General features: G+C 71.5%; 53 protein-coding genes (2 of these 53 running past the window's edge). 23 read left to right on the plus strand and 30 right to left on the minus strand.

The annotated features are described in order from the left end of the window. Positions 1-1,392, plus strand: partial view of a wax ester/triacylglycerol synthase family O-acyltransferase gene (locus tag AB0C27_RS42990; RefSeq protein WP_357857408.1) — the 3' portion only. Its footprint begins 39 nt before the window's first position; the window shows 1,392 of its 1,431 coding nt (coding positions 40-1,431); its start codon lies beyond the left edge, outside the window; its stop codon occupies positions 1,390-1,392. Positions 1,393-1,552: 160 nt separating this feature from the next. Here the strand turns inward: AB0C27_RS42990 and AB0C27_RS42995 are convergent, their stop codons facing one another. After that, a complete protein-coding gene (locus AB0C27_RS42995) occupies positions 1,553-2,260 on the minus strand; it encodes a TetR family transcriptional regulator (RefSeq protein ID WP_357857411.1) in 708 nt (235 codons plus the stop codon). Between the two features lie 133 nt (positions 2,261-2,393). Here AB0C27_RS42995 and AB0C27_RS43000 point away from each other — a divergent pair, with 133 nt between their 5' ends. The 5 genes from AB0C27_RS43000 (at position 2,394) to AB0C27_RS43020 (ending at position 6,690) form a co-directional block, all read left to right on the plus strand. Then, a complete protein-coding gene (locus AB0C27_RS43000) occupies positions 2,394-3,362 on the plus strand; it encodes an RNA polymerase sigma factor (protein WP_357857413.1) in 969 nt (322 codons plus the stop codon). Positions 3,363-3,474: 112 nt separating this feature from the next. After that, a complete protein-coding gene (locus tag AB0C27_RS43005; protein WP_357857416.1) occupies positions 3,475-4,239 on the plus strand; it encodes a class I SAM-dependent methyltransferase in 765 nt (254 codons plus the stop codon). A 45-nt stretch (positions 4,240-4,284) separates the two neighbouring features. Continuing rightward, positions 4,285-5,250, plus strand: coding sequence for an adenosine deaminase (add, locus tag AB0C27_RS43010; RefSeq protein WP_357857419.1), 966 nt, complete (start codon positions 4,285-4,287; stop codon positions 5,248-5,250). Then, positions 5,247-6,119: a TIGR02569 family protein gene (locus AB0C27_RS43015; protein ID WP_357857421.1), complete on the plus strand. Its 873-nt coding sequence runs from the start codon at positions 5,247-5,249 to the stop codon at positions 6,117-6,119. The genes add and AB0C27_RS43015 overlap by 4 nt, the downstream gene beginning before the upstream one ends. 64 nt (positions 6,120-6,183) lie before the next feature. Beyond that, entirely contained in the window at positions 6,184-6,690 is a 507-nt protein-coding gene (locus tag AB0C27_RS43020) for a DUF6221 family protein (RefSeq protein ID WP_357857424.1), read from the plus strand. Positions 6,691-6,731: 41 nt separating this feature from the next. Here the strand turns inward: AB0C27_RS43020 and AB0C27_RS43025 are convergent, their stop codons facing one another. After that, complete coding sequence (locus AB0C27_RS43025) at positions 6,732-8,753, minus strand: beta-galactosidase (protein ID WP_357857427.1); 2,022 nt, start codon at positions 8,751-8,753, stop codon at positions 6,732-6,734. 334 nt (positions 8,754-9,087) lie between these two features. Between AB0C27_RS43025 and AB0C27_RS43030 the strand changes: the two genes are divergently transcribed. After that, a complete protein-coding gene (locus AB0C27_RS43030; protein WP_357857429.1) occupies positions 9,088-10,107 on the plus strand; it encodes a substrate-binding domain-containing protein in 1,020 nt (339 codons plus the stop codon). Positions 10,108-10,275: 168 nt separating this feature from the next. Here AB0C27_RS43030 and AB0C27_RS43035 read toward each other — a convergent pair whose 3' ends face one another. Continuing rightward, complete coding sequence (locus AB0C27_RS43035; protein ID WP_357857432.1) at positions 10,276-10,923, minus strand: response regulator transcription factor; 648 nt, start codon at positions 10,921-10,923, stop codon at positions 10,276-10,278. Positions 10,924-10,927: 4 nt separating this feature from the next. Continuing rightward, entirely contained in the window at positions 10,928-12,049 is a 1,122-nt protein-coding gene (locus tag AB0C27_RS43040) for a histidine kinase (protein ID WP_357857435.1), read from the minus strand. A 250-nt stretch (positions 12,050-12,299) separates the two neighbouring features. Between AB0C27_RS43040 and AB0C27_RS43045 the strand changes: the two genes are divergently transcribed. From AB0C27_RS43045 to AB0C27_RS43055, 3 genes are all read left to right on the plus strand, one after another. Continuing rightward, the gene (locus AB0C27_RS43045; RefSeq protein ID WP_357857438.1) at positions 12,300-13,013 is read left to right on the plus strand and encodes an ATP-binding cassette domain-containing protein; all 714 of its coding nucleotides are present in this window, start codon (positions 12,300-12,302) and stop codon (positions 13,011-13,013) included. Next, complete coding sequence (locus AB0C27_RS43050) at positions 13,010-13,765, plus strand: ABC transporter permease (RefSeq protein ID WP_357857441.1); 756 nt, start codon at positions 13,010-13,012, stop codon at positions 13,763-13,765. The genes AB0C27_RS43045 and AB0C27_RS43050 overlap by 4 nt, the downstream gene beginning before the upstream one ends. A 265-nt stretch (positions 13,766-14,030) precedes the next feature. Then, complete coding sequence (locus tag AB0C27_RS43055) at positions 14,031-14,600, plus strand: hypothetical protein (protein WP_357857444.1); 570 nt, start codon at positions 14,031-14,033, stop codon at positions 14,598-14,600. A 169-nt stretch (positions 14,601-14,769) separates the two neighbouring features. Here AB0C27_RS43055 and AB0C27_RS43060 read toward each other — a convergent pair whose 3' ends face one another. Beyond that, the gene (locus AB0C27_RS43060) at positions 14,770-14,988 is read right to left on the minus strand and encodes a hypothetical protein (RefSeq protein WP_357857447.1); all 219 of its coding nucleotides are present in this window, start codon (positions 14,986-14,988) and stop codon (positions 14,770-14,772) included. A 214-nt stretch (positions 14,989-15,202) separates the two neighbouring features. Between AB0C27_RS43060 and AB0C27_RS43065 the strand changes: the two genes are divergently transcribed. After that, positions 15,203-16,375, plus strand: a complete 1,173-nt coding sequence (locus tag AB0C27_RS43065) for a hypothetical protein (RefSeq protein ID WP_357857450.1) — start codon at positions 15,203-15,205, stop codon at positions 16,373-16,375. A 150-nt stretch (positions 16,376-16,525) separates the two neighbouring features. On the opposite strand, the gene AB0C27_RS43070 is transcribed toward AB0C27_RS43065, so the two are convergent. The 5 genes from AB0C27_RS43070 to AB0C27_RS43090 all read right to left on the minus strand — a co-directional run bounded on the left by AB0C27_RS43070 (position 16,526) and on the right by AB0C27_RS43090 (position 22,142). Beyond that, a complete protein-coding gene (locus tag AB0C27_RS43070; protein WP_357857453.1) occupies positions 16,526-17,707 on the minus strand; it encodes a VOC family protein in 1,182 nt (393 codons plus the stop codon). 118 nt (positions 17,708-17,825) lie between these two features. Then, entirely contained in the window at positions 17,826-20,252 is a 2,427-nt protein-coding gene (locus tag AB0C27_RS43075; RefSeq protein WP_357857455.1) for a rhamnogalacturonan lyase, read from the minus strand. Positions 20,253-20,432: 180 nt separating this feature from the next. Continuing rightward, complete coding sequence (locus AB0C27_RS43080; RefSeq protein WP_357857458.1) at positions 20,433-20,594, minus strand: hypothetical protein; 162 nt, start codon at positions 20,592-20,594, stop codon at positions 20,433-20,435. 139 nt (positions 20,595-20,733) lie between these two features. Further along, a complete protein-coding gene (locus AB0C27_RS43085; RefSeq protein ID WP_357857461.1) occupies positions 20,734-21,411 on the minus strand; it encodes a hemerythrin domain-containing protein in 678 nt (225 codons plus the stop codon). A 38-nt stretch (positions 21,412-21,449) separates the two neighbouring features. Continuing rightward, on the minus strand, positions 21,450-22,142 hold the full coding sequence (locus AB0C27_RS43090; protein WP_357857464.1) for a MarR family winged helix-turn-helix transcriptional regulator: 693 nt from the start codon (positions 22,140-22,142) through the stop codon (positions 21,450-21,452). Between the two features lie 67 nt (positions 22,143-22,209). Here AB0C27_RS43090 and AB0C27_RS43095 point away from each other — a divergent pair, with 67 nt between their 5' ends. Then, positions 22,210-22,491, plus strand: coding sequence for a DUF3040 domain-containing protein (locus tag AB0C27_RS43095; protein WP_357857467.1), 282 nt, complete (start codon positions 22,210-22,212; stop codon positions 22,489-22,491). A gap of 54 nt (positions 22,492-22,545) precedes the next feature. On the opposite strand, the gene manD is transcribed toward AB0C27_RS43095, so the two are convergent. From manD to AB0C27_RS43120, 5 genes are all read right to left on the minus strand, one after another. Further along, positions 22,546-23,775 (minus strand): D-mannonate dehydratase ManD, encoded by a 1,230-nt coding sequence (manD, locus tag AB0C27_RS43100; protein ID WP_357857470.1) that lies wholly within the window; start codon positions 23,773-23,775, stop codon positions 22,546-22,548. 31 nt (positions 23,776-23,806) lie between these two features. After that, complete coding sequence (gene dgoD / locus AB0C27_RS43105; protein WP_357857473.1) at positions 23,807-24,955, minus strand: galactonate dehydratase; 1,149 nt, start codon at positions 24,953-24,955, stop codon at positions 23,807-23,809. A 4-nt stretch (positions 24,956-24,959) separates the two neighbouring features. Then, positions 24,960-25,775, minus strand: coding sequence for a carbohydrate ABC transporter permease (locus tag AB0C27_RS43110; protein ID WP_357857475.1), 816 nt, complete (start codon positions 25,773-25,775; stop codon positions 24,960-24,962). Then, positions 25,772-26,713, minus strand: a complete 942-nt coding sequence (locus tag AB0C27_RS43115; RefSeq protein WP_357857477.1) for a sugar ABC transporter permease — start codon at positions 26,711-26,713, stop codon at positions 25,772-25,774. Before AB0C27_RS43115 ends, AB0C27_RS43110 begins: the two co-directional genes overlap by 4 nt. A gap of 67 nt (positions 26,714-26,780) precedes the next feature. Continuing rightward, on the minus strand, positions 26,781-28,025 hold the full coding sequence (locus AB0C27_RS43120; RefSeq protein WP_357857480.1) for a sugar ABC transporter substrate-binding protein: 1,245 nt from the start codon (positions 28,023-28,025) through the stop codon (positions 26,781-26,783). Between the two features lie 185 nt (positions 28,026-28,210). Here AB0C27_RS43120 and AB0C27_RS43125 point away from each other — a divergent pair, with 185 nt between their 5' ends. Continuing rightward, positions 28,211-28,972, plus strand: a complete 762-nt coding sequence (locus AB0C27_RS43125; RefSeq protein WP_357857482.1) for an FCD domain-containing protein — start codon at positions 28,211-28,213, stop codon at positions 28,970-28,972. A 24-nt stretch (positions 28,973-28,996) separates the two neighbouring features. Here the strand turns inward: AB0C27_RS43125 and AB0C27_RS43130 are convergent, their stop codons facing one another. Further along, entirely contained in the window at positions 28,997-29,635 is a 639-nt protein-coding gene (locus AB0C27_RS43130) for a helix-turn-helix domain-containing protein (RefSeq protein ID WP_357857485.1), read from the minus strand. 75 nt (positions 29,636-29,710) lie between these two features. Here AB0C27_RS43130 and AB0C27_RS43135 point away from each other — a divergent pair, with 75 nt between their 5' ends. Then, positions 29,711-30,682: a zinc-binding dehydrogenase gene (locus AB0C27_RS43135; RefSeq protein WP_357857488.1), complete on the plus strand. Its 972-nt coding sequence runs from the start codon at positions 29,711-29,713 to the stop codon at positions 30,680-30,682. Between the two features lie 14 nt (positions 30,683-30,696). Here the strand turns inward: AB0C27_RS43135 and AB0C27_RS43140 are convergent, their stop codons facing one another. The 5 genes from AB0C27_RS43140 to AB0C27_RS43160 form a co-directional block, all read right to left on the minus strand. Next, a complete protein-coding gene (locus tag AB0C27_RS43140) occupies positions 30,697-31,665 on the minus strand; it encodes a zinc-binding dehydrogenase (protein ID WP_357857491.1) in 969 nt (322 codons plus the stop codon). A gap of 67 nt (positions 31,666-31,732) precedes the next feature. Next, positions 31,733-32,092, minus strand: a complete 360-nt coding sequence (locus tag AB0C27_RS43145) for a hypothetical protein (RefSeq protein WP_346115288.1) — start codon at positions 32,090-32,092, stop codon at positions 31,733-31,735. After that, positions 32,089-32,955: an extradiol ring-cleavage dioxygenase gene (locus AB0C27_RS43150; protein ID WP_357857495.1), complete on the minus strand. Its 867-nt coding sequence runs from the start codon at positions 32,953-32,955 to the stop codon at positions 32,089-32,091. The genes AB0C27_RS43145 and AB0C27_RS43150 overlap by 4 nt, the downstream gene beginning before the upstream one ends. Before the next feature lie 17 nt (positions 32,956-32,972). Continuing rightward, the gene (locus AB0C27_RS43155) at positions 32,973-33,785 is read right to left on the minus strand and encodes a citryl-CoA lyase (protein ID WP_357857498.1); all 813 of its coding nucleotides are present in this window, start codon (positions 33,783-33,785) and stop codon (positions 32,973-32,975) included. A gap of 35 nt (positions 33,786-33,820) precedes the next feature. Beyond that, positions 33,821-34,981 carry a CoA transferase gene (locus AB0C27_RS43160; protein WP_357857502.1) on the minus strand — a complete coding sequence of 387 codons (1,161 nt, stop codon included), beginning with the start codon at positions 34,979-34,981 and terminating at the stop codon, positions 33,821-33,823. A gap of 175 nt (positions 34,982-35,156) precedes the next feature. Here AB0C27_RS43160 and AB0C27_RS43165 point away from each other — a divergent pair, with 175 nt between their 5' ends. The 5 genes from AB0C27_RS43165 (at position 35,157) to AB0C27_RS43185 (ending at position 42,942) form a co-directional block, all read left to right on the plus strand. Then, positions 35,157-36,590 carry an amidohydrolase family protein gene (locus AB0C27_RS43165; protein ID WP_357857505.1) on the plus strand — a complete coding sequence of 478 codons (1,434 nt, stop codon included), beginning with the start codon at positions 35,157-35,159 and terminating at the stop codon, positions 36,588-36,590. Positions 36,591-36,658: 68 nt separating this feature from the next. Beyond that, positions 36,659-37,459, plus strand: a complete 801-nt coding sequence (locus AB0C27_RS43170) for an IclR family transcriptional regulator C-terminal domain-containing protein (protein ID WP_357857508.1) — start codon at positions 36,659-36,661, stop codon at positions 37,457-37,459. 171 nt (positions 37,460-37,630) lie between these two features. Beyond that, positions 37,631-39,661 carry a M14 family metallopeptidase gene (locus tag AB0C27_RS43175; RefSeq protein ID WP_357857511.1) on the plus strand — a complete coding sequence of 677 codons (2,031 nt, stop codon included), beginning with the start codon at positions 37,631-37,633 and terminating at the stop codon, positions 39,659-39,661. Then, positions 39,661-42,372 (plus strand): M14 family zinc carboxypeptidase, encoded by a 2,712-nt coding sequence (locus AB0C27_RS43180; protein ID WP_357857514.1) that lies wholly within the window; start codon positions 39,661-39,663, stop codon positions 42,370-42,372. Before AB0C27_RS43175 ends, AB0C27_RS43180 begins: the two co-directional genes overlap by 1 nt. A 72-nt stretch (positions 42,373-42,444) precedes the next feature. Continuing rightward, on the plus strand, positions 42,445-42,942 hold the full coding sequence (locus tag AB0C27_RS43185) for a GNAT family N-acetyltransferase (RefSeq protein WP_357857517.1): 498 nt from the start codon (positions 42,445-42,447) through the stop codon (positions 42,940-42,942). A gap of 16 nt (positions 42,943-42,958) precedes the next feature. Here the strand turns inward: AB0C27_RS43185 and AB0C27_RS43190 are convergent, their stop codons facing one another. After that, entirely contained in the window at positions 42,959-45,061 is a 2,103-nt protein-coding gene (locus AB0C27_RS43190) for an elongation factor G (RefSeq protein ID WP_357857520.1), read from the minus strand. Between the two features lie 540 nt (positions 45,062-45,601). On the opposite strand from AB0C27_RS43190, the gene AB0C27_RS43195 reads away from it, so the two are divergent. Further along, complete coding sequence (locus tag AB0C27_RS43195; protein ID WP_357857523.1) at positions 45,602-45,871, plus strand: WGxxGxxG family protein; 270 nt, start codon at positions 45,602-45,604, stop codon at positions 45,869-45,871. Positions 45,872-46,001: 130 nt separating this feature from the next. Here the strand turns inward: AB0C27_RS43195 and AB0C27_RS43200 are convergent, their stop codons facing one another. Next, positions 46,002-47,300: an FAD-binding oxidoreductase gene (locus AB0C27_RS43200; protein ID WP_357857526.1), complete on the minus strand. Its 1,299-nt coding sequence runs from the start codon at positions 47,298-47,300 to the stop codon at positions 46,002-46,004. 273 nt (positions 47,301-47,573) lie between these two features. Between AB0C27_RS43200 and AB0C27_RS43205 the strand changes: the two genes are divergently transcribed. Beyond that, positions 47,574-48,590, plus strand: coding sequence for an ABC transporter substrate-binding protein (locus tag AB0C27_RS43205; protein WP_357857529.1), 1,017 nt, complete (start codon positions 47,574-47,576; stop codon positions 48,588-48,590). A gap of 111 nt (positions 48,591-48,701) precedes the next feature. On the opposite strand, the gene AB0C27_RS43210 is transcribed toward AB0C27_RS43205, so the two are convergent. From AB0C27_RS43210 to AB0C27_RS43220, 3 genes are all read right to left on the minus strand, one after another. After that, positions 48,702-49,184 carry a metallophosphoesterase family protein gene (locus AB0C27_RS43210; protein WP_357857532.1) on the minus strand — a complete coding sequence of 161 codons (483 nt, stop codon included), beginning with the start codon at positions 49,182-49,184 and terminating at the stop codon, positions 48,702-48,704. 110 nt (positions 49,185-49,294) lie between these two features. Further along, on the minus strand, positions 49,295-50,026 hold the full coding sequence (locus tag AB0C27_RS43215) for an SRPBCC domain-containing protein (protein ID WP_357857535.1): 732 nt from the start codon (positions 50,024-50,026) through the stop codon (positions 49,295-49,297). 1 nt (position 50,027) lies between these two features. Then, positions 50,028-50,612 (minus strand): helix-turn-helix domain-containing protein, encoded by a 585-nt coding sequence (locus AB0C27_RS43220; protein WP_346113228.1) that lies wholly within the window; start codon positions 50,610-50,612, stop codon positions 50,028-50,030. 134 nt (positions 50,613-50,746) lie between these two features. On the opposite strand from AB0C27_RS43220, the gene AB0C27_RS43225 reads away from it, so the two are divergent. Then, positions 50,747-51,577, plus strand: coding sequence for a nucleotidyltransferase domain-containing protein (locus AB0C27_RS43225; protein WP_357857539.1), 831 nt, complete (start codon positions 50,747-50,749; stop codon positions 51,575-51,577). Positions 51,578-51,781: 204 nt separating this feature from the next. Here AB0C27_RS43225 and AB0C27_RS43230 read toward each other — a convergent pair whose 3' ends face one another. Genes AB0C27_RS43230 through AB0C27_RS43245 form a run of 4 tightly spaced genes read right to left on the minus strand, consistent with a single transcriptional unit; the run spans position 51,782 to position 55,753 of the window. Beyond that, positions 51,782-52,699 carry a hypothetical protein gene (locus AB0C27_RS43230; RefSeq protein ID WP_357857542.1) on the minus strand — a complete coding sequence of 306 codons (918 nt, stop codon included), beginning with the start codon at positions 52,697-52,699 and terminating at the stop codon, positions 51,782-51,784. Further along, a complete protein-coding gene (locus AB0C27_RS43235; RefSeq protein ID WP_357857545.1) occupies positions 52,696-53,775 on the minus strand; it encodes a hypothetical protein in 1,080 nt (359 codons plus the stop codon). The genes AB0C27_RS43230 and AB0C27_RS43235 overlap by 4 nt, the downstream gene beginning before the upstream one ends. After that, entirely contained in the window at positions 53,772-54,218 is a 447-nt protein-coding gene (locus AB0C27_RS43240; RefSeq protein WP_357857548.1) for a DUF4188 domain-containing protein, read from the minus strand. The genes AB0C27_RS43235 and AB0C27_RS43240 overlap by 4 nt, the downstream gene beginning before the upstream one ends. Further along, positions 54,215-55,753 (minus strand): phenylacetate--CoA ligase family protein, encoded by a 1,539-nt coding sequence (locus AB0C27_RS43245; protein ID WP_357857551.1) that lies wholly within the window; start codon positions 55,751-55,753, stop codon positions 54,215-54,217. The genes AB0C27_RS43240 and AB0C27_RS43245 overlap by 4 nt, the downstream gene beginning before the upstream one ends. A gap of 292 nt (positions 55,754-56,045) precedes the next feature. On the opposite strand from AB0C27_RS43245, the gene AB0C27_RS43250 reads away from it, so the two are divergent. After that, on the plus strand, positions 56,046-56,844 hold the 5' portion of the coding sequence (locus tag AB0C27_RS43250) for a winged helix DNA-binding domain-containing protein (RefSeq protein ID WP_357857692.1). 227 nt of this gene lie beyond the right edge of the window; 799 of the gene's 1,026 nt are visible here — the first part of the coding sequence; its start codon is at positions 56,046-56,048; the stop codon falls past the right edge of the window.

Consider the following 56,844-nt stretch of genomic DNA (forward strand, 5'->3'; position numbering starts at 1 on the left):
TTCGAGACCGCCACGAACCCGGCCAACATCGCCGGCCTGGCGATCCTCGACCGGGACGTCAACCGCGCCGAGCTTCAGGCCCTGCTCCAGCAGCGGCTCCCGTACGTGCCCGCGATGCGGCGCAAGCTGGCGCCCGTGCCGCTGGGGCTCGACCACCCGTACTGGACCCAGGAGGACGACCTCGACCTCGACTACCACGTACGCGAGATCGGCCTGCCGCCGCCGGGCGACGAGCGGCAGCTGGCCGACCAGGTCTCCCGCCTGCACGCCCGCCGGCTCGACCGCGGCCGCCCGCTGTGGGAGATCTACCTGATCCACGGGCTGGCCGGCGGACGCATGGGCCTCTACACGAAGATCCACCACGCGGCCGTGGACGGGGTCGGCGGCGCCGACGTGCTGGCCGCGCTGCTCGACCTGACGCCCGAGCCCGCCCCGCCGCCCGAGGGCGAGCCCGAGCACGACCCGCCGCCGCCCGGGCCCGCCGGCATGCTGGTGCGCGGCCTGACCAGGCTGGCGGGCAACCCCGCCCACGCCGTGCGCTTCGCCGCCCAGGCCATCCCGCACCTGGACGAGATCCCCGTCATCTCCTGGCTTCCCGGCGCGGCGACCGTCTCCAGCCTGGCCCGCCGCCTGGCCGGCAGCGGCCGGGTGCCGGAGCTGCCGGTGCTGCCCGCGCCGCGGACCCCGTTCAGCGGCCCGCTGTCGGCGCACCGGCGCTTCGCGTTCGTCTCGCTGCCGCTGGAGGAGATCAAGCAGGTACGCAAGGCGTTCGGGGTGACCGTCAACGACGTGGTCATGGCCGTGTGCGCGGGCGGGCTGCGCCGGTGGCTGGCCGCGCACGGCGGCGTGCCGCACCAGCCGCTGGTGGCGGGCGTGCCGTTCTCGCTGCGGGCCGTCGGTGAGGAGGGGCCGGGCAACCAGGTGGCGATCATGACCGCGCCGCTGGCGGTGCACCTCGCCGACCCCGTCGAGCGGTTGTACCACGTACGGCACGCCATGCACCGGATCAAGGACCGCTTCTCACTGTCTCCCGCGCGCTGGCTGCGCGAGTTCAGCGAGTCGATGCCGGCCGCGCTCATGGGGCTGGCCTCGCGCTCGGCGTTCGACCTCGTGGGCCAGGCGGCGCCGCCGATCAACCTGATCGTCTCGAACGTGCCGGGGCCGCAGTTCCCCCTGTACGTGTGCGGAGCGCGGCTGCTCAGCCACTATCCCGTCTCGGTGATCACAGACGTGTCCGGCGGCGTGAACATCACGGCCTTCTCCTACGACGGCTCGCTCGACATCGGCGTCGTCACCGACAGGGAGATGGTGCCGGACGCCTGGGAGCTGGCCGGAGACCTGCGCGAGGCCCTGGACGAGCTGCGCGAGGCGGAGGCCGGCTCGCCGCGGTGACTCCCGCGCTCGGGCCTGAGCACGAATGGTTGGCGCCCAGAGGCTTTCGGCCGCGCGAGCGGGGGAACCAAGGGAGGGGCACGATGCCGGGGTCCGGCGGAGAGGGGTACGGGGTGAGGTCGCGCGAAGGGCTGATGCGCTGACCGGGCCGGCGGTGTGCTCAGCGGACGGCGTACGCGCCGATCGCGGGCTCCAGCAGCCCGAACACCCGGCGCGCGGTGCCGTCCAGCGCCTTCGCGATCGCCTCGTCGTCGTCGCCCCGCTCTTGGTCCGTCTCTTGGCCGTCCTGGCGCGGGGTTGTCTGGTCGCCGGAGCTCGGCGGGAGGGCGGCCAGCATGCGTTCATGCAGGTCACGGAAGAGCAGACGGTCGGCCGCCGCGAGCTGGGCGGCCACGGCGCGGGCCACGACCGGGTCACCTCCGGCCGCCTCGGCTTCCGCCGTCAGCTGCGCGGCCAGCGCCAGCTCGCGCTGCTCGTGCAGGTCGCGCAGGCGCGCGACCAGGGTGGGGCTGTCGGCGATCATCCGGGCGAACGCGGGCCCGGTGAAGCCGATGACCGGGTCACGCCGCTCCAGCGCCGCCAGATACTCCCGGCGCACCGCCGCCAGCGCCGACTCGCCGGAAGACCGGCCCGCCACCACCCGCGCCAGGCCCGCCACGAACTCCTCATGGTGGTCGAGGGCCAGGTCCTCCTTGCGCGGGAAGTAGTTCGTCACGGTCATCTTGGCCACCCTCGCGGCGGCCGCGATGTCGGCGATGGTGGTCCGGTCGAAGCCGCGCACCAGGAACAGTTGGGTAGCGTGGTCAGAGATGGCCTGCCTGGTCTCTCGCTTCTTCTGTTCCCTCAAGCCCAAGGTGTCGATGCTCATAGCCGCAGTCTTCCACAAAATTTTAGGTTCGACCTTATTTTAGGTTGACTCTTCTTTGAAGGCAACCTAATGTTGGGTGCGACCTAAGTTTATGTCGCCGTCCACAGCCCCCAAAGCGAGCGAGGAGTGAGTTTTGTCCCAAGCAGCAGAGGTTCTAGAACTGGACGACAACGTTGCCGAGGGCGGTGCGGTCGTCGGCGCCGACTCGGTCAAGGTCTATCTCAAGGCGATCGGCCGGGTGCCGCTGCTCACCGCCGAGCAGGAGATCGAGCTGGCCAAGCGCATCGAGGCCGGCCTGTTCGCCAGGGAGCGGCTCGACACCGAGGCGGGCCTGTCCGACGAGATGCGCGCCGACCTGGAGTGGATCGCCGCCGACGGCTTGCAGGCCAAGCGCCGCATGCTGGAGGCCAACCTGCGGCTGGTGGTGTCCATCGCCAAGCGCTACACCGGGCGCGGCATGCTCTTCTTGGACCTGATCCAGGAGGGCAACCTCGGCCTGATCCGGACGATCGAGAAGTTCGACTACCGGCTCGGCTACAAGTTCTCCACCTACGCCACCTGGTGGATCAAGCAGGCCATCACCAGGGCCATGGCCGACCAGGCCAGGACGATCCGCATCCCCGTGCACATGGTGGAGCTGATCAACAAGGTCGCGCGCACCCAGCGCCGCCTGCAGAGCGAGCTCGGCCGCGAGCCCACCCCCGAGGAGATCGCCACGGAGTGCGAGCTCGAGGTCGACCGCGTCAGCGAGATCCAGGGCTACGGCCGCGAGCCGATCTCCCTGCACACGCCGCTGGGAGAGGAGGGCGACAGCGAGTTCGGCGACCTCATCGAGGACACCGAGGCCGTCTCCCCGGCCGACGCCGTCTCCTTCACCCTGCTCCAGCAGCAACTGCACTCGCTGCTCGACCAGCTCTCCGAGCGCGAGGCGGGGGTGATCAGCATGCGGTACGGCCTCAACGACGGCAAGCCGATGACCCTCGACGAGATCGGCCGCATCTACGGCGTCACCCGCGAGCGCATCCGCCAGATCGAGGCCAAGACCATGTCCAAACTGCGCCATCCGTCCCGGTCGCTGGCGCTGCGCGACTACCTGAGCTGACCCCGGCGCGCCGCTTGGTACGAGGTGCGGACTGAAAGGCTGCGCAAACGGGAACTCAAGAGTGTCGCCGTTGCCCTATGGACCCCCTCCACGGTGACCTACATTCCAAGGCGTGAAACGCTCCCGTTCGAGCCTCGTCCACCAGGTGACGTACGCGACCAAGAACCCCCATAAGATCCTGCCCCATCTGCGGCGGCTGGCCCGCGACACGTGGTTCAGGCTGCGTACGCGCGACCACGTCGCCTACTACCGGGCGGTCATGAAGTCCGACACCGCCCGTGACCCCGAGGGCGCCGTCGGGTCCCACACCCACAAGCGGTGGCTGGCCCTGGGCCGGCTGCAGTTCGACTACCTGCTCGAACACGGGCTCAAGCCCGAATGCCGCATGCTGGAGATCGGCTGCGGCAACCTGCGGGCCGGACGGCTGTTCGTCGGCTACCTCTACACCGGCAACTACTACGGCATCGACATCTCGCCCGACATCCTCATGGCGGCCCAGGACACGATCGTCAAGCACGGGCTGGGCGACAAGCTGCCCTACCTGACCCCCGTACGCGACCTGCGCTTCGCCTTCCTGCCCGACGAGTACTTCGACGTCGTCCACGCGCACAGCGTCTTCTCCCACTCCCCGCCCGACGTGATCGAGGAGTGCTTCGCCCACGTGGGCCGGATCATGAAGCCGGACGGCTGGTTCGACTTCACCTTCGACCGGACCGAGGGCAAGGAGCACCAGGTACTGCGGGAGGACTTCTACTACCGCACCGAGACCCTCATCGCGCTGGCCGAGAAGCACGGGCTGCGGGCGGTCTTCATGGAGGACTGGGAGAACCGGCACAAGCAGTCGAAGATCCGCATCACCCGGCGCCGGGCCGGCTGATAACCAGGTGCGCGGCGTTTACGGCAGCACGTAGGGTCGTCGTACGTGAGAGACGTCCGTGCCCTGCCCAAGGCCCACCTGCACGTTCACCTGGAGAGCACCGTACGCCCGCGGACCGTGCGCGAGCTGGGCGTCCCGCCCGAGCACGGCGGGACGTTCGCGACCTTCAGGGAGTTCGCCGACCAGCGGGCCAAGGTGCGCGAGGTCCTGCGTACGGCCGAGCACTTCCGGCGGATCGCGGTCGAGTTCTGCGAAGACGAGGCCGCCCAGGGCACCCGCTACGCCGAGGTGACCTTCACCGCCGCCGCGCACGGGGAGCGTGTGGGGGATCCTGAGATGCCGCTGCGGGCGGTGCTCGACGGGCTCGCCGAGGGGCGGGAGCTTTATGGGATCGACTGCAGGGTGCTGCTCGACCACTCCCGGCGGCGGCCGGTGGAGCGGCTGTGGCAGACGTACCGGCTGGCCATCCGGCACGAGCAGGTGATCGGCATCGGGCTGGCGGGCGACGAGAGCTACCCGCTGGCCCCGTTCACCGACGTGTTCGCCGCCGCCTGGGACGCACGGCTCAACCTGGTGCACCACGCGGGCGAGTCGACCGGGGCCGACAGCATCCGCGATGCGCTCGGCCCGGGCCGAGCCGAGCGGCTCGGGCACGGCATCCGGGTGCTCGACGACGACGACCTCGTGGCGGAGCTGAGCGAGCGCGGCGTCCCCCTGGAGGTCTGCCCCACCTCCAACGTGCTGCTCGGGCTGGTGCCTTCGCTGGCCGAGCATCCGCTGCCGCGGATGCGGGAGGCGGGGCTGACGGTCACGATCAACACGGACGGGGAGACGGCGCTGGCCGACGAGTACGCCCGGCTGCGTGACGTCTTCGGCTATGGGGACGCGGACCTGGCCGATCTGGCCCATGCCTCCATCGACGCCTCGTTCGCCCCGTTCGACGTGAAGGCCGAGCTCAGGGCCGGGGTGAACGCCTGGCTGGCGGCCCCGGACGATGGGGGCGCCTCATGACCCCGGACGGCCTGCCCTCCTCCGCCGGACGGCCCACTGACGAACGGCCCGCGCCTGAGGGGATGGCCGCTCCGGAAGGGGAGGAGCAGCCGCCTCCGGACGTGCTCGCCGCCTTCGGGGCGGTGGGGGAGCCGGTGTGGATGGGCGGGGCGTGGCGGGCCGGCGATCTGGCGCTCAAGCAGGCCGGCTTCCTGCCCGAGACGCTCTGGCGGGCCGGCGTGCTCGTCGCCGGATTGCCCGAATCGCCGCACTTCCGGGTGGCCCGTCCCGTCGAGGCGTCCGGCGGCGGCTGGGTGAGCCAGGGCTGGGAGGCGACCAGGATGGTGCCCGGCGTGCCCGACGTCCGGCGGCAGGACGACGTGCTGCGTACCGGCGCCGCCTTCCACGAGGCCATCGCGCACCTGCCCAGACCCGGCTTCCTCGACCGGCGCGAGGACCCCTGGACCGACGGCGACCGCGTGGCCTGGGAGGAGTTGCCCGTCCCCGGCGCGGCGGCGGGGCTGCTGGAGCCGCTCGTACGGGCCCGCCGCCCGGTCGACCTGCCCTGCCAGGCCGTCCACGGAGACCTGCCCGGCAACGTGTTGTTCGCCGACGGCCTGCCACCGGCGATCATCGACTGGCCCGTCTACTGGCGGCCACCCTCGTGGGCGGCGGCCGTCGCGGTCGCCGACGCCCTGTGCTGGTACGGCGCCACTCCCGCGCTGGCGGACCGCTGGGCTCACCTGCCCGAATGGGGGCAGATGCTGATACGTGCGCTCATCTACCGGATCGTCACCCTTGACCTGGTGCATGGGCCCGAGGGCTGGACCCGGGACGAGATCGCGGCCCACCACCCGGCGATCGAGGTCGCGCTCGCCCACGCCGGCTGAGCCCGTTCACGCCGGGGCTCCGGCTCGCCCCGGCTGGGCGCCGTACGGAGGAGAATGGGGCTTGATGGACGAGCTGATCACATTCATACGGGCCCGGCTCGACGAAGACGAGCGCGGGGCACGGGACGCGACGCCGGGCCCGTGGTCGTACGACCCGGGCAAGGAGTGGTACGACGGCGACGACTTCGTCACCATGACCAACGGGCAGGAGTTCGTCGGTTACGGGGGCATGTCGCTGTTCCGCGGCGCCGTCTGCATCACCGGCGACGCCGGGCACGCGCAGTCCGCCAAGGACGCCGAGTACATCGCCGGCCACGACCCGGCACGCACCCTGCGCGCAACGGAGGCCGGACGCCGCACCCTGGCCCGGCACACCCCGGCCCCGCCGGCAGAGGCCGGCCCGCCGCTGGACGCCGAGTCACCGTCCGGAGCGGGGTCGCCGTCCGGGGCCGGGCCGGACGGCGCGCCCCGCTGCCAGTACGACGGACAGCCATGGCCGTGCCCGGACCTGCGCGATCTCGCCGCCCCCTACGCCGACCACCCCGGCTACCGGGACGAATGGCGGCCGTGAAGGCGAGCGGTACGGCGGGGACCGGGTCCCCGCCTGCGCCGTCAGCCGCGGGCGATCTGGATCACCGACGCGCCCAGCGGGGCCAGTGACACCGTGCCGGACACCGGAGCCCCGGTGAGCAGGTCCGTCCCCTCCCCGCCCACGGGCACGGACACGCTGTCGGCCGCGCTGTGGTTGAGCAGGAACACGTACTCGTACGCGTCGTCCCCCCGCACCGTGCATTCGACGTGCGCCGGCACCCCCTCGAAGCGCGATCGTACCCCCGCCTTCGCCACCACCCGGGCCACGACGTCGTCGAACGCGCCCTGCTCCAGCAGCGTCGCGAAGTAGACCACCCGCCCGGCCCCGTACCGGTTCTCGACCACGGCGGCCCGTCCCGCGAGCAGCCCGTCGGCGTACGTCGCCAGCGCCGTGCCGCCCTCCAGGTGCAGGTCATCACGCCACCAGGTAGCGGTCGCGGCGCTCCCGTCGGCGAAGGACACGGCGAACACCTCGTCCGGCCTGGCCGGCCAGTACTCGTCGATCTTGGCCCCGATGAGCTCGCGGAACGCTCCCGGATACCCGTCCGGCCGCACCCGGTTGTCGGCGTCCACGACGCCGGAGAAGAACGACATGATCACCGTCCCGCCGTTACGGGCGAACTCGTGGATCCTGGCCACCCCTTCGTCGTCGATCAGGTACGCGTTCGGCACCATCAGCACCTTGTACCCGCCGTACCCGTCGAGCGGGCCCCCGTGGGGAACGACGTCCACGGCGTGATGCCGCTCCCACAGCGGCGTGTAGTGCCGCATGACCGTGTCGGTGTAGCTGAAGTCGCTGCGCGGCAGGCCGAACACCTCCTCCAGCCCCCACCAGCCGTCCCAGTCGAACACGATCGCGATCTCCGCCTGCGAGCGCGTACCGGCCACGGGGGCCAGCAGCTTCATCTCCCGCCCGAGGTCGCTGATCTCGCGGAACGTACGCGAATCGGGCCCGGAGTGCGGCAGCATCGCCGAGTGGAAGCGCTCCTGCCCGCCCCGGCTGGCCCGCCACTGGAAGAACATCACCGAGTCGGCCGCCCGCGACACCGCCTGCAGCGACCCGAGCCGCATCCGCCCCGGCTCCTTGACCACGTTGAGCCGCCACTGGCTGACCGCGCTGCTGGACTGCTCCATCAGCATCCACGGCTGCCCGCCCTTGAGCGAGCGGAACAGGTCGTAGTTGAAGGCCGCCGACACGTGCGAGTCGGATTCGGCCGGGTTGGGGTAGATGTCGAGCGCGGCCGCGTCCTCCTCCGGCGCCCACTTCCAGTAGTCGGCGTGGCGGAAGAAGCGCATGAAGTTCGTCATGACGGGGACGTCGTCGCGGTAGGAGCGCACGATGTCCCGCTCGGCGAGGTAACACTCCAGCAGCGCGTCCGAGGTGAAGCGCTTGAAGTCGAGCCGGCGGGTGGGGTTCATCCACGTACGCGGGATGTGCGGCACGTCGATCTGCTCCCAGTCGGTGTAGACCTGGCCCCAGAACCGCGTGGTCCACGCCTCGTTCAGCCGGTCGAGGTCGCCGTACCTGCGCTGCAGCCAGCGCCGGAACGCGGCCCCGGCCGCCGGGCCGAACGACGTGGGCCCGTACTCGTTGCTGATGTGCCACATCGCCAGCGCCGGATGGAACGAGTAACGCTCGGCGAGCTTGGTGGTGATGCGGGCCGCGTACTCGCGGTAGATCGGCGACGAAGGGTCGTAGTGCAGGCGGTTGCCGAAGCCGAACGGCTGCCCGTCCTCCCTGATCGGGAAGACCTCGGGGTGCAGGTGTGTGAGCCAGACGGGCGGCGCCGCGGTGGGGGTGGCCAGGTTGACGCTGACGCCGTGGTCGTGGAGGAGGTCCATGACCTCGTCCAGCCAGCCGAACTCGTACGTGCCCGGCTTCGGCTCCAGCGAGGCCCACGCGAAGACGCCCAGGCTGACGGCGTTGACCCCGGCCTCGCGCATGAGGCGGACGTCCTCGCGCCAGACCGAGCGGTCCCACTGCTCGGGGTTGTAGTCCCCGCCGAAGGCGAAACCGCCCACGCGCTGGCGAAAGGCTTCCATGCGTGACATCTCGGTGGCTCCCATGGTTCTTCGGTCCTCGAGTCGGACACGCCTCGCGCACGCGCCCCCGGCGTTGATAGCGCTAACAGAACTGCTCGGCCCCGCCCCTGTCATGCCCTTCTGCGGGATCAGAAAGTTTCAGAAAGTGTTTCCGAAAAATGACCGTGACATTGCCGGGTCATTACGCTAGGCTCCCGCTCGTAGCACTGTCAACAGTCCTCGACCTACGGCGACACCACCAGGTCAGCACGTCGACCCAGGCCGATCTCGACCGCCGAAAGTTTTCTGCTCCTGTGCCGTCGAGACGCGGCACCACGGCACAACGGGAGGTCCGGTGCGCAGAGCCACGCTGGCCGACGTCGCGGCGGCCGCCGGAGTGTCGGTGCCCACGGTCTCCAAGGTCCTGAGCGGCAAGAAACACGTCTCCACCGCCACCAGGGACAAGGTGCTCGAAGCCGTCAGAACCTCCGGCTACGAGGCGCCGCGTCCGCCCAGCAGGCCCAGGGCCGGCGTCGTCGATCTGCTCATCGAAGGACTCGGCTCACCGTGGGCGCAGGTGCTCATCGGCGGGGCCGAGAAGGCGGCGGCGCGGTGGGGGTTCTCGCTGGCCGTGACCTCGTCCGCGCGCTCCGACTTCGACCTGCGGCGCTGGATCGGGATGGTGCGCAAGCGCAACACCGACGGCATCGTCCTCGTGCTCTCCCGCGCCGACCAGCGCGAGATCGCCGCCATCGAGGAGCTGCTGCACGTGCCCTTGGTGCTGGTCGACCCGGTCGGGCAGCGCGACCCGCGCCTGTCCTCGGTCGGCGCCACCAACTGGCTGGGCGGCGTCATGGCCACCACCCACCTGCTGGAACTGGGGCACACCCGGATCGGCTTCATCGGCGGGCCGCTCGACACCCAGTGCACGCTCGACCGGTACGAGGGCTACCTGGCCGCCCACCGTACGTTCGGCGTCGACTCCGACCCCGCGCTCGCCCGCTACGGCGACTTCCTCGTCACCGGTGGCAAGGAGATCGGCGGCGACCTGCTCGACCGCGACGACCCGCCCACCGCCGTCTTCGCCGGCAACGACCTCCAGGCCGCCGGCGTCTACCAGGCGGCCACCGAGCGCGGCGTCCGCGTGCCCGGCGAGCTGTCGGTGGTCGGGTTCGACGACTCGATGCTCTGCGACATGCTCTCGCCGCCGCTCACCACCGTCCGCCAGCCGCTCGATGACATGGCCAACGAAGCGGTACGGCTCGTCGCCGAGGAACTGACCCACCCGCGAGGGCCCGCCGGCACCCGCATCGAGCTCGCCACCACGCTCGTCGTCCGCGGCAGCACCGCCCGGCTCCACCCCGATCCGACCTGATCACCGGGGAGCCCGGCACGCCGGGGACGTCCTTAGCGCGTACGGACGAACGGCCCGCGCCGGTTTCCGGAACGCGAGCCTCCGGAAACCGGACCTCAGGACGCTGAGCCTGCGAAAGCCGGCCTCCCGGCAGGCGGGCCTCAGGAAAGGGCGGGCCTCCGGGAGAGGTCAGAGCAGGCCGGCGTCGCGGACCTTGTTGGCCACGTGGACCCGGTTGTCGGTGCCCAGCTTGGCGAAGATGCGGGTGACGTTGGCCTTCACCGTGGCCACGCTCACCGACAGGTCCCGCGCGATCTCGGCGTTGGAGCTGCCCTTGGCCACCTCGATCGCGACCTCGCGCTCCCGTTCGGTGAGCGCGGCCAGCTCGCGGGCCGCCTCGGGACGATGCGGCTCATAACGGCCGGTGGCCGCCGCGATCACCTGCTGCGCGACGCTCGGCGACAGCACCGGCTCGCCCTTCGCCACCGCCCGCACGGCCTCGATCATCTTCGGCGGCGGCGTGTCCTTCAGCAGGAACCCGTGGGCGCCGATCCGCAGCGCCCGCATCACCATGTCGTCGGCGTCGAACGTGGTCAGCACCAGGATGCGAGGCGGGGACGGCCGGGAGAGCAGCAGCTCGGTGGTGGCCAGGCCGTCCTGCTCCGGCATGCGGATGTCCATCAGCACCACGTCGGGCCGCAGGTCGCGGATCACGGCCATGGCCCGCTTCCCGTCGGCCGCCTCGCCCACGAGGTCGAGGTCGGGCTCACCGCCGAGAATCAGGCGCAGCCCGGTGCGCACCATCGGGTCGTCGTCCACGATCACCACTCGGATCACGAGGTCAAGCCTCCCACGGCAGCAGGGCGTCCAGGACGAACCGCCCATCCTGTACGCCATGGTCGAGCGTGCCGCCGGCCATCCGGGTGCGTTCGGCCAGCCCGACCAGCCCCAGCCGCCCGCCGGGCCCGGCCGCGACGCCGGCCGGCGCGGGGTTGCTCACCCGGATCCGCAGCCCCGCCCCCGGTCGCCCGCCGAGCTCGGCCCGCACGGGGCTGCCCGGCGCGTGCTTGCGGGCGTTGGTGAGCGCCTCCTGCACGATCCGGTACGCGTGCCGCCCCGTCTGCGCCGGCAAGTGCTCCCTGCCCGCCACGGTGTCGTCCACCTCGACCCGCTGCCCGGCCGCGCGCACCTCCTCGAACAGGGCGTCCAGGTGGGCCAGCGTCGGCTGCGGCGCCTCCAGGCCGCCGTCGCGGCGCAGCGTGCCGAGCACGGCGCGCAGCTCGTTGAGCGACTGATGCGCGTTGTCCTGGATCGCCAGCGCCGTCTCACGCATCTCCTCGGGGCCGAGGTCCTTACGGTAGGCCAGGCCGCCCGCGAGCATCGTCAGCAGCGAGATCCGGTGCGCCAGGACGTCGTGCATCTCCTGGGCGATCTTCAGGCGTTCGGCGAGCTTGGCCTGTTCGACCCGGTGCTCCTGCGCCGCCACCACCGCGGCCCGCTGCGCCTCCGCCCACTCGCGGCGCCCGCGCAGGTAGAGGCCCACGACCGTGAGCACGCCGAGCACGGCGGCGCCGATCGCGCCGAAGACGAGGGCCAGCGCCCAGCCGTCCTGCCAGCGGGTGGAGGCGAGCGTACAGAGCCAGAAGACGACCGCCACCGGCACGACCTGCCGCCAGCGGCGGTGCGTGGCCAGGGAGGCGAAGGCGACGAGGGCGGGGCCCGTGACGGTGAAGAAGAAGGCGGTCGGCAGGATCAGCGCCAGCGTGACCGGAACCGGCCACCTGGCACGGAACCCCAGCACGATCAGACCGGCCACGCCGACGCCCATGTCCAGGAGCAGCCGCTGGTCGCCGGACTCGGGCCGCCCCGGCGCGAGCGTGGTCAGGATGACCAGGTAGAGGAGCAGGGGGAGCGAGGCGAACAGATAGAGCAGGACGGTGCCGAACCGATCGGCCACGGGCATCCGGCCGGCCCCTGCACGAAGGCCGCTTCCGGGCGCCGGCGGCGAGCTTTCGGGGGCTGGAGGCGGCCCTGCTCCTGGGGACGGTCGGCGCTCGTCGGGGTGGTCCTGCACGTCCCCCAGCCTAGAGACCTCCTGTCCAGGGCTTTAGCACCCCAGGTCCACCTCACTGCCGACCATGGTCCACATTCTCGCCCCCAACGCTGGACCCAGGACCGATGAGATCCGGCCGCCTTTTCGGTGAACTTGACCCGTGATTGAATTCCACCGCCTCAGCAAGGCGTACCACGAGGTGAAGGCACTGGACGAGGTCTCCTTCACCGTCCAGCCGGGCACGATCACCGGATTCCTGGGTCCCAACGGCGCGGGCAAGTCCACCGCCATGCGGATCCTGGCCGGCCTGTCCCGCCCCACCTCGGGCACGGCCACCGTGCTGGGGCGGCCGTACGCGGAGCTGGAGAGACCCGGCTACGACGTCGGCACCCTGCTCGACGCCGGCGCCCAGCATCCCGGCCGCTCCGGCCGCGAGGTGCTGACCCTGGGTGCGATGATGCTCGGCCTGCCCCGCTCGCGCGCCGACGAGGTGCTGCGGATGGTGGGCCTGAGCCCCAAGGAGGGCAGACGGCCCGTCGGCGGCTACTCGCTGGGCATGCGGCAACGGCTGGGCATCGGTCACGCGCTGCTTGGCCGGCCCAGGGCGCTCATCCTCGACGAGCCGGCCAACGGCCTCGACCCCCAGGGCATCCACTGGATGCGTGGGCTGCTGCGCGACCTGGCCGGCTCGGGGTGCGCGGTGCTGCTCAGCTCCCATCTGCTGCACGAGGTCGAGCAGGTGGCCGACCGCATCGTGATGATCGGCGCCGGCCGGGTGCTGGCCGAGGGCACGCTCGCCGAGCTCGGCCGGGGCCGCGACCTCGAACGGACCTTCCTCGAACTCACCACCCACGCAGACCGGAGCCTGGCATGACCACCGACACGCCGACCGCGTACCGCCTCCCCTTCGGCAGGCTGCTGCGGGTGGAGACCCGCAAGCTGCTCGACACGCGCACCAGCATGATCATGATGGGTGTCCTGGTCGGGGCCGCGGTGGCGCTCGTCGTCGGCCGGGCCCTGTACGGCGGGCCGGCCGACCTGTTCACCCTGGCCGGCACGGCCGGGATCGCCTCGGGGACGCTGCTTCCCGTGCTGGGCATCCTGTCGCTGACCGGCGAGTGGAGCCACCGCACCGCGCTGACCACGTTCACACTGGAGCCGCGCAGGGGACGGGTGCTGGTGGCCAAGTGCCTGCCCGTGCTGGTCGCGGCCGTGGCGGCGTGCCTGCTGGCGCTGCTGGTGGCCGTGCCGGCGACCGCCGTCGCCGCGGCCGCCCAGGGCGGGCAGGCCGCCTGGGAGCTCGACCCCGGCCAGGTGCTGGGCTGGATCGCGACGACGATCCTGTCCACCGCGCAGGGGCTCGCCCTGGGCCTGCTGCTGCTCAACGCACCCGCCACGATCGTGATCTACCTGGTCGATCCCATGCTGTGGAGCTTCATCGGCCAGCTCGGCCCGGTGGGGGAGACGGCGGGGGAGTGGCTCGACCCCAACAGGACCATCAGCGTGCTGATGAGCTCCGACCTGACCGGCGGCGACGCCGCGCGGCTTGCCGTGTCCGTGGTGCTCTGGATCGTCATCCCAGCGGGGGTGGGCGTTCTGCGGGTGCTGAGGAAGGACGTGCACTGACGTCCCTTTACCCGCAACGTAGATCTTTGCCGGTTTCATGGGGTTTTGTTTGCATTTGTCCGGTTTGGTCCGTAACGTGGACCTCGTTCCCCGGTGAAGGATCCATCGCGTCACGTCTCGACGAGGTGGTCCCGCCGGACCTCCGGATCCCGACCTCCGTGGATCCAGCCGCGCTCCATGCAGCGTCCGTCACGGCGCGCTGCCCAGATTACGTTCGTCCGCGAGCGCAAGTTCCCGTCCCCTAACAAAGGACCTGAATTTCTTCATGTCTGCTCGCCTGCGTTCCATCGCTCTGCTCGCCGCCTCCACCGTCACCGCGGTGACCATCGGCTCGGCCGCCACCGCGCACGCCGAGACCGGCACCGAACAGCGAGGCGTTCTGCAAGGCTCGACCACCGCGTCCTACTTCTGGGACGACTCCTCCGGCCGCGCCGGAGACACCGGTCTGCCCGCCGCGGGCAAGCCCATGCAGAAGGGCCTGGTCGCCAGCCCGAGCTGGCCGCTCATGACCGAGGGCTACGTCGTCTACAAGGGCAAGAAGCTGCCCTTCTTCGTGGGCGACCGGGGCCCCGGCGACCCCTCCAACCGTGGTGTGATGCTGGACCTGGACGCCAAGACCTTCGCCGAGCTGACCGGCGGCCGCTTCAACCCGGAGACCCTGGGCGTGGACGGCATCGGCGGCGAGGGCCACATCAAGATCGACTACGTCGTCACGAAGTGGGGCGACGGGGTCGGCCGGAAAAACTACCCGGTCGCCTTCTCCACCGGCTCCTGGGCCGAGAAGGACACCCACCCCGTGACCCAGCCGGTCTCCGTCAAGAAGCCCACCGGCTGACCTCCCCCGCCGGCCGCAGTCCGGCCGCACGCTCGAAAGGGGCGCCCCTCCACCACGAGGGGCGCCCCTTTCACGTACGGCTGCCGACCAGCCGACGGGATGCTTGACGCGCACTCGGTGGATCGAGGGGCGACGGCCGGAGTCCGTACGAGCCGGCAGAGAGCGGGGATCAGGAGTAGGTGCCCCAGTAGTAGCCGTAGGGCGTCCACTTGCATTCTGCTTTGATGCCCTTGGTCCGCTTCACGGCGGCTTCCGAGACGCACACGCTCTTGCTCACGGGGCCGTGCCAATGCCATGACTTCGCTTGCGCCGGAGCGGCGTTGAGTGCCGCCACGAACGTCATCGAGACCATGGCCGTCCCGAGGAGGAGGGCGATTCTCTGCTTCACAGGCGAACCTCTCTTCAAGGAGTCCCGCTCTTTCACGTGCAGGGGCTCGGTGGTGGCCACAGCCAAGCAGGCGCCGGTATGCCGCTGGTATGGAGGCCTTCCTGCGATCTACGTTGTAAAGGCGTCCTTCCGAAGTGGATCCTTTCCGGCCGCCCGGTGATCCAAGTGGCGTCCGGGAGACGAATCAAGGTCACCTCTCCGAGAAGGGACTTCGATGGTCCAGCCTCACTGGTTACGCAAGACCCTCGCGGCCGGAGCGATCCTGGCCGCCGCCGCGGGCGTGCTGGCGCCCGCGACCCCCGCCTCGGCCGCGGCATCCGACGCCTCGGCCGCCGTTGTGCCGCCGCCGTACGCGGCTGACCTGCCCGATCTCAGCACCCCTGCCGTGGCCTACGATCGCGCCGCTCCGCCCGTCGCGACCGGTGTCGCCGTGCGCGGGGCCGATGGTGCGCTGCTCTACAGCGCCCGCTCGGGTACCACGTTCGGGCCGCTCCAGTCGCTCGGCGGGGTGATCGTCGGCGATCCGTCGGTGGTGGTGAACAGCGGTGGGACCCATTTCTTCGTCCGCGGCACCGATGACCAGGTCTACACCAACACGATCACCCCGTCCGGCGCCGTCACCGGTTACTCGACGGTGCCCGGCCTGACGGTCACCGGCGATGTCGAGGCGCTCGTGCCCAACCTCGCACCTGCGGGCAGCCTGCGGATCTTCGCGCGCGGGCCCGACGGAGCCGTGTGGACCAACAGCCTCAACGGCGGCGCGTGGGCCGGCTGGAGCAGCCTCGGCGGCTTCGCCACCAGCGACATCACCGCCGCCCGTACCTTCGCCGTCCCCAACGACACCGTCCGGGTGTTCGTCCGGGGCGCCGACCACCGCGTCTACGTGAGCAGGGTGAGCGCCAGTGGCGTGACCGCGTTCGAGCCGCTCGGAGACCTCCAGGTCACCAGCAACATCGCCGTCGCCGAGGATGCTCTCTTCGGCGGCGGCTTCATCGCCGCACGGGGCGCGGACGGCGGTCTCTGGACGCTCAACCTGTTCACGCTCCCGTACGCCTGGAAGCCGCTCGGCGGGACCGCCACCAGCGACCCCGCTTTCAGCTTCCAGGGCAACGTCACCTCTCTGTACGTCCGGGGCACCGACGACGCCCTGTACGTCAACAAGGCGGCCTCGCCCGATGCCGCCTACCGCGGTTACGAGCGGATCGACGGTGCCGTCTCCGGTAACCCGGCGGCGTTCGGCCCCGGTGTCAGCACGCTGGGGCCCGGATTCCTGCTGGCCCGCCTCGCAAACGGATCCCTGGGCCTGAACGTGGACCCCTCTCCCACGCTCCAACCGCCGCACAAGTTCGGCGGGTTCACCCCGATTCCGGGCCCGGCGGTCGGCTGAGCCACGCCCGCCCGTGCACCGCGAATGACGCCGGCCCGCGTACTGCGAACCACGGTCGCCCGCGTCTGCTGTAACGGTCGCTCGCGTCTCCTTGAGGCGCGGGCGACCGCCCACGGGTGCGGCGACAGCGGCGGTGATGCGGCCTGGCGGTCAGGACGTCTTCTGCCAGCGCGAGATGTGGCTGCGGCTGTCGCCGGTGAAGGGCTGGCGGTTCCAGCCGGCCCAGCGTTCGCGCAAGGTCATTCCGGCGATCCGCGCCATCAGATCGAGCTCGGACGGCCAGACATAGCGGTGCCGCGTCGAACGGGTCTCCAGCCGGCCGTCCACGACCCAGTAGTGATGGGAGACGGCGAGCTGTGACGCCACGTCGTACTCCTCGAACCCGAGATGCGCCGGCGTCACGGTGAACGGGTGCACGGTCTGGCCCGGTGGCAGGCGACGGAGCTCGGGGATGTAGACCTCGATGACGAACGAGCCGCCGGGTTCGAGCTGGTCGGCCACGGTACGGAAGCATTCGACTTGTTCGTCCTGGGTGGTCAGGTTCGTGATGGTGTTGCGCACCAGGTAGGCGAGGGTGAAGTCGTGCCCGGCCCTGGTGGTGGCGAAGTCGCCGATGGTCACGTCGATGTGCTGGGCGCCCGGTTTGCCGCTCAGCTGGGCCGCCATCGCCGGCGACAGTTCGATCCCGTGCACCCGGACGCCGCGCCGGCTGAGGGGCAGCGCGATGCGTCCGGTGCCGATGCCCAGTTCGAGGGCGCTGCCGCCCGGGCCGGCCAGGGCGGCGAGGAAGTCCACGGCGGGGTCGACGACCGCGGGCTCGAACAGCTCCGGCCATTTGTCCTCGTACGTCCGCGCGATGTGTTCGTCGAAGTCGTTCTCCGGCACGGAGGTGGTTGTGCCCGGGAACGCACGGTGCTCATCATCCGATTCGGTGAGCCCATGGTGGCGGGTGTGGCCCGGCTGCTCGCCGCCCTCGACACAGAACTCGTTGCCTTCGGGGTCGGCCATCACCACCCAACCGCCGGGGGTGAGGCTGCGGCGGTCGTCCACGATGCGCGCGCCCAGCGCTTCGAGCCGGGTGAGCTCCTGCTCCTGCGATCCGTCCTGGGGCAAGAGATCGAGGTGAACGCGATTCTTGCCGCGTTTCGGCTCCGGCACCTCGACGAAGACGAGGTGAGGGGAGCTGTCATGGTCGAGGCCCACCCACCAGAACGGGTTGCCCGGCATGTCCACCTTCGTGCGGGGCCAGCGGGTGACCTCGCTCCAGAAGCGTGACATGGAGTCGGCGTCGGCGCAGTCGAACGTCACGTTCAGGATCGAGGATCTGCTCACGCCCGCCTCCTCCGCCGGTCTCGTTCCGGCGGAGCCTCGCACGGGTGGATGAGCGCGGCAAGTGGTTTTCCCAAGTGCGGGGCGGGCGGGCCATGGAGGCCCGCCCGCCGTCCGCCGGTCACCTGGTGGACGGGATGGGGACCTTCGACCAGTCGATGTCCGAGCCGAGGTAGAAGCTCGGGTAGGCGGGCTGGTTGTAGGCGGTCTGCTGCCTGGCCACCTCCACCCGGTACTGCGGGTCGTGCATCAGCGTGTACAGCTTCCTGTCGGTCAGCTCGGTGCTGACGTACATCCGCACGGCGCTGCTGTCGGCGGTGCGGACCAGCAGTTCCTCGCGCCAGTCGCCGAACACGTCCGCCACCAGGCCGGGGTTGCCCTTGGTCCAGTTGTTGGTCAGCGTGCCCTCGGCGGTCAGCAGCGTGCCGCGACGGCGGTCGTCGATCGTCGGTGTCTGCAGCTCGGTGGTGGCGGTGCCGTTGACGCTCTGGGTGGTCATGTCGGCGGCCCAGCGGATGCTCATGTTCGTGCCGGGGGCGTCGCGGCCCAGGTACTCGCCGCGGGCCGACCACAGACCGGCCTGGATCGCCTGGTCGGGCGGCATCGACGACCAGGTCTCCAGGCCGCGGACGGCCGGGTCGATGTCGCCGGTCATGCCGCGGCCGGTGTCCACGCCGCTGTAGCCGCCGTGGATCACCTCGCCGGTGGCCGCCTCGCGCAGCGCCCAGCCGTACGGGGCCCAGGGGCCGCCCTCGTGCACGGTCCAGATCTCCAGGCCGGGCCGGTCGGGGTCGATGTCGCCGACGTGCATGGCGTCGCCGTGGCCGAGGCGGACGTTCTGGCCGGGCACGTTGCTCTGCGGCGGGGCCACGGCGAAGGAGGAGTAGAGCAGGTCGCCGTCGTCGTCGATGGTGGCGGAGCCGTAAACGACCTCCTGCCTGCCGTCGTCGTCCACGTCGGCCACGCTCATCGAGTGGAAGCCCTGCGTGGTGAGGGTGGCGTACTCGGGGTCGCTGCCGTCCACGCCGTGCGGGGCGGCGTTGAACGGGTTGGCCATCGGGACGTGGCCGCTGTCGACGTACCAGCGCTCCTTGAGCCGCCGGCCGTCCCAGTCGTAGGCGACCAGCGTGGTACGGGTGTAGTAGCCACGGGCGAGGATCGCCGACGGGCGCTTGCCGTCGAGGTAGGCGACCGAGGACAGGAAGCGGTCGACCCGGTTGCCCGGCTCGACCCTGGCCATCGCGTAGTCGCCCCACAGCAGGCCGTCGTCGCCGCGGCCGGGCTTGTAGGGGATCGTCTGCAGCTCGCGGCCGGTGGCGCCCTCGAAGACCGACAGATATTCGGGGCCGGTCAGGACGAACCCGGCGAACTCGCGCAGCCGGTTGTTGCCGCTGCGGGCCGGCGCGTGGACGTCCACGAAGTACGTGGCCAGCTCGACCGCGTCCGCGTGGGAGAGCGGGTAACGGTACTTGGGCGCGATCCCGAACGCCGCTTCGAGCGTGGCCGGCCAGCGTCCGGCGACGACCTCCGGGTGCTCATGCCATTTCTCGAACATGGCGGCAACATGGTCGAAATAGTCTGCCGCGCTTTTTCGATAGTCGTCGGTATTCGCGTATCCGGCTTTGACGTCCGCGCGCGGCATCGTGACATAACGCTCGGAGACGACCTGGCCTCTGCCGCCGTACCGGATGATCTTGGTGCCTGGGGCGGTTTTGAGCATCATCTCCGAACGGCCGTCGCCGTCGAAGTCGTAGACCAGGAACTGGGTGTAGTGGGCGCCGGAGCGGATGTTGACGCCCAGGTCGAGGCGCCAGCGCAGAGTGCCGTCCAGTTCGTACGTGTCCACGTAGGTGTTGCCGGTGTAGCCGCGCTGGGAGACGTCCTTGCTGTTGGACGGGTCCCACTTGACGACGTACTCGTACCGGCCGTCGCCGTCCACGTCGCCGACGCTCAGGTCGTTGGCCGCGTACGTGTACGCCTCGCCGGCCGGGGTCGCGCCGTCGGCCGGCTTCTTCAGCGGAAGATCGTAAAACGTTTTAAGCCAAGGCGCGGCCACGCCGCTCTTGCGGCCTTCGCGGCCCTTGACGATCGGCGCCACCCGGTACTCCGAACGGGCCGTGCCGCCGGTGTCCTTGTAGTTGGTGCTGTCGGTCACGGTGGCGATGGGGCGGCCGTCGCGGTAGACGCGGAAGGTGGCGCCCGTCATGCCGTTCTGGCCGTGGCCGGAGACCTCGTCACCGAGGAGGCGCCAGCTCAGGAAGACGCCTTCGCCGGTGGACGCGGCCACCAGGCCGCGATCGAGCTGCTCCAGGCGGGGGGTGGGGCGGTGGCGGCCCGAGGTGCGGGCGCTCTCCGAGCCCCTGTACGTGCCCGCGGCGTGCACGGCTCCGGCGCCCGTGCTGCCGGTCGTCGCGTCGGCGTCTGTGGCGTCCCTGGCGCCCGCGGTGTTCGCGGCGTTCGCGGCCGAGGGGAGCGCGGTGAGCGGCAGGCAGAGCAGGGCGGCCAGGCCGGTGGCGAGCGCTCGGCGGATGCTGCTGGGGGGTCTCATGGTCACGAGCTCCGCTGATTAAATCGATATAATTTTAGCTGGGAGAGTATTGGTGGATAGCGGCTCCTGTCAAGACTTTGTTACCGGTTGATTTTTGGCGCGGTGAATTGGGGCGTTCGCTGGCAAATGCGAAATAAAGGGAATAAGGCGATTCGCCGGGCGGGCGGTGGGCGGAAACGCCTATGGCGCGAGCTGCACTCCGACACCGGTGAAGCCGGCCGGGACGCCCTCCGTCACCAGCAGGTCGGCCGCGTCCCAGCCGCACACCCGGATCGGGGCGTTCAAGGCGAACTTGCGCGCGTCGCCGACGACGATCGTCCTGCGGGCGACGGAGATGATCACTGGCAGGCGACCGGCTCGATAGCCGGGGCAGTGGCCGGGGCGCTGATCGCGATGCTGCACACGGTGCCCGCTCTCGCCGTGGGTGGCGTAGCGGGTCGGGGTCGGTGTCCGAGCTGGGGGATGGCGCAGAAGGCCGGGGTCAGCGGCCGAGGCGGTGGGTGACGCGTACCCGCCACAAGTCAGGCCCGCAGGCCAGGTACGTGAAACCGTAGTCGTCGTGGCCGGCCGCCAGCGTGTCGCACAGGTCGCTCGGGTCGGTGCTTGAGCACAGGTCGAGCTGCTCGCCCCGCGACAGCCGCCGCAGCCGGTCGCCGATAGCCTCCGTCAGGCGGTCGGCGGGAAGGGCGTCCAGGTCGACGACAGGGCCCTCGGTCAGTGGGTACCAGTGGTGCGGGCAGGCGCCGAGAGCCGAGGTGGAGGTGGCCGGCCTGTCCTGCGCGGCCAGGATCGCCTGCTCGGTGGTGAGGTGGTTCCCGAGCTGGGTGAGCAGGTCGCGGACGGTGGTGGCGAGCTGGGCAGGGGAGCGGGCGCCACGTTCGCGGGCCGCGGCGGCGAGGGTGTCGACGCAGGCGCGCAGCCGGGCGTGGTCGCGGGCCAGCCGGGACAGCTCTGGGGTGGTCTCGTGGGCCGGGAAGAGCAGCCGTTCCTCGTCGGTGACCTGCCTGATGAGCTCGGCGCGCAGGTAGCCGGCCAGCGCGGTCAGTTCGCGGCTCGGCCAGCGGTCCTGCCCGGCCACCCGCAGGACGTCACGGGCCCGGTCGGTGACCTGGGTCAGGAGGTGGGCGTGTTCCATGGTCAGCGTCGTCCGAGTGTCCATGATCCCTTCCTTGAGGCGGGGCGGGCCGGTGCCGGGACTCAGTTTCCGTCGAACGGGGGTGAGGCGCTCTCCCACTCAGGGGGCAGGATCGCGGTGTCCATCCGCCGCAGCTCGTCGCGGTGCAGCGTGCCCAGGCGGGTCAGGACGCGTTCGCCCGCGGGAGCCAGCGTCACCCGTACCGCCCGGCCGTCGCTGGGGTGGGCGGTCCGGCGTACGAGACCCTGCTTCTGCGCCCGGCCTACCAGCTCGACCACGCTGTGGTGGCGCAGCAGCAGCCGGTCGGCGAGCTCCCGCACGCTCGCCCAGTCACGGCCGGGGAAGCCCTTGAGCGCCAGCAGCAGCTGATACTGCTGCGGAGTCAGGCCGGCGGCGCGCACCGCGTCCTCGCTGAAGCGCAGGTAGGCGCGGATCGCGAAACGGAACCTGGCCAGCGCCTCGAAGTCCTGCTTGGTCAGGGGCTCCGGTCGCGCCGCTCCGGTTTCGCCCGCAGGTGCGACGGCGGACTCGTCTGTGTTCGCGGGTACGACGGTGTATTCGGCCGTGTCCGCCGGTACAGCGGCGGATTCGGCCGTGTCCGCAGGTGCGACAACAGCTCCGTCCGTGTCCGCAGGTGCGATGATGGATTCGTCCTGCTCCGGCGCTTCGTCCAGAACGTCGCCCACGATCGCGTCGCCTCTCTCTCGCCTCTCCCAGGTCGCGCGCGCCCTCGGGCCGCACGTGACAGCGTCCATGGATTCCAGTTTATATCGTGCTACGATACAAAAATCCAAGTTAGCGGCATCGCCCTGGAGGTGTGTCGTGCTCGACGACGACGAACGTGCGGCCCTAAGGGACATTCAGCGCCGGTTGGCAGACGACGATCCGGACTTCGCCCGATCGTTCGCCGCCGGCGCGCGACGCCTGGCCCGAGCGGCGACGCCGCTCCTGCCCAAAGAGGCGTACACGATCATGATCGTCTTCAGCGCGTCGTTCGCGGTCATCTCCCTGCTCGCCGGATCGCCGTTCGTCGCGCTGCTGTTCGCCGGCCTGAGCGGCTGGATCTGGTACGCACGCTCGCGCCGGGCGGGGGAGCGGCCGTGACACCGGCGACGCCCAGGCGCCGGTAAAAGGCGCCCAGGCGTCGTCGTGAACGGCTCACCAGTCGTGGACGGTGCCGTCCTTGAGCCGGTTGAACGGCAGGTAGGCCGGCTGGTACGGGAACCGCGCCGCAGCCTGCTCGTCCAGCTCCACCCCGAGCCCAGGCTGCTCACCCGGATGCAGGTAGCCGTCGTCGAACGTGAACGACTGCCGGAACACCTCGTTGGTCGCCGCCCCGTGCTGCATGTACTCCTGGATGCCGAAGTTGTGGATCGCCAGGTCCAGGTGGAGCGCGGCGGCCATGCCGACCGGTGAGATGTCGGTCGGGCCGTGGATGCCGGACTTGATCTGGTACTGCGCGGCGAAGTCGAGCAGCTTCCGCATGGCCGTGATGCCGCCCGTGTGGGTGACGGCCGAGCGGACGTAGTCGATGAGCTGCTCGCGGATCAGAGTCTGGTAGTCCCACACGGTGTTGAACACCTCGCCGATCGCCAGCGGCGTGGTCGTGTGCTGCCGGACCAGGCGCAGCGCGTCCTGGTTCTCGGCCGGTGTGCAGTCCTCCAGCCAGAACAGGTCGTACGGCTCCAGCGCCTTGCCCAGCTTGGCCGCCTGGATCGGCGTCATCCGGTGGTGCCCGTCGTGCAGCAGCGGCAGTTCGGGGCCGAACTCGTTACGCACCGCCTCGAAGACGCCGGGCAGGTGACGCAGGTAGGCCCGGGTGTCCCAGTCCTCCTCGGCGGGCAGCGGGGTGCGCTGGGCCGGCTCGTAGTCGTAGCGCTTGCCGTCCACGCTGGGCTGGGCGGCGACACCGTACACGGCGTTGATGCCCGGCACGGAGGTCTGCACCCGGATCGAGCGGTAGCCCAGCTCCAGGTGCCGGCGGATCGAGTCGAACAGCTCCTGCTCGTCCCGGCCCGACGCGTGCCCGTACGCCATGATCCCGGTCCTGGAGGCGCCGCCGAGCAGCTGGTAGAGCGGCATCCCGGCGGCCTTGGCCTTGATGTCCCACAGCGCCACGTCCACGGCCGCGATGGCGGCCATGGTGACGGGCCCGCGCCGCCAGTACGCCGAGCGGTAGAGGAACTGCCACGTGTCCTCGATGCGGTGCGCGTCTCGCCCGATCAGCAGGGGGACGACGTGATCGGCCAGGTAGGAGGCGACCGACAGCTCGCGCCCGTTGAGGGTGCCGTCGCCCAGGCCGGTGATGCCGTCATCCGTGGTGATCTTCAGGGTGACGAAGTTCCGGTCCGGACTGGTGACGACGACGTCCGCGGCGATGATCTTCACAGAGGTGCCTTTCTCACAACAGGGATGGGGCTCACCATTCCGCGAACGAGCCGTCGCGGTGCCGCCAGATCGGACCGCGCCAGGCGTGCCCCCGCTTGTCGGCGGCGCGGACCGAAGCCTCGTCGATCTCGATGCCCAGGCCGGGCGCGGTGAGCCGCTCGATGTGGCCGTCCGCGAACGCCAGCGCGGCCCCGTCGACACAGTAGTCGAGCACGTCGGCGCCCCGGTTGTAGTGGATGCCGATGCTCTGCTCCTGGATCAGGTAGTTCGGCGTGGCGAAACCCACCTGAAGGCAGGCCGCCAGCGCGATCGGGCCGAGCGGGCAGTGCGGGGCGAGCTGCACGTCGTACACCTCGGCCAGCGCGGCGATCTTGCGTACCTCGGTGATGCCGCCGGCGTGCGAGAGGTCCGGCTGGGCGACCGCGATGCCGGCCTGGAGGACCGGCAGGAACTCCTGCCGGCTGTAGAGCCGCTCGCCGGTCGAGACCGGGACCGGCGTCGAACGGACGAACTCGCCGATCAGGTGCGAGTTCTCCGGGACGACCGGCTCCTCCAGGAACAGCGGCCGGTACGGCTCCAGCAGCGGCGCCAGCCGGCGGGCGTTGGCCAGGGTGAAACGCCCGTGCAGGTCCACGGCCACGTCGCGGGTGTCGCCGAGCACCTCGCGGGCGGCGGCCACCCGGGCGACCACGCCGTTCAGCTCGGCGACCGAGGCGAGCGGGCTCATCCGGCCGGAGGCGTTCATCTTCACCGCGGTGAGCCCGGCCTCGACCTGGGCGGCGATGTGGTCGCGCACCTCGCTGGGCTCGTCGCCGCCGACCCAGCCGTACACGCGGATCCGGTCGCGGACCGGGCCGCCGAGCAGCTGGTGCACCGGCGCGCCGAAGTGTTTGCCGGCGATGTCCCACAGCGCCTGGTCCAGGCCCGACACGGCGCTGGCCAGGATCGGCCCGCCCCGGTAGAACGAGCCCTTGGTCATCACCTGCCAGTGGTCCTCGATGCGCAATGCGTCCCGGCCGACGAGCAGCTCGGCGAGCTGGTGCACGGCGGTGCGCACGGTCTCCGAACGCCCCTCGCAGGTGGCCTCGCCCCAGCCGACGACGCCCGAGGCGGTCTCGACCCGGACGAAGAGCCAGCGAGGGGCGACCAGGAAGGTCTCGACACGCGTGATGGTCGTCATGCCCTCAGCCCTTGGTCGCGCCGGCGGTCAGGCCGGAGACGACGTACTTCTGCACGAACAGGGCGATCACCATGATCGGCAGTGTGACCACGGTGGTCGCGGCCATCAGGCCGCCCCAGTCGATGCTGGCGTACCCGACGAAGTCGAAGATCGCCACCGGCAGGGTCTTGGTGTCGGCGTCGGACAGCACCAGGGCGAACATGAAGTTGTTCCAGGAGAAGATGAACGACAGGATGCCCGCCGTGGCGATCCCCGGCACCGACAGCGGCAGCGTGATCCGCCGGAACGCGCCCACATGGGTCAGCCCGTCGACCAGCGCCGCCTCCTCCAGCTCCTCGGGCAGGCTGTCGAAGTAGCCCATCATGATGTAGACGACCAGCGGCAGCGACACGAACATGTGGCTGATGATCAGCACCCCGAAGCCGCCGACCAGCTTCAGGTTGGAGAAGACGTAGAACCAGGGGACCAGCAGCGACACGCCGGGGATGACCCGGGCCATCAGCACCACCAGCGCCGACTTGCGCATGTTGAACCGGCTCATCGAGTACGCCGCCGGCACGCCCAGGATCAGCGAGAGCACGGTCGCGGCGAAGGCCACCCAGAGGCTGTTGAGGATGAACTCGACGTAGTTCGCCTGCTGGAGCACGTTGGCGTAGTTGGCCAGGGTGGGGACGAAGGCCAGCGCCTTGCCGGGGTCGTAGATGTCGACGTTCGTCTTGAACGACGCGGCGACCATCCAGATCAGCGGCGCGATCAGCCCGAGCACCACGACCGTGAGCGCCACCCCCCGGAACACCTGGTAAGCGGTCCGGGGTCTCATCGCTGCGCCTCCTTGCGCCGGGTGGTCAGGGCCCACATCGCCCCGATGATGATGAGGAAGAAGAGGATGAGGACGGTGGAGGAGACGCCGTACTCGTTGTAGTCGAAGCTGAGGCCGTAGGCGTACACGTTGAGCGTCTCGACCTCGTGGAAGGAGCCGCCGCCGCGGCCCTTGGTGGCGTACAGGATGTCGAAGGTCTTCAGCGCGTCGATGCCGCGCAGCAGGATCGCCACCGTCAGCGTCGGCATCAGCAGCGGCAGGGTGACGTGACGGAAGCGCTGCCAGGTGCTGGCGCCGTCGATGCGCGCCGCCTCCTGCGGCTCCTCCGACAGCGAGGTGAGCCCGGCCAGCAGGATCAGCACCACCATCGGCGTCCACTGCCACACGTCGATGAAGATCGTCGTGGGCAGGGCCGTGTGCTGGCCGGCCAGCCACGGCTGCGGCCCGATGCCGACCCAGCCGAGGGCCTGGTTGGCCAGGCCGATGTTCGGGTCGAAGATGAGCCGCCACATCATGCCGACCGCGACCGGGGTGGCGACCAGCGGCAGCAGGATGGCGACCCGGACCCAGCGCTCGCCCTTGAACGGCCGCCACAGCAGCAGCGCGATCGCCATCCCCAGCACCACCTCGAACAGCAGCGCCACGACGGTGAACGTGGCGGTCCGCCCGACGGCCGGCCAGAACCGTTCGAAGTCGGTCAGGACGTCGAGATAGTTCCGCAGGCCGATGAACTCGCTCTCCGCGCGCACGGACCCCTCGGCGTCGGTCAGGCTGAGGTAGCCGGTCCAGGCCAGGGGAAAGACGAGCAGCGCGGCGACGAAGATCATCGCGGGCGCGGCGAACAGCCACTTGCGGTGGTGATCGACCCAGCGGGCCCAGCCGGGCGTGGCGGGGGCGGTGGCGGCGCCGGGCGGCGCCTCGGTGGTGGTCGTTGCCATGAGGTCTCCAGATGAGGCGGAACTGCGGAGGTGCGCGGGCGACGGTCCCGTCGCCCGCGTGCGCCGCTTACCGGGCCTCGTCGTCCAGGAACTTCTGGAACGCGGTGTTGGCGGTGTCGGCCGCCGCGGCGGCGTCCTTGCCGGTGATGGCGTCCACGATCGGCTGGCCGACGATCTCGCGCGACTCGGCGACCTTCACGACCAGGGGCCGGTCATGCCCCACGCCGGTCTTGGTGCTGGCCGCGATGGAGTCGGCGAGGTCCTTCGGGAACGTCGAGATGCCCTCGGGGTTGTCCCAGACGGAGGCGCGGGCGCCCGGCACGCCGGACTTCTGCTGCGCGAGCGTCTGGTCCTTGCCGGTGGCCCACTCGATGAACTTCCACGCGTTCGCGGTGTTCTCGGAGCTGGCGTTGACGCCCAGCGCCCACGACGGGATGTTGTACGGCTTCGAACCCGCCGGGCCGGCCGGGAACGGCGCGAAGCCGACCTGGTCCGACACCTTGGACTTGGCCGGGTCGGTGGCGTTCTTGTACAGGGAGTTCGCCTCGGTGTAGAAGGCGGCCTTGCCCTGGGTGAAGATGGCCATCGCCTCGGGCCAGCCCATGTCGGTGCTGACGTTCGCCGGCCCGGAGTCCTTGATCAGGCCGCCGTAGAAGGCGTACGCCTGCTTGGCCGCGTCGCTGGCCACCGCCGACTTGCCGCCGGCGTCGACGAAGTCGCCGCCGAAGCTGTAGAGGAAGCTCGAGAACTGGGTGACGGCCGCGGACTTGCCGGTACGGGCGACGAACCCGGCGACGCCGGGGTCGGACGCCTTGATCTTGGCGGCGGCGGCCTTCAGCTCGTCGAGGGTCTTCGGCGGGCCGTCGAGCCCGGCCTTCTCCAGCAGGTCCTTGCGGTAGTAGAGGACCTCCTGCTCGGTGATGATCGGCACGCCGACCGGCTTGCCCTCGTAGGTCGTGGCCTCCTTCGGGCCCGCCTGGAAGTCGGCGAAGTCCCAGTTCGCGTTCGCCTTCACCTGGTCCGACAGGTCGGCCAGGTACTTGTTCTTGGCGAAGAGCTTGCCCTCCTGCAGGGGCCGGTACATCATCACGTCGATGTCGGACGAGCCGGCGTTGAGCTTGACGTTGTACTGGTCGGACAGCTGGTCCTCACCGAGCTGGGTGACCTCGACCTTGAGCCCGGACTGCTTCTCGAACTCGGGCAGGGCCTTCTTGATGTTGTCGGTCCACACGTGGTTGGCCAGCGTGACCCGGACCGTGTTGGATCCGCCCTCGCCGCTGTCGCCACCGCCGCCGCAGGCGGACAGGCTCATGGCAACAACCACGGCCAGAGATGGGCCGATTATCGATCGATGTCGCACGTCATCTCGCCTTTCGTCATGGTCGCCGCCCCCCCCGGTAGAGCGCCACGCACTCGTAACATCCGTTTAATGTCGGGATGCTAGGCCAAAAAAGCTGACTTATTCAAGTATCGTCTTTCAATTGATATGCTTTGTCCGTGACCCAGTCCTCCCCCAGGGGCGCATCCAGCCCACAGGCCCCTGCCGAGGCTGGGCTCCATGCTCGTGTCCTCGACGAACTCGGCACCGTCATCTGCAACGGCGACCCGCCCGCGGGCTCCGTCCTCAGCATCGAAGACCTGGTCGACCGCTACCAGGTCTCCCGCTCGGTGATCCGCGAGGTGCTGCGGGTGCTCGCCTCCATGGGGCTCGTCGAGACCCGGCGCCGGGTCGGCATCATGATCCAGCCCGCCGAGGCGTGGAAGGTCTTCGATCCGCAGGTGATCCGGTGGCGGCTCGCCTCCGGCGAGCGGATGGCGCAGATGCGCTCGATCACCGAGCTCCGTACGGCCATCGAGCCGTACGCGGCCTGGCTGGCCGCAGAACGCGTCCACGACGACGAGGCGAGCGATTTAGTGGGACTCGCCGCCAAGATGTGGGCCGCGGGCAAGGCGGGCGACGAGGCCCGCTTCCTCGACCTGGACATCGACTTCCACCGGCGGGTGCTGGTCGCCTCGGGCAACGAGATGTTCTCCGAGCTCCAGCTGATCGTGGCCGAGGTGCTGGCCGGCCGGCACCACTACCACCTGATGCCGCACTACCCCGACGAGGAGGCGCTGCAGCTGCACACCGACGTGGCCCACGCCATCCAGCGGCGCGACGGCGAGCGGGCCAGGCGGGCCATGGTGCGGATCATGGAGCAGGGCTTCGCCGAGATGAAGTCGATGTGGGAGCAGACCGCCGAGCCCGGCGGGGAGTGACGCATCGCTTTGGCCGGGTGGCGTTCAGGATGTCGGTGAGAGCGGCCGGCCGGGCGCCAGCCGGGCCGGCGGCGGTAGCGGCTCGGCGCCGGGGGCGGCGCGCAGTGCCTGGACGGCCAGCGCGGCGAAGCGCCGGGAGGCCGCCACCCGGCCCGCCGGTGTGGCCGCCTGGAGGCCGTTGTTGGCCATGAGGACGAGAATGAGATCGTCCAGCACGAAGTCGGGGCGCAGCTTCCCGGTGGCCTTGGCCCGGCGGGCCAGCTCGGCGACCGCGTCGAGCGTGTGCGTCCGGCTCGTGGCGAAGTCGATCGCGCCAGGGAACGTGGCCATGAAGGCCGCGGTGAAGCCCCGGTCGCGGGCGTGCAGCTCACAGATCCGCTCGATCACCTGGCAGAAGCCACGCCACGGATCAGGGTCGTCGAGCCCGTCCGCGACGATGACCTCGCAGGCGCGCATCTGGTCCGCGAACGCCTCCGTGGCCAGCAGCTCCTTGGTCGGGAACCGCCGGTAGAGAGTGGCAGGGCCGACCCCGGCGCGGCGCGCGATCTCCCGCATCGGCACGTGCAGGCCCTCGGCGGCGAAGACCGTGCGGGCGGCTTCGAGGATGCGTTCGCGGTTGTCGAGGGCGTCGGAGCGCAGCTTGTGAGTCAAACGGTCGTCCACCGTTCTCACTTTAGCTAAACGGACGGGGGCGTCCACTAGTGTCCTCAGGGCTTCGACCTTGTAAGGAGACGACAGATGAAGGCAGTTGCCATCCAGAAGTTCGGCGGCCCGGAAGGACTCGCGGTCGTCGACGTGCCCGACCCGAGCCCCGCCGCGGGCCAGGTGGTGATCACCACCGAGGCGATCGGCGTCGGCGGTGTCGACGTCCTGATCCTCAGCGGAGCTCTGGCCGGGTACGGCTTCCAGGAAGGTCACATCCCGGGCGGCGAGATAGCGGGCACCGTGACCGCCGCGGGCGACGGTGTGGACCCGTCCTGGCTCGGCCGGCGCGTGTGGGCGTTCACCGGCGAGGGCGGCGGCTACGTGGAGCAGGCCGTCGCCCCGGCCTCGGCGCTCGTCCCGCTCCCCGCGGACATGTCCGCCGCCGACGCGGTGACACTCGGGAGCTCCGGCATGGTGGCTCAGTTCGCGCTCCGCCATGCCCGTTTCGTCCCCGGCGAGTCCGTGCTGGTGCGCGGCGCGGCCGGTGGCATCGGGGTCATGGCGGTCCAGCTCGCGGCCCGTGACGGCGCCGGCGCGGTGGCGGTCACGACGTCGTCGGCCGAGCGGGGCGAGCGGCTGCGGAAGCTCGGCGCGACCCACGTGCTGGACCGTTCCGGCGAAGGAGACGACAGCGCGCCCGCGGCGTACGACGTCATCATCGACATCGTCGCCGGCGCGGGCCTGCCGTCGCTTTTCGCCAAGCTCAACCCGAACGGCCGCCTGGTGGGCGTCGGCGCGGTCGCGGGCTTCCCGCCGGCGGACTTCGGCATGGAGCTGTTCGCGGCGTTCCGTAAGTCGCTGTCGTTCGCGGTCTTCAGCGCCGACTCCGTGCCGCACGACGACCGGCGCACCGCGACCGCCGGCCTGCTGGCCGCGGCGGGCCGGGGTGAGCTCGAGTCGGTGGTGCACGAGGTGCTGCCCCTGGAGCAGGCCGCGACGGCGCACCGCAAGATGGTCGCCGGCGAGGTGTTCGGCCGGCTCGTGCTCACGCCGTCAGGCAGCTGACGCCAGAGGGGGCGTCAGTCGAAGGCCAGGACGATGCGGCCGTCGGCGGCGCCGGACGACTGCTGCTCCCATGCCTGTGCGGCCCGTTCCAGGGGGACCACCTCGTGGGTCACGGCGAGCCGGCCCGCCGCCGACTGCTCGGCGACGTAAGTGACGGCCGCCGCCCGCTGCTCCCTGGACAGCTCGTTGTTGGTGTAGCCGAGGATGCGCAGTGACCGGCTGCGCAGGGTGGCGGAGTCGAGCGGGCACGTCTCCGCCGCCGCGCTCCCGAGGTTGACCAGCCGCCCGCCCTGGCCCAGTGTCCTGGCGGCCGCCGCGGCGGGGACGCCGTAGAGCGGGTCGAGGACCAGGTCCACCGGCCCGTCACAGGCGTCGGCGAACCGCCGCGCGAGCCCCGCCACGTGGTCCGAACCAGCCGGGAGGAGGGGGACGACGGCGTCGGCGCCTGCCTGGCGGGCTCGTTCGAGGCCGGCCGCCGAGCGGGCGGCGGCCACGACGCGGCGCGCGCCCGCCAGCCGGGCGAGCTGGATCGCCGCCTGCCCGACCGCGCCGCCCCCGCCGAGCACCAGCACCTGCTCGCCCGCGGCCAGCTCGCCCCGCCAGGTCAGCGCCAGGTACGCGGCCACCGCCGACAGCCCGAGCGCCGCCACGGCGTACGGGTCGGCGCCTTCGGGCAGCTCGACCAGGTCCTCGGCCCGTGCCAGGGCCAGCTCCGCCATGCTGCCGTCCCCTGGAGCCATCCCGGCCGCGGTCGGGAACCACACGAGCCGCCCGCCGGCCGAGCCCACGCCCTGGACGCCGGGCACGTACGGCAGCGCGGGCGTCCCGAAGTAGGACGTTCCGGTCGCGCACAGCAGGTCCAGCGGGGTGATCGGCGCGGCGACGACCCGCACCGGTTCCAGCCCGGGACCCGGCACCGGTTCCGGGCGCGCGGCCACGGCCGGCGGCCGCCCGCACTCGTCGATCTGGAGGGCACGCATCATCGGGCTCCCGCGTCGTACGCCTACCGGCGGCCCCGGACCTCCGGGACCGCCGCTCTCGATAACAGGGTCAGGTGGCGATGTCCGGGTACGGCAGCGACATGTGCGACAGCCGCCGCGCGTACTCCGTCTGGAAGCCCAGCGGCGGATGATCGCGCTCGAACATCGCGATGAAGAGGGTGAGCGTCAGGAACGGATGCGCCCCCAGCTCGAACAGCCGCGGATAGTCGTGCGCCGCCAGCGCCTCCCGCTCGACGTCGTCGAAGCGCAGCCAGGTGGACGCCTCGCCGCTGTGACAGCCGAGGATGCGGTTGGCGTACTCGCCCTCCCACCACTCCACCGTGGCGCGCGGCTCCTCGCGGTAGCGCTCGACCAGCTCGGGATCGCGGTCCACGGTGAACAGGAACTTGTTCAGCAGGTACTTGCTCATGCGCCGGCGCCTCCGTCCGGGTACCAGGTGAAGTACGCCTCCATGGTGTGGAACAGGTCGTAGGTGTCCACGTAGTCCGCCTTGCGGCCTTCGCCGGCCACCCCCATCATCAGCATGAAGTCCATGAACCCGTGGGTGGCGTTGCCCGGCAGATGCAGGCTGTCGAGGGTGACCTCGGCCAGACAGCCCTCGATGTCGCCCGAGGAGATCCACTCGACGGCCTTGCGGTCGAACTCGGGGTCGGGGCCGTGCGGCCCGAACTGGCGCGGCCCGCCGAGCTCCAGCGACAGGTGCCCGGTGCCGATGATCGCGACCCGCTGCTCGGCCGGCCACGACTCCACCAGCTGCCTGATCGTCTGCCCGAGCTGCACGAACCGCTTCGGCCGCGGCAGCGGAGGGGCGAAGATGTTGGTGTAGACGGGCACGATCGGCAGGTCGTTCTGCGGGCGCAGGGTGATGATCGGGCAGGTGATCGAGTGGTCGATCCGCAGCTCGTTGGAGAAGGCCAGGTCGAAGCCGGCGTCGATGCCCTCGCGCAGGATGTACCCCGACAGGTCCTCCTGCCCCTGGCACACCATGCGCGGCAGCCCGAACTCGCGCTCCTCGTTGTAGAAGTTGGCGTCGTAGAAGGGCGCCTTGCCGATCAGGAACTGCGGCATGTTGTCCAGCCACAGCTGGTGGAAGTGGTCGGAGCCGACCATGACCAGCACGTCGGGCCTGGCCCTGGTCAGCGTCTCCCTGAACGCCTCCACCTTGCGCACCCACTCGTCGGCGAACGGTGGGCGGTCCTCTCCGGTGGCGGTGCTGGCGCGGTAGTAGAAGGGGTGGTGGGTGGACGCGATGACCGCGGCGACCTCAGCCATGCGAACCTCCGATGACCTCAGTCATGCGAACCTCCGTCGGGGGATGGGAACGGCTCGGGCGGAATGGACCGGTTGTTCAGGTCCACGGACAGGAAGATCTCATTGGCCACCGGCCGGCGCAGCTCCTCGGCGAGCTGCCCGATGAGCCCGGCGGTCCTGGCCAGCAGCGCGAACCCGCGCAGCAGTTCCAGTGGCAGCCCCAGGTCGGCCAGCGCCGCGCCGCAGACGCCGGCGCCGTTGAGCGGCAGCGTGCGGCCGAGCACCTGCGGGTGCACGCGCCCGATGGCGGCGAACAGCGACAGGTGCGGCCCGGCCAGGCCCTCCTCGGCCGCGATCTCGAACAGCCTGGGCGTGCGTGGGTCGCCGTTCTTGTGCACGTGATGGCCGAGCCCGGGGATGAGGCGCCCGGACTCGCGGCGGGCCCGTACGGTGTCCAGGGCGAGCGCGTCCCAGTCGGACTCCTCGGCCGGCAGCGGGTCGTGCGCGGCGATCACCTCGTGCAGGAAGCGGCCGCAGTCCTCGGTGACGCCGAGGAAGCGGGAGCCGCCGCCGAGCAGGCCCGCGGCCAGGGCCCCCTGGACGGAATCCGGGGCCGACAGGTACGTCAGCCGCGTCACGATCGCGGTCGGCGTGAACCCGTGGTCGGCCAGCGCGGCCAGCACGGCCTCGAACACGCGGACCTCGCCCGGGGATGGGCGGCGCTGCGTGGCCAGCCAGAAGGCCAGCTCACCGAAGCCCACCTCGCCCATCACGTCGGTGGCCAGGTCGCGGCCCAGCAGGGTGATCGTGTCGGGCGTCGACGCTCCTAGCGCGGTCGGGTACTCAGTCACGTTCACTCCCAGGGCCCCGGAAGTCGCGCGAGTGCTCAGTCACGTCCGTCCTCCAGCCACTTGCGCAGCTCGGCGCCGTGCTCGTCCAGTTCGGGCGGCGGCAGGGCGTACCCGGCGGGCGTCTGGGAGAAGCGGATCGGGTGCCGCGTCGTCGGCACCGCCCGATCGCCCTCGCCGACCACCACGACGGGCTCCAGCCCGAACCGCTCCGCCGCCGCGAACCCGCCGTCGATGGTGTTGATCGGCCCGCTCGGCACGCCGGCCTCGACCAGCAGCTGGAACCACTCGTCGGCCGGCCGCTTCACCAGTTGCTCGACGAGCAGGGGCCGCAGCTCCTCCCGCCGCTCGGTGCGGTCGGCGTTGCGGGCGAAGCGCGGGTCGTCGGCCACCTCGGGGATGCCGAGCACCTCGCACAGCTTGTGGAACTGCCCGTCGTTCGCGGCCGCCACGATGAGGTCGTTGTCGGCGGTCGGCAGCGGCTCGTACGGGAACACGCTCGGATGCGCGTTGCCCATCCGGAACGGCACCACGTCGCCCGCCACGTACGCCGAGCTCTGGTTGACCAGCCCGGTCAGCGCCGACGACATCAGGTTGACCTCGACGTGCTGCCCCTGCCCGGTGGCCTCGCGATGGCGCAGCGCGGCCAGCACGCCGATCACCGCGTGGTTGCCCGCCATCACGTCGAACACGGAGATCCCGGCCCGGTAGGGCGGCCCGTCCGGCTCGCCGGTCAGGCTCATCAGCCCCGACATGGCCTGCACCATCAGATCGTAGCCCGGCACCCGCGCGCCGGCCCCCGACCCGAACCCGCTGATCGAGGCGTAGACGACGCCGGGGTTGGCCGCGCTGACGGTGTCGTAGTCGAGCCCGTACTTGGTCAGCCCGCCGGGGCGGAAGTTCTCCACCAGCACGTCGGCCCGCCGGGCCAGCTCCCTGGCGAGCCCGGCGTCGCCCTCCTGCCGCAGGTCGAGCGCGATCGACCGCTTGCCCCGGTTGACGCCCAGGTAATAGGTGGACGCCGTGCCGCGCGCGGGCGGCGTCCAGGAGCGGGTGTCGTCCCCGCCGGGGCCCTCGACCTTGACGACGTCGGCGCCCAGATCCGCCAGCAGCATCGTGGCGTACGGGCCGGCCAGCACCCGGGAGAAGTCGGCCACCAGCACACCGGACAGTGGCCCCTCGGGCACGTGGTCAGTCATCCGGATCCATTCTTCCGTTCGCTCAGCTCTTCCGTCCGCTCAACGGACGTATGTCCGCTAGAGCGATCCCAGCACTGAAAAGCCGATGCGTCAACCATCTTGACAGGTGGGCGGCATCTCATCACAGTGGCGTTGACCGTACAGCGGACGACTGTTCGCAAGCGAGGAGCGTGCCATGAACGAGTTCGAGGCCGGACGCCCCGTGGTGCTGCGCGGCGGCACCGTGCTGCCCATGGACGGAAGGCGGGTGCTCACCCGTACCGACGTCCTCGTCACCGGGGACAGGATCGCCGCCGTCGGCCCCGAACTGGAGGTGCCCGATGGCGCCGCCGAGATCGACGCCTCCGGCGGCATCGTCATGCCGGGCATGATCGACACCCACCGGCACATGTGGCAGACCGTGATGCGCGGCTACGGCGCCGACTGGACGCTCACCCAGTACTTCGTCTGGTACTACCTGGAGCACGGCAAGCTGTTCCGGCCCGAGGACGTGCACGCGGGCAACACCCTGGCCGCCATCGAGGCCCTCGACGCCGGCGTCACCACCGTCGTCGACTGGTCGCACGGCCTGCGCACCCCCGACCACGCCGACGCCGCCGCCGACGCGCTGCAGGCCGTGCCTGGACGGTACGTGCTCGCCTACGGCAACATCCAGCAGCCGCCCGCCGAGTGGACGGCCGCGCCGGAGTTCCGCGACTTCGTCCGCCGCCGGGTCACCGGCGACGACCTGCTCGGCTTCCAGATCGCCTTCGACGTGACGGGCGACCCGTCCTTCCCCGAGCGCCCCGCCTTCGAGGTGGCCCGCGAGCTCGGCGCGACGGTCACCACCCACGCCGGCGTGTGGGGCGCCACCAGCGACGACGGCATCCGCCTCATGTACGACCACGGCTTCATGACCCCCGGCACCATCTACGTGCACGCCGCCTCGCTGTCGGCCGACTCCTACCACCGCATCGCCGCCACCGGCGGCTCGATCTCCGTCTCCACCGAGAGCGAGCAGAGCGCCGGTCAGGGCTACCCGCCCACGTGGGCCATCCGCGCCCACGGCATCCCGGTCTCGCTGTCCATGGACACCAGCGTATGGTGGAGCGGCGATCTGTTCTCGGCGATGCGCACCACGCTCGGCGCCGACCGCTCGCGTGAGCACCTGGAGGCGCACGCCAAGGGCGAGACCGTCACCCACTGCGCCCTGCGCGCCGACCAGGTCGTCGACTGGGCCACCCGGGGCGGCGCCCGCGCCATCGGCCGCGACGACCTCGGCACGATCGAGCCCGGCAAGAAGGCCGACCTCGTGCTGATCAAGAACGACGCATCGCCCGTGTCGTTCCCGCTGCTCAACCCGTTCGGGCACGTGGCGTTCCAGGCGCAGCGCGGCGACGTGCACACCGTGCTGGTCAACGGGCGCGTGGTCAAGCACGAGCACCGCCTGCTCGGCGTCGACCTGGCCGCCGTCCGCGCCCAGGCCGACAGCACGATCGAATACCTCAAGGGCGAGATGGGGGAGGAGGCGTGGGAGAAGGGCATGAACCCCGACATCCCCTCGGCGAAGGTGCTGGACAACCCGTACACGTATACGGACTATCGCAGCGACGCCACGCACCGCCTCTGACCCGCCGCTGTGCGGACGGGCGACCGTCTAGAGTCGGATCCGACAGATCCGAGCGAGTGAGGGCGTACATGGCACGTGGTGAGACCGGACCTGACTTCATCGAGGCGCTGGCCCGCGGCCTCGACGTCATCAGGGCCTTCCGGCCGGGACACCCGGTCATGTCGCTGACCGAGGTGGCGGCCGCCACCGGGCTGGCCCGGCCGACGGCCCGCCGCATCCTGCTCACGCTGCAGGAGCTGGGCTACGCCAGGGCCGAGCGGGGCGGCTTCGCCCTCACGCCGCGGGTGCTGGAGCTGGGCGTGTCCTACGTGCGCTCGATGGGGCTGTGGGAGGTGGCCAGGCCGCACCTGGAGACGCTGGTCACGCAGACCCGCGAGTCGTCCTCGATCGCCCAGCTCGACGGCTCCGACATCGTCTATGTGGCCAGGGTCGCCGTGCCGAAGATCGTGGCGCTGTCGGTGCAGATCGGCACCCGCTTCCCCGCGCTGCAGACCTCGCTGGGCAAGGTGCTGCTGGCCGCGCTGTCCCCGGCCGAGGTGGAGCGAGTGCTGGCCGAGCCGAGCCGCTCCGGCATCGAGCCGCGCTGGCGGCCCGACCCGAGCGAGCGCGAGGCGGCCCTGCGCGCCGTGCGGGCCAAGGGCTGGGCGATGACCGACGAACAGCTCGCCCTGGGCATAAGGTCGGTGGCGGCGCCGCTGCGCGACGGGCTCGGCAACGTGATCGCGGCGGTCAACGTCAACGCCCACGCCGCCGAGACCTCGATCGAGAAGCTGACCGAGGAGCACCTCCCGCTGCTGCTCAAGACGGCGAGCGCGATCAGCGCCGACTGGGCCGCCTACGACGCGGTGCCGCACGTCACGGCCTCGTGAGCGGCGGCGCGGTGCCGCACGTCACGGCCTCGTGACCGGCCGTTCGGTGTCGCCCGTCACGGCCTCGTGACGGGCCGCCCGCCTGGCGGGCGATGACGTCACGGGTCTTGCCGGTTGGCCCGTTGTCGGCTTTGAATGATCCCCATACAGGTGATCCCTGGAAGGGGCTACATGCACGGCTTACGGGTGTCCGCCGTCCTCACACTGATCGTCGGCGCCGCGTGTCTCGGCGCACAGCCGTCCGCCCCGGCCGTCGCCGGGCCGGCCGATCCCGAGCCCGTCTCACTGGTCACCATCTCCGTGCCCGACAGGGCCGCGATGGAACGGCTGGTGGAGTCCGGCGCCGACCTCACCGAACGCGTACGCCCGCAGCCTGACGGCAGCGTCCAGGTCGACGCGGTGCTCACTCCCACCCAGCTCGCCGCCCTGCCCCAGCTCGGCGCGAGCCTGGCCCCCGACGCCACGCCACGGGCGAGCGCGACGGCCGGCGCCGAGAAGGACCGGATCGTCATCGAACGGGCGGTCTGGTACAAGTCGCGCGACGGGTACTTCCTGTCCGTCGAGGCCTCCAGCAGCGCCGCCCAGGCCGCCACACTCACCGTCGCCTGGAAGGGCCGGCGCGGCACGAGCGGGCAGGCCGAGATGGTCGCGTACGTGGACGCCGGCGCCTACCTGGGCCACCAGCTCAGCGCCCCCGTCCCCGCCGACGCCCAGCCGACCCGGATCACCGTCACCTCGGCGGGCGGCGGCAAGGCCGAGGCGCGGGTGGCCGAATGGCCCGGCGGCGACCGGCCGGACAAGACCGGCCCCGGCTACCAGAAGGACTTCGTCACCCAGTACATGACGCCCGCGCAGCTCAACGAGCGGATCAGGGCGCTGAACCGGCGTTACCCCAAGCTCACCGAGCTGATCGCGCTGCCGTACCGGACCAACGGCTACCGGCGCCACGCGCAGGCGCTGATCGGCACCGCGCCCGCCGCCGCCGTCGTGATCACCTCCACCGCCTACGGCTCCGAGGGCGGCAACGACCTGTCCGTCGAGCTCGTCGGGCCCGGCACGCCCGGCAGCCCGCTCCGGGTCGGCATCGACGGCAAGCTCGTCGCCGTCAGCCTGGCCACCGACGACTCCGGCGCGCCGGTCAGCACCGCCGCCCAGGTCGCCGCCGCGATCAACGCCACGCCCGGCCTGCCCGTCAGGGCCTCCGTCTACCGCACCGACCCCGGCGCCGGCGTCATGGCGCCCGCGCCGCCCGTCCAGCTCGACGACTTCCTCAGCGCCCCCGCCGACGTCTCCCGCGCGCCCGCGCAGGTGCTGGCCCTGCGCATCGGCACCCGCCGCGACGGCTCGCGCACCGGCGTGCTGGCCTACGCCCAGGAGCACGCCAGGGAATGGGTGACGCCGCTGGTCACCATCGAGGCGGCCGAACGGCTGCTGCGCAACCACGACCGCGACAAGGTCACCCGGCGGCTGCTCGACCGTACCGACATCTTCATCGTGCCGACCGTCAACCCCGACGGGGCGAACTACAGCTTCTACGACTTCAACTCCCAGCGGAAGAACATGACCAACCACTGCCCGGCGCAGCAGGCCGACCCGGCGGCGCGCAACACCTGGGGCGTGGACGTCAACCGCAACTACGCCGTCGGCTCCCTGCCCGACGGCTACTTCGGCGCGTCGGCGAACTGCCAGTCCGGCACGTACGCCGGGCCGGCGGAGCACTCCGAGCCCGAGAGCCGCAACGTCGTCTGGCTGGCGCAGCGCTACCGCAACATCAGGTTCGCCATGAACGTGCACAGCTACGGCGGCTACTTCATGTGGCCGCCCGGCGCCTACAAGCTCGACGGCCGGGTCGCCCTGCCCAGGCCGACACGCCAGGAGGAGGCGTACTTCCTGCGCTCGGCCCGCACGATCGAGCAGGCCATCGTCGCCGAGCGCGGCACCGTCATCTGGCCGCAGCAGACCGGCCCCGTCACGGATGTGCTGTACTCGGCGGCCGGGAACTCGGCCGACGAGCTGTGGTACGACTACGGCGTGTACGGGTGGGACTTCGAGGTCGGCGCCGACCTGTGGAACCCCTCGACGCGCCGATGGGAGGGCGTGGGCTTCCAGCCGCCGTTCAGTGAGGGACACGCCGAGGCGATGGAGTTCGCCTCGGGCCTGATCTCCCTGATCGGCATCGCCGCCGACTACCGGGAGCCGTGATGGATCCGCGCCTCAGACCACCTGCCGGCCTGCCCGCCAGACCGTCCGCCAGACCGTCCGCCGGATCGTCGGCCCGGCTGCCCGTCCGCCTGCTCGGCGTCGCCGTCGCGGTCGCGCTGATCGTCGTGCCGCAGGCCGGCGGCCTGCCCGCGCTGGCCGATCCGGCCGAGCCGGCGCCCCCGGCGGTGCGCGACTTCGGCAACGGCCCCGAGCGGAACGAGGTCGCCGCCGGCACGACCGGCGAGGCGTCCGCCCTGCGCGGCGCCCCGGCCGAGGAGCGCCCGTACGGGTGGTCGCACGACCGCGGCTACCCCAGGCGCACCCGGCTTCCGCTGCCGGCGGAGAACCCGGCCGACGCCTCGATCAAGCTGGGCCTGGTGCCGTACCACGGCATCGCGCCCAAACTGAACGAGCTGCAGTGGCGCGGCGACCGGGTCAGCGCGGAGATCATCGGCAGCTCCGCCCAGGGCCGCGACCTCTACCTCGTCACCGTCACCGCGCCCGAGAGCGCCGGCCAGGCGCGCGAGCAGGCCCGCGTCCGCGAGCGCATCGAGAACGACCCGGCCGCCGCCGCCCGGGACCGCAAGCTGGCCAGGACCTACAAGGCTCCGATCTTCATCAACGGCAACATCCACGGCAACGAGTGGGAGGGCGCCGACGCCGCCCTGCGCACCATCGAGCAGCTCGCCACCAGCACCGACCCGGCCGTCACCGACCTGCTCAAACGCACCCGCCTGTACTTCAACGTCACCGCCAACCCCGACGGCCGGGTGAACAACGCCCGCCAGAACGGCGCCGGTTTCGACCTCAACCGCGACTTCGTCACCGCCTCGCAGCCCGAGGTCAGGGCGATGCGCCAGATCATGATCGACACCCAGCCGGTGGCCATGCTCGACCTGCACGGGTACGTCAACGGCACGCTCATCGAGCCCACCACGCCGCCGCACGGCGCCAACTACGAGTACGACCTGTTCATCACCAACACCTACGCCAACGGCCTGGGCATGGAGGCCGCGGTCAACGGGCTCGGCTACACCCCGGCGAAGGACGGCGTGGAGCCGGCGCAGATCCCGTTCCGCGACTCCGCCGAGGGCTGGGACGACTGGCCGCCGATCTTCACCCCGCAGTACGCCCCCTTCCACGGCGCGGTCGCCGCTCACACCGTGGAGATCCCACTGCGGGTCAACGGCTCCGTCTACGACCAGACCCCGGCCGAGGAGCTGCGCCGTCGCTCGGCGATCAACACCGACGTGGCCGCCGCCGCGATCCGCGCGACCTACGGCTTCGTCCGGTCCCGCCACGACCGGCTGATCGCCGACCAGATCGAGGTCTTCAGGCGCGGCGCGGCCGGCGAAGCCGCCAAGCCCGTCCCGCTCGGCATCGTGCCAGGCTTCGGGCCCGAGGACGTCTACACCACCACCTTCCCCCGCGCGTACGTCATCCCCGCCGGCTCCGGGCAGCGCTCGGCCACGGCCGCGGCCCGCCTGGTGGACCACCTGATCGCGAACGACGTGCGGGTCGAGCGGGCGAAGAGCTCCTTCCGCTCGGGCGGCCGGACGTATCCGGCCGGGTCGTACGTGGTGGACATGCGCCAGCCCAAGCGCGGCCTGGCCAACGTCATGCTGGAGCCCGGCGCGGACATCTCCCCTCGGGTGGATGCCATGTATGACATCTCGGGCTGGAGTCATGCCCTGCTCTGGGGCGCCACCGTGGAGCCGGTCTCGTCGCTGCGCGCTAGCACCGTGCCCGTCAAGGCGGCCGCGCCGACCGGCTCGGTCCCGCGCACGCCGGGGCCGCTGGCGCTCAGGGTCGGGGACGCCAAGGAGGTCAGGGCGCTCAACGACCTGCTGGCCCAGGGGGTCGCGGTGACCTGGAACGGCGGCACGGCGATCGTCCCGGCCTCGGCCAGACAGGCCGCCAGGACCGTCGCAGAGCGCTACGGTGTCGCGTTCACCCTGGCGGGCGGCCACCTGAGCACGTCGTCGGGCGCCTCAGCAGGCGCTCAGGCGGGCACGCCTGCGGGCCCTGCCGCCGGGACCCCGCTCGGGCAGGTGCGCATCGCCGCCGCGGCCTCGGCCGACGAGCTGTTCACGCTGCGCGAGCTGGGTTTCCCCGTCACGCCCGTCTCCACCGCCGTGCTCAACGCGGGCTTCGACTGGAGCGGCACCGACGTCCTGTACGTCTCCAGCGGCCTCAGCCACGCCGGGCTCAACCCGGCGGCCAGGACGGCGCTGGAGGCGTTCCTGGCCGGCGGCGGCGTGATCACCCGCGGCCAGACGGGCGCCCGCTTCAACGCCGACGCGGGCCTGCTCACCGCCACCACGGTGCCCGGCCGCGGCGACGCCAACGGCGTGGTCCGCACGGTCTCCTCCGGCGGTCCCGTGGGCGGCGGATCGCCGGCGCACTCGTTCGTCTACTCGCCGCTCTGGTTCACCGGTCTCGGGCCCGAGGTCACGGTCGAGCAGTCGTACGCGGCCGACGGCCCCCTCGTGTCCGGCCACTGGCGGCCCGACGGGCAGGGGGCGGGCGGCCCGGACGCGGCCAGGGGCCAGGCGGCCGTGGTCAGCGGACGGGACGAGCGGGGCGCGGCCGTGGTGCTCTTCGGCACCGAGCCGATGTTCCGCAACCACCCCAAGGGCCTGTTCGCGCAGGTGGCCAGGGCGCTGTACTGGTCGAGCTCGGTCACGGGCGCCACGGTCACCACCCCGTGATCAGGCCCGTGATCAGAGTCTGCTAGATTCACACCTTCCGGCCGGATTTGATCCCGGCCGGAAGGTGTTTCCATGACCATTTTTCCAGCATCGGTGCGGCCCATGAGTGCCGCCGACCGTCCCGTGGCCGAACGACTGTGGCTCATGTTCCGCCACGACATGGCCGACTACCAGGGCGGCCTGCCCAGCCGCGACGCCACGTACCACAGCGACCGGCTGCAGGCGGCGCTCGCGAATGACGACTGGGCCGCCTACCTGTTCACCAGCGACGACCATCCCGTGGGCTTCGCGTTCGTCCGCGCGCTGTCCGGCCCGGCGCGCGTGCTGAACAGCTTCTTCGTGGTCCGCGGCGCCCGCCGGTCCGGGATCGGCATGACGGCCGTACGGGACGTCCTCTCCCGTCATCCAGGACCCTGGGAGATCGCGTTCCAGGACGCCAACACGACGGCCGTCTCGTTCTGGCGCCGCGTGGCCACCGAGCTCGCCGGCCAGGCGTGGACCGAGGAACGCCGGCCGGTACCGCACCGGCCCGGCGTCCCCCCGGACGTCTGGATCTCCTTCACCGTCTGACAGCCCGCCCGGCCGGTCAGGCCGGGGCGTAGCCGGCCGGGCGGGTGGTGAAGGTGCCGCGGCCCTGGGTACGGCCGCGCAGCCGCGTGGCGTACCCGAACATCTCGGCCAGCGGCACCACCGCGGTGATGACCACCGTGCCGCCCCTGGCCGTGGAGCCCGAGATGCGGCCGCGCCGGGCCGGCAGGTCGCCCAGCACGCCGCCCGCCATGTCGTCGGGAACGGTCACCGTCACCTCCACCACCGGCTCCAGCAGCACCATCGCGCACGAGCGCAGCGCCTCGCGCAGCGCGAGCCGCCCGGCCGTGCGGAACGCCATCTCCGAGGAGTCCTTCACGTGCGTGGCCCCGTCGGTCAGCGTGACCCGCAGGCCGGTCACCGGATGACCGCCCAGCGGGCCGTCCGCCAGCGCGTCCCGGCAGCCGGCCTCGACCGCGCGCACGTACTCGCGCGGCACCCGCCCGCCGGTCACCGCCGAGGCGAACGCGAAGCCCTCCGCCAGCGGCTCGACGTCGATCACCACGTGCGCGAACTGGCCGGCGCCGCCGTCCTGCTTGACGTGCCGGTACAGCAGCCCGGACACGCCGCGCCCGACCGTCTCCCGGTACGACACCTGCGGCCGGCCGACGCCGACCTCCAGCCGGTGGTCACGGCGCAGCTTCTCCGCCGCCACCTCCAGGTGCAGCTCGCCCATCCCGGACAGCACGGTCTGCCCGGTCTCGGCGTCGGTCCGCACGGCCAGCGACGGATCCTCCTCCGCCAGCCGCGCCAGGGCCGCCGCGAGCCGGTCGGCGTCGGTGCTCCTGCGCGCCTCGATCGCCACGGACACCACCGGCTCGGTCGCGGCCGGCGGCTCCAGCAGCAGCGGCGAACCCGGCGCGCACAGGGTCGTCCCGGTGCGGGCCGCCTTCGGCCCGACCAGCGCGACGATGTCGCCGGCCGCCGCCAGCTCCGTCTCGGCGTGCCGGTCGGCCTGCACGCGCAGGATCCGGCTGATCCGCTCCGTCCGGCCCGTGCCGGCGTCCAGCACCGTGTCCCCCTTCCGTAGGGTGCCCGAGTACAGGCGCACGTAGGTGAGCCGCCCGGTCGCGGTCGAGCTCACCTTGAACGCCAGCGCGGCCAGCGGCGCGTCCGGGTCGGCGGCCCGCTTCGCACCGTCCTGCCCGCGTACGGCGGGCACGTCGAGCGGCGAGGGCAGATACCGGACGACCGCGTCCAGCAACGGCTCGATCCCCCGGTCGCGGTACGCCGCACCGCACAGCACGACCAGCCCCGCGCCACTGCCGGTCAGGTCGCGCAACGCGGCACGCAGCGTCGCCTCGGAAACCGCCGTCCCCGCATCCAGGGACCCCGCATCCAGGGACCCCGCGTCCGTGAGCCCGGAACCCGTGAGCCCGGGATCCGGTGTCCCCGCATCCGCCGCCGGTGCCGCGCAGAATTCCTCCAGCGCGGCCGGATGCAGCTCGGCGACCGCCTCCTCCAGCACCCGGCGCCGCCGCAGCGCCTCCTGGCGCAGGTCGTCGGGCACGGGGCCGGCCTGGCAGACGCCGTCGTGCCAGACCAGGGCCCGCATGGCGAGCAGGTCCACGACGCCGATGAAGCCGTCCTCGCGCCCGATCGGCAACTGCACCACCAGCGGCGCGGGATGCAGCCGCCGCCGGATCGACTCGACGGCCGCGTCGAGGTCGGCTCCGGCCCGGTCCAGTTTGTTGACGAACGCGACGCGCGGCACGCCGTGCCGATCGGCCCGCCGCCAGACGGACTCGCTCTGCGGCTCGACCCCGGCGACGCCGTCGAACACCGCGATGGCGCCGTCGAGCACCCGCAGCGAACGCTCCACCTCGTCGGAGAAGTCGACGTGGCCGGGGGTGTCGATCAGGTTGATCCGGTGCCCGTCCCAGTCGCAGCTCACCGCGGCGGCGAAGATGGTGATGCCGCGGTCGCGTTCCTGGGAGTCGAAGTCGGTGACGGTCGTGCCGTCGTGGACCTCGCCGCGCTTGTAGGTGGCGCCGGTGAGGTAGAGCATCCGTTCGGTGACGGTGGTCTTGCCGGCGTCCACGTGGGCGAGGATGCCGAGATTACGGACGGTGGTCAGAGAGTTGAGCAGGTGAGCACGCACGGCCCTTGCCCCTTCCGGGACGTTGTCGTTCGAGGACGGCGCGATTACCCCGGCGAAAGGAAGTCGTCAGGGCAGCAGCCGGCGGCGGCCGCGCAGCCGACGCCGGGACCGCGAAGACACCAGGATCACCTCGAAACGCGACGGGGGGACGACGGCGGCGGTGTGGGCACGCATGGCCGGCTCCCTTCCTCGTCCCGTATTGGCGTCGATCAAGGAGTGTAGCGACGGCGTACGACGGAGGGAATCGAATTTATCCCCCGATATGCGACGCTCTGCCACCGTCCGACCTCGAACTGTTGTCAAAGGTTCGCGCGGCGATCGTGGGGTGATTTGTCGGGAAATGTCGGAGACCCGTGTACGCGCGGGCATCCGGGCCGCCACCGCTCCGGGGCGGGTCGAGAAGGTGTTTGATGCCGTCAGCAGAATGGTAGAGGCGTATTTAGCAGGGGATATGGAGATCGCCCCGCTATCGGGAGCCTTCAGAGAAGGCGTGATAGGCGGTCTCCGCGGTTGCTGAGACCGCCGGATCGGGGGAACCCAATGCGCAAGACCCTCACCGGGCTGGGCCTGGCGTTCTTCTTGACGCTAGCTCCGGCTGCTGTGGCGACGGCCGACTCGCCGGTCGCGCCCGTCGCGCAGAGCCAGGTGACACCCGCACCGCAGGACGACAGACGAGACGAAGGCGGCGGCAACGCCGGCCTGTGGGGCCTGCTGGGCCTGCTGGGTCTGCTCGGCTTCGCCGGTATGCGCAAGCAGCGCAACCACGTAGGCACCTCGGAGCACATGGGGCACCGCACCCAGCGCCCGTGACATGCCCAGACCTCGGCCCCCGGCCGGGGTGACCTCCGATGTGGCACGGCCGGCGCCGCCCGGTCGTGCCGCTCGGTGGACGATCGCCCGCCGCCGCCGTCCGTGACCGGGGCGCTCGGCCCGGTGGCGTTCACCGGGAGACGACGTGGCCGACGCGGAAGAAGCCGTCCGGGTCGTAGGCCCGCTTGACCTGGCGCAGCCCCGCGTAGTCCGTCGCGGTGAAGGCGTGCGCCGTCCGCTCGGGGTCGGCCAGGAAGTTCAGGAACGTCCCGCCGTTCGCGTACGGCCGCAACTCCCCGGCCAGCCCCGGCACGACCGTGTCCACGATCGCCGACAGCCGGGTGGAACGGTGACTGACCGGCCCGGCGTCCGGCCCGGGACGGCCCAGGGCGCCGCCCCAGTGGCGGATCTCCACCGTCTGGGCCCGCCCGGCGGCCCGTACCAGGACGTCGATCAGCGCGTCGGGGACGGTGTCGAACATGTCCATGTGCCGGTTCGGGGTCCCGCCCATGGCCGTGGCCGCGTACGTGGTGGTCCGCGTCTCGTCCAGCAGCGCCGGACCGGCCGCCCGCCACAGCGGTGCGAGCAGTTCGCGGGCCTCGCGCGCCGGTCCGGCGTGCACGACCTTGAGCATCGCCACGTGCCTGCCGCGCACCGCCGCCGGCGTCCGCTCGTCGCCGGGCATGCGCTTGAGCACGACTGCGGTGCTGAGCTCGTCGGGGGCGTCGTCGATCCAGTCCCGGTACGCCGTCAGGAGTTCCGCTGCCGCCTCCACCGGGAAGTACGCGAACCCGGAGAACACCTCGGACACCGGGTACAGCCGGAACTCCAGCGCCGTCACGACGCCGAACCCGCCCCCGCCGCCGCGCAGCGCCCAGAACAGCTCCGGATGGCTGTCCGCGCTCGCCGTGACGTGCCGGCCGTCGGCGAGTAGCACCTCGGCCCGCACCACGCTGTCGGCGGCGAAGCCGTGCCTGCGCCCGAGCCAGCCCAGCCCGCCGCCGAGCGTGTAGCCGGTGACGCCCACGGACGGCGACGAACCGGACAGCGGCGCCAGCCCGAACGGCGCGGCGGCGGCGATCACCTCGCCCCAGCGCGCGCCCGGCCCCACGCGGGCGATCCGGCGCGCGGGGTCGACCAGGACCGAAGCCATCGGGGCGGTCTTGACCAGGATTCCGCCGTCGCAGGCGGTGTGCGTGCCGTGCCCGGTGGCCTGGACCGCGAACGGCACCCCGTGGGCCCGCGCGGTCAGCAGTGCCGCGCGCACGTCCGCGGCCCCGTACGCCTCCGCGACCAGCGCCGGGTGGGAGTCCACGGCCGGGTTGAGCGAGCGGCGCGCCTCGTCGTAGCCGGCCTCGCCGGGCAGGTGCACGGGGCCGGTGAAACCGGGCAGGCGGATCTCGTCCTGGATGGTGTACGGCTGGCTCATGTCTGCGGCCCTTCTCGTCCTCGGTGATCTGGGATCACTGTGCTGGAGGGCGCTTACGGCCACGTTCTGGTCCTCTTACCGCGGGCCTTAAGCGCCTGAAGGGCTCCAGGATCATCCGGCAGGGGCCGCCGCCGAATCCGCCGGTCGTCGCCGCGAGGGATACGTCGCGGGGCGTAGGCGGGGAGGTCCGCGTACACCTTCATGGAAGGTATAACTTAGGTAAGGCTAAGCTAATTTGCTGACCATCAAGCTCGGGTGATCGAGGAGTTTCCATTGGCCAGCGTTCCGCGACGTGCCTTCGTCGCTCTCGGCGTCGCCGCCCTGCTCGGCGTCGGCGCGTGCGGCGGGACGTCCTCGCCGCCCTCCGCCCCCACCATCTCGGGGCAGGGCTCCTGGGCCTGGACCGACGACCGCGGCAAGACCATCTCCCTCCCGCAGCGGCCGCAGCGCGTCGTCGCCCAGTCGGGCGCCGCCGCCGCGCTCTGGGACTTCGGCGTACGCCCCGTCGGCGTGTTCGGCCCGCACCGGCTCAAGGGCGGCGGGCGCGACCCCGAGGTCGGCGAGGTCGACATCACCAAGGTCGAGTCGATCGGCAACGTGTGGGGGGAGTTCAACCTTGAGAAGTACGCCGCCCTCCAGCCCGACCTGCTGGTGGCCGGCATGTACCAGAAGAACAGCCTCTGGTACGTGCCCGAGCAGTCGGTCGAGGCGGCCGACCAGATCGCGCCGTCGGTCGGCGTACAGCTCAGCGGCAAGCCCCTGGTGCGGATCATCGAGAAGTACGGGCAGCTCGCCGCCGCCCTCGGCGCGGACCCGGGGGCGGCGCCCGTGGTCGAGGCCAGGCGGCGCTTCGAGGCCGCCGGCGCCGCGCTCAAGGCCCTCGCCGCCGAACGGCCCGGACTCAAGGTCATGATCGTCACCGGCACGCCCGAGTCCCTGTACGTCGCCTACCTGCCGGACCACCCCGACATCACGTACTGGGGCGAGCTCGGCCTGAACGTCGTCTCCCCTGAGAAGCCCACCGAGAGTGAGGGCGGCTTCTGGGAGGTGCTCAGCTGGGAGAACGCCGACAAGTACGAGGCCGACGTGATCCTCGTGGACGCGCGCGCCCAGTCGATGAAGATCGAGGAGATGGCCGCGAAGCCGACCTGGGCCAAGCTGCCCGCGGTCAAGGCCGGCCAGCTCTACCCGTGGCACGCGGCCGAGCGCTACAGCTACCTCGGGTACGCCAAGGTGATGGAGGAACTGAAGACGAACCTCGAGAAGTCGCGGGACGACGTGGTGAAGTAGCCGGACCGGGTGGCGGGGACGGCGTGGTGGCGTAGCGGGTTCAGGCGACGGGACGGCATGGTGGCGTAGCGGGATCAGGTGACGGGACCGCGTGGTGAAGCGGCGGCGGGATCAGGTGACGGGGACGATCTCCGCCGCCGTCAGGACGCCGCGTTCGACGGTGAGCAGGCCGATGGTGCCGTGCGGCTGGCGGCGGCGGTCGGTGGGGGAGCCCGGGTTGAAGATCCGCAGGCCCTCGCCGGACTCGTCGAGCGGGATGTGCGAGTGCCCGAAGACCACCAGGTCCGCCTCCGGGAAGCGGCGCCGCATCCGGGCCAGCCGGCCCTGGGCCGGGCCGCTGTCGTGGATCATCCCGATCCGCAGCCCGTCCAGCGTCAGCTCCAGCGTCTCCGGCGCCACCACGTCGGGGCCGTCGTTGTTGCCCTTGACGACGTGAACGGGAGCGTACGCGGCCAGCTCCTCCAGGACCGAGGGGACGCAGACGTCGCCCGCGTGCAGGATGACGTCGGCGCCCCGCAGATGCCCGGCGACCCGGGGCGGGCACTCGCGCCAGCGCCTGGGCGCGTGCGTGTCGGACAGAGCGACCACCTTCACCCGCTCAGTCCTCCCCACTCACCCGCGACTCACCCCAGTCACCAGCGACTCACCCCCGCGAGCCGGCCGCACGAACCGGTCGTGCTCGGTTACCGGCTCGCCTGGGTCGATCACGCCGGGTCGTACAGCTCCCGCAGCCACTCCCGCCACCGTGCGCCCCGATCTTCCTCCTCCAGACCGCCGAACAGCAGGTGGGAGGCGATCACGGAGCCGCCGAACCCCTGGAGGAAGCGGTAGATCGCGTCGCCGGCCCGCACCCCGACCGTCTGCGAGTTGCGGGAGAAGACGACCCCCTCGACTCCGTCGCCGGGCCCGAAGCGGATCCGGTCGCCGGGCGACGGCGGGCCGCCCAGGGCCGCGTTCAGCCGTTCCCACGCGTGCGGCCAGTCCGTGACGGGCGGGCTGAACTCGGTGATCGGGGCCGCCACCCGCCCCGCGAAGTGGTTCAGGTATTCGACCAGCGTCGCGAAGTACATCTCCAGGCCCCTGGACATGGCCTCGAACTCGTCCTGCCAGTCGTCGCCCGGCAGGAACCCGCTGGTCACCATGCGGACGACCGTGCTGCCGTGCTCCCGGCCCTCGATCATGAACTCGTACGCGACGAAACGGCCGTCCTCGCCCTTGTCGCTGCCGTGCGCCAGGCGGCTCGACGGCTCGGCGTCGGTCACCGTGGACGGGGGCAGCTCGAACGGCCCGAACGCCGTGCGCACGACGCCATCCGCCACCTCGGTGCGCCCCATGAACCAGGAGTCGATGCCGGGGCCGGTCGAGATGGCCTCCCAGACCTCCTCCGGGCTCGCGCCGACCTGCGCCTCCTGGGGGAGTTCGAACCCGTGCCCCACGTCAGTGCTCCTTCACCGAGGGGTGGACGGCCACGATCAGGCGATGATCACGCCCGCCCTCGGCGCTCTCGTCGTGATATTTGCTGACAAGGGAAGTGACGCACTGCGCCAGCTCCTCCGCGAACGCCGCCCGGTCGGCCGCCGACGCGAAGCGCACCTCACCGTCGATCGCGAACGTGGCCACCCGCTTGCGCGTCTTGGCGGCCCCCGTGATCAGCGTGCCGACATCCCGTACGAGCTGCGCGGCCAGCGCCAGCAGCCACCGCGCCGACAGCCGGTCGGAGAACCTGGCCGGATCGGGCTGCACGGAGGCCAGCGCGACGGGCGAGATCACGAAGGACGCGGCCGTCGCCTGCATCACCCGTTCGGTGACATTGCCCTTCTTGCGCTCCTCGACCAGTTCCACCAGCCCGTGCCGCTCCAGCGTGCGCAGGTGGTAGTTGACCTTCTGCCTGGCCAGGCCCACCTTGGCGGCGAGCGAGGTCGCCGAACCCGGCTCGACCAGCTCGGACAGGAGCTTCGAGCGCATGGGGTCGAGCGACGCCTCGGCCGCCGCGGGGTCCTCGATCACCGCCACTTCATGCATGGATGAACGATGCCACCGAAAAAAATCATTGTCAAGAAGTCGGGTGGGCGGCCGGCCGCCACAGGGCCGGCCTGCGGTGTGGGCCGTGCGCCGTGGGGGGCCACGGGCGAGTGTGAACGTCTACCCTCGACACCGTGCGTACGCCCAATCCAGCCCCCGACCTCGCCGGCATCGCCGATCGCCTGGCCGCCGTCCCCGGAGTGGTGGCCGTCGTCCTGGGCGGCAGCCGGGCCCGCGGCACCCACCGGCCCGACTCCGACATCGACCTCGGCCTCTACTACCGCGGCGACCTCGACGTCGGCGAGCTGCGCGCGCTCGCCGCGAAGCTGACCGGCCAGGACACCGAGGTCACCGAGCCCGGCGGCTGGGGCCCCTGGGTGGACGGGGGCGGCTGGCTCACCGTGGACGGATGGCGAGTGGACTGGATCTACCGCGACCTCGACCGCGTACGACGCGTCTGGGCCGACTGCCAGGCCGGCCGCTACGAGATCGGCTTCCAGGTCGGGCACCCGCTCGGCTTCTACTCCCACGCCTACGCCGGCGAGGTGGCCATGTGCCAGGTGCTCGCCGACCCCGGACGCGAGCTCGCCGCGTTGCGCGCGGAGACCGCGCACTACCCTCCCGCGTTGCGGGAGGCCCTGATCAGAGGGCTGTGGGAGTGTGACTTCGCCCTGATGACCGCCCGGTACGGCGCCGCCGGCCACGACCCGGCGTACGCGGCGGCGGCCCTGTTCCGGGCGATCGGCGTGGCCTGCCACGCACTGCACGCGGCCGACGAGACCTGGCTGATCAACGAGAAGGGCATGATCGCCTCAGCCGACCGGCTCCCGTCGGCCCCCGAGGGCTTCGGCGAGCGGGCCCGCGCACTCCTGGCGACGGTGGGGGAGACCCCGGACCAGATCGGCCGCACCATAGACAAGGCCACCCACCTCATCGCCGACGTCCGCACAGCCTGCGGCACCTGACATCCCTGCCGCCAGCGGCGTCTGACGTCGGCTTCGGTCATGGACCACAGCAGGCCATCGCGCCGAAGCCGCCGGACCATACGTGCACAGCGCCCGCCGCCCAGCCCGGCCCAGTGCCGATCACTGGGCCGATCACTGGGCCGATCACTGGGCCGATCACTGGGCCGATCACTGGGCCGATCACCGGGCCGGGCAGGGTGCCGGTCATGACCGGAGGCGGGCCGACGGAGGAGACGGAACCTTCGGGCGGCCGACGCGGGCTATGTGCAGGAGCGTCCGCGGATCGGACACCCCCAGCCGTCCCGCCAGCACCCGCCGAGTCGGCTCACAGTCGATGACCTGGCTGAGCGGATGCGTCGTGTACCCGAGCCCCGACAACGTCAGCCAGTTCCGCATCAACGCCCGCCCCAGCCCGACCTCCTCCGTGACGTCGCCCACCAGCACCAGCACGTCCCCGTCGTAGTCGAGCAGCCCCCGCGACGCCCCCGCCAGCACCCTGGGCAGGCCCAGCCGCCGCAAAGCCGGGTACAGGGCGAGCGAGGCGCGCAGCCCGAGCGCCTCCGCCCTGGTGAGCGCGAGGGCGCGGTCGCTGAGGCCGTCGAGGAAGTAGCGCCGGTGCCGCCGGGTCAGCCGCAGCCAGGCCCGCAGCTCCCGCGTCACCCTCCGGTCGCCGAACTGGTGCAGGTCCGCCGCGTGCAGCAGGTCCGCCAGGTCACGGCAGGGGAGCCGGCGCATGCCCTCCATGGCGCCGGCCACCTCCTCAGGCAGCCGCCCGCCGTGGTACTCGCCCCGGTTCGCCCCGCGAGCCCGTACGTCGGCCGTGGTGAACGGCGTCTCGTACCGCCGCGCGGCCCCGTGCAGGAAGCCCACCCGCAGCGGCCCCGGGTCGGGGCGGAAGTCGACGTCGAGGCCGGCGTCCGCGCACACGATCAGGCAGCACTCGACGAACGCCCCCAGGCTGAGCCGCAGGTCACGCCCCGTCGGGTCGCTGACGGGCAGGGCGCGGGCGGGGTCCCAGCCGACGGCCACCTCGTCGCCCTCGTACGTGAGCGTCCACGGCTGGGTGTTGTGCGCGCTGGGCGCGCGCCAGAAGTCGGGCTCCAGTGCCCGCAGCTCTCTCACGCGAGGTCCTTGGCGTAGAAGGTGTAGCCGTGCAGCGGCCGGCCGCCCATCGCGGTGTACTGGGCGGCCGAGCCCGGGTTGGTCCGCTCCACGTACGTGCTGCGCAGCGTGTGGTAGCCGCCCCGCCGCAGCCCGTCGTGCAGCTCGCGCGAGAGCAGCCGCATGTAGCCGCGCCCCTGCTCGTCCGGGACCGTGCCCTTGACGATCAGCACGGCCTCTCGGCGGTGGTGCGAGCGGGTGGCGAGCAGGCGGAGCTGGTTGAGTGGGTGCAGGTCGCCGCGGATCCGGGCGACAAAAGTTGATATGTCGGGCAGGCACAGCACGAACGCGATCGGCCGGCCCGCCTTCGTGAGGTAGAGCAGCAGGGCCTCGTCGAGCAGGTACGCCAGCCCGTCCGTCTGCTCGGCCAGCTGCCGCTCCGAGATCGGCGTGTAGTAGCCGAGCGAGGCGAAGCTGGCGTTCAGCATCTCGCGCAGGATCGGCAGCTGCTCCTTCACTCGCCGCCGATCGCCCCGGTGCACCCGCAGCTCCTCGGCCTCCATGCGCGTGTCGTCGAAGGCGAAGACCGGCTTGTCGGGCACGGGGCAGATCCAGGTGTCGGACTCGAAGCAGCGGGTGAAGCCGTACGCCTCGTAGGCGGCCGGATAGTACGGAGGGTTCCAGGCGCTGTCGATGAAGCCGCGCTCGGCGAAGCCGGAGGTGATCACGCCGCCCGCCTGGTTGGGCAGCAGCGAGACCGGCCCGAACAGCGGCCGCCCGCCCCCCGCCGCCGCGATCCCGTCGAACAGCTCCTCCGCCGCCTCCTCGGCGAACTCCGTCAGCCCGAACAACTGCGTGGCCCGCCCCAGCCTGGCGTCGAGGGCGGCGTCGGTGTGCAGCGTGGTCCTGGCGACGACCCGGCCGCCGTGCCGCAGCACGTACAGGGGCACGCCGCGGCGCCACCACGCGCGCACGGTCGCGTGCAGCGGCGGCACGAAACGTTCGTCGCCCGCGTACAGACGGTCGGTCAGCGCGAGGAAGTCGCGCAGGTCGCGCCGCGACTCCGCCCGGCTCAGCGATCCAGATCCAGGGCTCACGGGCGGACCACCGGCGGGCCCGCTTCGTCCTCGGTGGACAGCGGCGTGAACGTCTCGATGTGCGCCATCGGGCCGCCCTCGGCCCGCCACGCGCCGTTGCTGTAGCCCTCGGGCTCGGCGTTGTAGAGCCGGATGTAGCCGGCGGTGGCGTTCTTGGTGCCGTCGGTCACCCACCGCATGAGCTCGCGATGGTGCCGGCTGCGGGCGAAGCGCAGCAGCGCGTCGCGGTCCTCGAAGAACGCGATCGTGCCCAGCGTGTACGGAAACTCCCAGTAGATCGTGTGCCACCGGTAGCCGCGCATGCGTTTCATGTCACGGACCATCCGGAACCAGGTCAGCGTGAGCTTGATGATCGACAGCGGCCCCCGGTAGCGGGTCGCCCCGACGAACATCGCCGTCGCCTGCCCCTGCGGCGGCGCCTGGCTGAAGTCTGTGGTCCTCATGCGTCCTTCACCAGGTAGACGTTCTTCATTTTTGTCAGCCCCGCGAACGGCCCCTCGCCCAGCCCGAACACCCTGATCCGCAGGTCGGCGGCCGACGGGTCCTCCTTGAGCGACTCGGCGAAGTCGCGCGAGACGGCGCTCAGGTGGGCCACGACGCCCTTGCGGCAGATCGCCACGAGGTCGTCCCGGTCCACCTCGCCGCGTACCTCCAGGTTGATCACCGGGCGGTACTCCAGGCCGGGCAGCTCCTCCAGCGACAGGCAGAACCGGTTGATCGCGGCGGCGTGGGGATTGCCCTGGTAGAGGCCGTACTCGACGTCCTGCGGGTAGAGGTTGGCGCCCATGTAGGAGATCGTCGAGTCCTTGCGACCGAACAGGAACAGCAGCGGCAGGCTCATCCGCTCGTCGGTCCACATGCGCTCGTACTCGTCGTCGCCGAGCGCCCGCCTGACCTCGGCCAGCGTGTGCAGCCGGGCCTCGTCGCCGACGTTGTAGCGCAGCTTGGGCTGCAGGCAGCTCTTGGTGTTGATCGTGCACAGCAGCTCGCCGCCGGCGTTCACCTCGAGGAACGTCTCCAGCGGGTTGTAATGGAAGATCATCGGCAGCCGCTGCTCGCCCGGCCCGAGCAGCCGGTCGCGCAGGTCCTGGTCGGTGGCCAGGCGCTTGCGCAGCCGCACGCTGAACCCGCTCTCCGCGCCCATCCCGATCGTCAGGTCGCTGGCGCCGTAGCCGGAGCGGACCTCCTCGAAGCGCTCCTCCAGGTAGTCGCGCAGCGCCTCCGTCATGCCCTCGCCGCCGACCATGCCGCGCACGCGGTACTCGGCCCAGGGGAAGCCCGCCTCGTCGAGGCGGTCGCGCAGATGCTTGAGGAACGGCGGGTACGCCGCCACCACGTAGTCGTAGCCCGGCCCGAAGTGCTCCAGCGTGTCGGCGATCTTCTCCAGGTCGGGGCCGGTGTTCTTGACCATGGCGATGCGGGCCATGGCGGCGCCCGTGGTGGTGCCGGTGGCCCACGCGCCCATCGAGTACGCGTTGATCACGAACAGCCGCTCGCCCGGGAAGACCAGCTCGATGTAGCCGGCGGCGTTGCGGTAGATGCCCTTGAGCTCGCGCGGCCCCCGTACCCAGTTGTACGGTTTGCCGCTCGACCCCGACGACTCGTCCACGATCACGCCCGGACGGTGCAGCCTGCCCTCCTGGCAGCGGCTCGCCTCGTCGTAGGCCCCCGCGTAGTTCTGCTTGGTGGTCTCGGGGAAGTCGGCCAGCCTCCGGGCGTGCTCGGCGCCGTTCGCGCGCAGGAAGTGGCGGTACGCGGGCACGTCCACGGCCGCGAACTGGCAGGCCACCCGCGCGTGCCCGGCGGCGACCCGGTCGAGCGCGGGATGGTAGCCGCGGGCGACGAGCCGCCAGACGGCTGGGTGCAGGGCGCCCAGCCGGTACGCGCCGGTCAGGGCCCAGGAGTAGGCCTGGAGCCGGGCTCTGCGCCAGCGCTGGCGAGCGGTGAGCGGCCCGAGGACGGGGCTGAAGCGGATCATGACGGGTGACATTAGTGCGATCAGATGAAAGATCGCTTTAAGTCCACTTTCATCGGTATAACGGCGTATATGCGGAACGAAGCTTTCCGCGTTCTCTTCTAGCGTGGGTTCATCGGACGAGGAGGACGTGGTGATCGAACTGTCGTGGCCGCAGGTCAGCGCGAGGCGCCTGGAGCGAGCCGGCCTGAACGGCCGCCCACCGGGCCCGGCGAGGCCTCTGGTGAGGCCGGATGCGGCGGGATCTGGTGCGACGAAGGCGGATGCGGCGGGTACGGTCGCGGTGGTGGCGGCGATGTGCGGGGCGCACGCGCAGGTGATGTCGGCCGCCGAGGCGTCCGTCGGGATGCGGTTGCCCGGTATCACCCGGGCCGCCGTCCGCGAGGCGCTGTGGAGTGAGCGCACCCTGGTCAAGACGTACGGGCCGCGCGGCACCGTACACCTGCTTCCCGCCCGCGACCTGCCGATGTGGGTGGACGCCCTGTCGTCGGCCCCGGCCGCGACGCCCGTCGCCACAGGAGACGTCAGGATGACCGGCGAGCAGACCGAGCAGGTGGTGGCGGCCATCGGCAAGGCCGTCGCCGGGGCCGCGCTGACGATCGACGAGCTGAGCGAGGCGGTCGTCGCCGCCACCGGGCCGTGGGCGGGAGACCTGGTCATGCCCGCGTTCCAGGGCTACTGGCCGCGCTGGCGGCAGGCGATGGCGCTGGCGGCGCACCGGGGCGCGTTCGTGTTCGGGCCGGTACGGGGCCGCAAGGTCACCTACACCGCCCCGCCGGACGCGCCACCCGTGACGGACGGGCTCGCCCGGTTGGTCACGAGCTACCTGACGGCGTACGGGCCGGCCACACCCGAGGACTTCGCCCGGTGGGCCGGCGGGCCGGTGCGGTGGGCGGCCGACGGGTTCGGTGCGGTGGAGCTGGAGGAGGTGCTGTTCGAGGGGCGGCGGGCCTGGGTCCTCGCGGGCGACACCGGGGCGCCGGATGAGTCGCCGCGCGGGGTGCGGCTGCTGCCGTACTTCGACGCGTACGTGGTGGCGGGCCGGCCTCGCGAGCTCCTGTACGCCGGCGACGCGGCCGCCCGGGCGCTGACCG

Origin of the sequence: Nonomuraea sp. NPDC048882, assembly GCF_040649755.1 — a bacterium.
Taxonomy (GTDB): domain Bacteria; phylum Actinomycetota; class Actinomycetes; order Streptosporangiales; family Streptosporangiaceae; genus Nonomuraea; species Nonomuraea maheshkhaliensis.

Coding starts and splice junctions, on each gene's coding strand:
- AB0C27_RS42995 (WP_357857411.1), bottom strand. CDS start 2,260: ATGAGCATCGACACCTTGGGCTTGAGGGAACAGAAGAAGCGAGAGACC.
- AB0C27_RS43015 (WP_357857421.1), top strand. CDS start 5,247: ATGACCCCGGACGGCCTGCCCTCCTCCGCCGGACGGCCCACTGACGAA.
- AB0C27_RS43020 (WP_357857424.1), top strand. CDS start 6,184: ATGGACGAGCTGATCACATTCATACGGGCCCGGCTCGACGAAGACGAG.
- AB0C27_RS43025 (WP_357857427.1), bottom strand. CDS start 8,753: ATGGAAGCCTTTCGCCAGCGCGTGGGCGGTTTCGCCTTCGGCGGGGAC.
- AB0C27_RS43040 (WP_357857435.1), bottom strand. CDS start 12,049: ATGCCCGTGGCCGATCGGTTCGGCACCGTCCTGCTCTATCTGTTCGCC.
- AB0C27_RS43050 (WP_357857441.1), top strand. CDS start 13,010: ATGACCACCGACACGCCGACCGCGTACCGCCTCCCCTTCGGCAGGCTG.
- AB0C27_RS43055 (WP_357857444.1), top strand. CDS start 14,031: ATGTCTGCTCGCCTGCGTTCCATCGCTCTGCTCGCCGCCTCCACCGTC.
- AB0C27_RS43065 (WP_357857450.1), top strand. CDS start 15,203: ATGGTCCAGCCTCACTGGTTACGCAAGACCCTCGCGGCCGGAGCGATC.
- AB0C27_RS43075 (WP_357857455.1), bottom strand. CDS start 20,252: ATGAGACCCCCCAGCAGCATCCGCCGAGCGCTCGCCACCGGCCTGGCC.
- AB0C27_RS43085 (WP_357857461.1), bottom strand. CDS start 21,411: ATGGACACTCGGACGACGCTGACCATGGAACACGCCCACCTCCTGACC.
- AB0C27_RS43090 (WP_357857464.1), bottom strand. CDS start 22,142: ATGGACGCTGTCACGTGCGGCCCGAGGGCGCGCGCGACCTGGGAGAGG.
- dgoD (WP_357857473.1), bottom strand. CDS start 24,955: ATGACGACCATCACGCGTGTCGAGACCTTCCTGGTCGCCCCTCGCTGG.
- AB0C27_RS43110 (WP_357857475.1), bottom strand. CDS start 25,775: ATGAGACCCCGGACCGCTTACCAGGTGTTCCGGGGGGTGGCGCTCACG.
- AB0C27_RS43115 (WP_357857477.1), bottom strand. CDS start 26,713: ATGGCAACGACCACCACCGAGGCGCCGCCCGGCGCCGCCACCGCCCCC.
- AB0C27_RS43120 (WP_357857480.1), bottom strand. CDS start 28,025: ATGAGCCTGTCCGCCTGCGGCGGCGGTGGCGACAGCGGCGAGGGCGGA.
- AB0C27_RS43135 (WP_357857488.1), top strand. CDS start 29,711: ATGAAGGCAGTTGCCATCCAGAAGTTCGGCGGCCCGGAAGGACTCGCG.
- AB0C27_RS43140 (WP_357857491.1), bottom strand. CDS start 31,665: ATGATGCGTGCCCTCCAGATCGACGAGTGCGGGCGGCCGCCGGCCGTG.
- AB0C27_RS43145 (WP_346115288.1), bottom strand. CDS start 32,092: ATGAGCAAGTACCTGCTGAACAAGTTCCTGTTCACCGTGGACCGCGAT.
- AB0C27_RS43150 (WP_357857495.1), bottom strand. CDS start 32,955: ATGGCTGAGGTCGCCGCGGTCATCGCGTCCACCCACCACCCCTTCTAC.
- AB0C27_RS43160 (WP_357857502.1), bottom strand. CDS start 34,981: ATGACTGACCACGTGCCCGAGGGGCCACTGTCCGGTGTGCTGGTGGCC.
- AB0C27_RS43165 (WP_357857505.1), top strand. CDS start 35,157: ATGAACGAGTTCGAGGCCGGACGCCCCGTGGTGCTGCGCGGCGGCACC.
- AB0C27_RS43170 (WP_357857508.1), top strand. CDS start 36,659: ATGGCACGTGGTGAGACCGGACCTGACTTCATCGAGGCGCTGGCCCGC.
- AB0C27_RS43175 (WP_357857511.1), top strand. CDS start 37,631: ATGCACGGCTTACGGGTGTCCGCCGTCCTCACACTGATCGTCGGCGCC.
- AB0C27_RS43180 (WP_357857514.1), top strand. CDS start 39,661: ATGGATCCGCGCCTCAGACCACCTGCCGGCCTGCCCGCCAGACCGTCC.
- AB0C27_RS43185 (WP_357857517.1), top strand. CDS start 42,445: ATGACCATTTTTCCAGCATCGGTGCGGCCCATGAGTGCCGCCGACCGT.
- AB0C27_RS43195 (WP_357857523.1), top strand. CDS start 45,602: ATGCGCAAGACCCTCACCGGGCTGGGCCTGGCGTTCTTCTTGACGCTA.
- AB0C27_RS43200 (WP_357857526.1), bottom strand. CDS start 47,300: ATGAGCCAGCCGTACACCATCCAGGACGAGATCCGCCTGCCCGGTTTC.
- AB0C27_RS43220 (WP_346113228.1), bottom strand. CDS start 50,612: ATGCATGAAGTGGCGGTGATCGAGGACCCCGCGGCGGCCGAGGCGTCG.
- AB0C27_RS43240 (WP_357857548.1), bottom strand. CDS start 54,218: ATGAGGACCACAGACTTCAGCCAGGCGCCGCCGCAGGGGCAGGCGACG.
- AB0C27_RS43245 (WP_357857551.1), bottom strand. CDS start 55,753: ATGATCCGCTTCAGCCCCGTCCTCGGGCCGCTCACCGCTCGCCAGCGC.